The 57,671-nt window shown below is 35.7% G+C and carries 49 protein-coding genes and 1 other annotated feature; of the genes, 47 read left to right on the forward strand and 2 right to left on the reverse strand.

Going from position 1 to position 57,671, the window contains the following annotated elements; all coding sequences use genetic code 11:
• Window positions 1-299: 299 nt before the first annotated feature.
• From BAU17_RS03210 to BAU17_RS03390, 37 genes are all read left to right on the forward strand, one after another.
• A complete protein-coding gene (locus BAU17_RS03210) occupies window positions 300-1,460 on the forward strand; it encodes a GGDEF domain-containing protein (protein ID WP_161901380.1) in 1,161 nt (386 codons plus the stop codon).
• 16 nt (window positions 1,461-1,476) lie between these two features.
• Window positions 1,477-2,178, forward strand: a complete 702-nt coding sequence (locus BAU17_RS03215; RefSeq protein ID WP_161901381.1) for a polyphosphate polymerase domain-containing protein — start codon at window positions 1,477-1,479, stop codon at window positions 2,176-2,178.
• A gap of 20 nt (window positions 2,179-2,198) precedes the next feature.
• Window positions 2,199-2,879 carry a DUF4956 domain-containing protein gene (locus tag BAU17_RS03220; protein WP_161901382.1) on the forward strand — a complete coding sequence of 227 codons (681 nt, stop codon included), beginning with the start codon at window positions 2,199-2,201 and terminating at the stop codon, window positions 2,877-2,879.
• 13 nt (window positions 2,880-2,892) lie between these two features.
• Window positions 2,893-4,476, forward strand: a complete 1,584-nt coding sequence (locus tag BAU17_RS03225) for a CotH kinase family protein (RefSeq protein ID WP_161901383.1) — start codon at window positions 2,893-2,895, stop codon at window positions 4,474-4,476.
• A gap of 11 nt (window positions 4,477-4,487) precedes the next feature.
• Window positions 4,488-5,885 (forward strand): MBOAT family O-acyltransferase, encoded by a 1,398-nt coding sequence (locus tag BAU17_RS03230; RefSeq protein ID WP_161901384.1) that lies wholly within the window; start codon window positions 4,488-4,490, stop codon window positions 5,883-5,885.
• Window positions 5,886-5,898: 13 nt separating this feature from the next.
• Window positions 5,899-7,080 carry an alginate O-acetyltransferase AlgX-related protein gene (locus BAU17_RS03235; RefSeq protein ID WP_161901385.1) on the forward strand — a complete coding sequence of 394 codons (1,182 nt, stop codon included), beginning with the start codon at window positions 5,899-5,901 and terminating at the stop codon, window positions 7,078-7,080.
• A 5-nt stretch (window positions 7,081-7,085) separates the two neighbouring features.
• The gene (locus BAU17_RS03240) at window positions 7,086-7,934 is read left to right on the forward strand and encodes a ComEC/Rec2 family competence protein (protein WP_161901386.1); all 849 of its coding nucleotides are present in this window, start codon (window positions 7,086-7,088) and stop codon (window positions 7,932-7,934) included.
• 12 nt (window positions 7,935-7,946) lie between these two features.
• The gene (locus BAU17_RS03245; protein WP_161901387.1) at window positions 7,947-10,298 is read left to right on the forward strand and encodes a glycosyltransferase family 2 protein; all 2,352 of its coding nucleotides are present in this window, start codon (window positions 7,947-7,949) and stop codon (window positions 10,296-10,298) included.
• A gap of 61 nt (window positions 10,299-10,359) precedes the next feature.
• Window positions 10,360-11,370: a glycoside hydrolase family 5 protein gene (locus BAU17_RS03250; RefSeq protein ID WP_237579075.1), complete on the forward strand. Its 1,011-nt coding sequence runs from the start codon at window positions 10,360-10,362 to the stop codon at window positions 11,368-11,370.
• A gap of 101 nt (window positions 11,371-11,471) precedes the next feature.
• Window positions 11,472-11,703 (forward strand) — a binding site (T-box leader).
• A gap of 92 nt (window positions 11,704-11,795) precedes the next feature.
• Entirely contained in the window at window positions 11,796-12,638 is an 843-nt protein-coding gene (locus BAU17_RS03255) for a MetQ/NlpA family ABC transporter substrate-binding protein (protein ID WP_161901389.1), read from the forward strand.
• A 74-nt stretch (window positions 12,639-12,712) separates the two neighbouring features.
• Complete coding sequence (locus BAU17_RS03260; protein ID WP_161901390.1) at window positions 12,713-13,102, forward strand: DUF6157 family protein; 390 nt, start codon at window positions 12,713-12,715, stop codon at window positions 13,100-13,102.
• A 97-nt stretch (window positions 13,103-13,199) separates the two neighbouring features.
• A complete protein-coding gene (locus tag BAU17_RS03265; protein ID WP_161901391.1) occupies window positions 13,200-13,853 on the forward strand; it encodes a response regulator transcription factor in 654 nt (217 codons plus the stop codon).
• A 1-nt stretch (window position 13,854) separates the two neighbouring features.
• Window positions 13,855-15,432, forward strand: coding sequence for a sensor histidine kinase (locus tag BAU17_RS03270; RefSeq protein WP_161901392.1), 1,578 nt, complete (start codon window positions 13,855-13,857; stop codon window positions 15,430-15,432).
• The gene (locus tag BAU17_RS03275; protein ID WP_161901393.1) at window positions 15,419-16,273 is read left to right on the forward strand and encodes an ATP-binding cassette domain-containing protein; all 855 of its coding nucleotides are present in this window, start codon (window positions 15,419-15,421) and stop codon (window positions 16,271-16,273) included. The genes BAU17_RS03270 and BAU17_RS03275 overlap by 14 nt, the downstream gene beginning before the upstream one ends.
• Complete coding sequence (locus BAU17_RS03280; RefSeq protein ID WP_161901394.1) at window positions 16,270-17,019, forward strand: ABC transporter permease; 750 nt, start codon at window positions 16,270-16,272, stop codon at window positions 17,017-17,019. The genes BAU17_RS03275 and BAU17_RS03280 overlap by 4 nt, the downstream gene beginning before the upstream one ends.
• A gap of 270 nt (window positions 17,020-17,289) precedes the next feature.
• On the forward strand, window positions 17,290-18,225 hold the full coding sequence (locus BAU17_RS03285) for an ABC transporter permease (RefSeq protein WP_202622274.1): 936 nt from the start codon (window positions 17,290-17,292) through the stop codon (window positions 18,223-18,225).
• Between the two features lie 11 nt (window positions 18,226-18,236).
• Window positions 18,237-19,124, forward strand: a complete 888-nt coding sequence (locus tag BAU17_RS03290) for a carbohydrate ABC transporter permease (protein ID WP_161901396.1) — start codon at window positions 18,237-18,239, stop codon at window positions 19,122-19,124.
• 13 nt (window positions 19,125-19,137) lie between these two features.
• On the forward strand, window positions 19,138-20,754 hold the full coding sequence (locus tag BAU17_RS03295) for an ABC transporter substrate-binding protein (RefSeq protein WP_161901397.1): 1,617 nt from the start codon (window positions 19,138-19,140) through the stop codon (window positions 20,752-20,754).
• Entirely contained in the window at window positions 20,755-22,242 is a 1,488-nt protein-coding gene (locus BAU17_RS03300) for a glycoside hydrolase family 32 protein (RefSeq protein ID WP_418904804.1), read from the forward strand.
• Window positions 22,243-22,324: 82 nt separating this feature from the next.
• Window positions 22,325-23,305 carry a LacI family DNA-binding transcriptional regulator gene (locus tag BAU17_RS03305; RefSeq protein ID WP_161901399.1) on the forward strand — a complete coding sequence of 327 codons (981 nt, stop codon included), beginning with the start codon at window positions 22,325-22,327 and terminating at the stop codon, window positions 23,303-23,305.
• 39 nt (window positions 23,306-23,344) lie between these two features.
• Entirely contained in the window at window positions 23,345-24,703 is a 1,359-nt protein-coding gene (locus BAU17_RS03310) for a glycoside hydrolase family protein (protein WP_161901400.1), read from the forward strand.
• Between the two features lie 77 nt (window positions 24,704-24,780).
• Complete coding sequence (locus tag BAU17_RS03315) at window positions 24,781-25,761, forward strand: LacI family DNA-binding transcriptional regulator (protein ID WP_161901401.1); 981 nt, start codon at window positions 24,781-24,783, stop codon at window positions 25,759-25,761.
• A gap of 155 nt (window positions 25,762-25,916) precedes the next feature.
• The gene (locus BAU17_RS03320) at window positions 25,917-27,233 is read left to right on the forward strand and encodes an ABC transporter substrate-binding protein (RefSeq protein ID WP_161901402.1); all 1,317 of its coding nucleotides are present in this window, start codon (window positions 25,917-25,919) and stop codon (window positions 27,231-27,233) included.
• A 57-nt stretch (window positions 27,234-27,290) separates the two neighbouring features.
• Entirely contained in the window at window positions 27,291-28,169 is an 879-nt protein-coding gene (locus BAU17_RS03325; protein WP_161901403.1) for a carbohydrate ABC transporter permease, read from the forward strand.
• 1 nt (window position 28,170) lies between these two features.
• Entirely contained in the window at window positions 28,171-29,019 is an 849-nt protein-coding gene (locus tag BAU17_RS03330; protein ID WP_161901404.1) for a carbohydrate ABC transporter permease, read from the forward strand.
• Between the two features lie 13 nt (window positions 29,020-29,032).
• Window positions 29,033-30,484, forward strand: coding sequence for a glycoside hydrolase family 32 protein (locus BAU17_RS03335; protein WP_161901405.1), 1,452 nt, complete (start codon window positions 29,033-29,035; stop codon window positions 30,482-30,484).
• 140 nt (window positions 30,485-30,624) lie between these two features.
• Window positions 30,625-31,704 carry an ABC transporter substrate-binding protein gene (locus tag BAU17_RS03340; RefSeq protein ID WP_161901406.1) on the forward strand — a complete coding sequence of 360 codons (1,080 nt, stop codon included), beginning with the start codon at window positions 30,625-30,627 and terminating at the stop codon, window positions 31,702-31,704.
• Between the two features lies 1 nt (window position 31,705).
• Entirely contained in the window at window positions 31,706-33,292 is a 1,587-nt protein-coding gene (locus tag BAU17_RS03345) for an amidohydrolase (protein ID WP_161901407.1), read from the forward strand.
• 210 nt (window positions 33,293-33,502) lie between these two features.
• On the forward strand, window positions 33,503-34,087 hold the full coding sequence (locus tag BAU17_RS03350) for an MptD family putative ECF transporter S component (RefSeq protein ID WP_161901408.1): 585 nt from the start codon (window positions 33,503-33,505) through the stop codon (window positions 34,085-34,087).
• Window positions 34,088-34,090: 3 nt separating this feature from the next.
• Window positions 34,091-34,786, forward strand: a complete 696-nt coding sequence (locus BAU17_RS03355) for an energy-coupling factor transporter transmembrane component T (RefSeq protein WP_161901409.1) — start codon at window positions 34,091-34,093, stop codon at window positions 34,784-34,786.
• A complete protein-coding gene (locus BAU17_RS03360; RefSeq protein ID WP_161901410.1) occupies window positions 34,777-36,183 on the forward strand; it encodes an ABC transporter ATP-binding protein in 1,407 nt (468 codons plus the stop codon). Before BAU17_RS03355 ends, BAU17_RS03360 begins: the two co-directional genes overlap by 10 nt.
• Window positions 36,184-36,471: 288 nt before the next feature.
• On the forward strand, window positions 36,472-37,545 hold the full coding sequence (locus BAU17_RS03365) for an ABC transporter ATP-binding protein (protein ID WP_161901411.1): 1,074 nt from the start codon (window positions 36,472-36,474) through the stop codon (window positions 37,543-37,545).
• Window positions 37,545-38,426 (forward strand): carbohydrate ABC transporter permease, encoded by an 882-nt coding sequence (locus tag BAU17_RS03370; RefSeq protein WP_161901412.1) that lies wholly within the window; start codon window positions 37,545-37,547, stop codon window positions 38,424-38,426. The genes BAU17_RS03365 and BAU17_RS03370 overlap by 1 nt, the downstream gene beginning before the upstream one ends.
• A 1-nt stretch (window position 38,427) precedes the next feature.
• Window positions 38,428-39,246: a carbohydrate ABC transporter permease gene (locus tag BAU17_RS03375; protein WP_161901413.1), complete on the forward strand. Its 819-nt coding sequence runs from the start codon at window positions 38,428-38,430 to the stop codon at window positions 39,244-39,246.
• Window positions 39,230-40,519 carry an MBL fold metallo-hydrolase gene (locus tag BAU17_RS03380; RefSeq protein WP_161901414.1) on the forward strand — a complete coding sequence of 430 codons (1,290 nt, stop codon included), beginning with the start codon at window positions 39,230-39,232 and terminating at the stop codon, window positions 40,517-40,519. The genes BAU17_RS03375 and BAU17_RS03380 overlap by 17 nt, the downstream gene beginning before the upstream one ends.
• 22 nt (window positions 40,520-40,541) lie before the next feature.
• Complete coding sequence (locus tag BAU17_RS03385) at window positions 40,542-41,813, forward strand: extracellular solute-binding protein (RefSeq protein WP_161901415.1); 1,272 nt, start codon at window positions 40,542-40,544, stop codon at window positions 41,811-41,813.
• Between the two features lie 88 nt (window positions 41,814-41,901).
• Entirely contained in the window at window positions 41,902-43,470 is a 1,569-nt protein-coding gene (locus BAU17_RS03390) for a bifunctional metallophosphatase/5'-nucleotidase (protein ID WP_161901416.1), read from the forward strand.
• On the opposite strand, the gene BAU17_RS03395 is transcribed toward BAU17_RS03390, so the two are convergent.
• On the reverse strand, window positions 43,467-44,579 hold the full coding sequence (locus BAU17_RS03395; RefSeq protein WP_161901417.1) for an NAD(P)/FAD-dependent oxidoreductase: 1,113 nt from the start codon (window positions 44,577-44,579) through the stop codon (window positions 43,467-43,469). The genes BAU17_RS03390 and BAU17_RS03395 overlap by 4 nt on opposite strands.
• 83 nt (window positions 44,580-44,662) lie before the next feature.
• Here BAU17_RS03395 and BAU17_RS03400 point away from each other — a divergent pair, with 83 nt between their 5' ends.
• From BAU17_RS03400 to BAU17_RS03420, 5 genes are all read left to right on the forward strand, one after another.
• On the forward strand, window positions 44,663-45,994 hold the full coding sequence (locus BAU17_RS03400; RefSeq protein ID WP_161901418.1) for a hypothetical protein: 1,332 nt from the start codon (window positions 44,663-44,665) through the stop codon (window positions 45,992-45,994).
• A 50-nt stretch (window positions 45,995-46,044) separates the two neighbouring features.
• A complete protein-coding gene (locus tag BAU17_RS03405; protein WP_161901419.1) occupies window positions 46,045-46,689 on the forward strand; it encodes a GntR family transcriptional regulator in 645 nt (214 codons plus the stop codon).
• A 200-nt stretch (window positions 46,690-46,889) separates the two neighbouring features.
• Window positions 46,890-48,107: a quaternary amine ABC transporter ATP-binding protein gene (locus BAU17_RS03410; protein WP_161901420.1), complete on the forward strand. Its 1,218-nt coding sequence runs from the start codon at window positions 46,890-46,892 to the stop codon at window positions 48,105-48,107.
• Window positions 48,100-49,815, forward strand: coding sequence for an ABC transporter permease/substrate binding protein (locus BAU17_RS03415; RefSeq protein WP_161901421.1), 1,716 nt, complete (start codon window positions 48,100-48,102; stop codon window positions 49,813-49,815). Before BAU17_RS03410 ends, BAU17_RS03415 begins: the two co-directional genes overlap by 8 nt.
• A gap of 75 nt (window positions 49,816-49,890) precedes the next feature.
• Window positions 49,891-50,778, forward strand: coding sequence for a glycine betaine ABC transporter substrate-binding protein (locus tag BAU17_RS03420; RefSeq protein WP_161901422.1), 888 nt, complete (start codon window positions 49,891-49,893; stop codon window positions 50,776-50,778).
• Between the two features lie 57 nt (window positions 50,779-50,835).
• Here BAU17_RS03420 and rnhC read toward each other — a convergent pair whose 3' ends face one another.
• Entirely contained in the window at window positions 50,836-51,762 is a 927-nt protein-coding gene (gene rnhC, locus BAU17_RS03425) for a ribonuclease HIII (protein ID WP_161901423.1), read from the reverse strand.
• 153 nt (window positions 51,763-51,915) lie between these two features.
• Here rnhC and zapA point away from each other — a divergent pair, with 153 nt between their 5' ends.
• From zapA to uvrC, 5 genes are all read left to right on the forward strand, one after another.
• Window positions 51,916-52,356, forward strand: a complete 441-nt coding sequence (gene zapA / locus BAU17_RS03430; protein ID WP_161901424.1) for a cell division protein ZapA — start codon at window positions 51,916-51,918, stop codon at window positions 52,354-52,356.
• 16 nt (window positions 52,357-52,372) lie between these two features.
• Entirely contained in the window at window positions 52,373-52,915 is a 543-nt protein-coding gene (locus tag BAU17_RS03435; RefSeq protein WP_161901425.1) for a CvpA family protein, read from the forward strand.
• Between the two features lie 81 nt (window positions 52,916-52,996).
• Window positions 52,997-55,363, forward strand: a complete 2,367-nt coding sequence (locus BAU17_RS03440; protein ID WP_161901426.1) for an endonuclease MutS2 — start codon at window positions 52,997-52,999, stop codon at window positions 55,361-55,363.
• An 80-nt stretch (window positions 55,364-55,443) separates the two neighbouring features.
• Window positions 55,444-55,758 (forward strand): thioredoxin, encoded by a 315-nt coding sequence (trxA, locus tag BAU17_RS03445; protein WP_161901427.1) that lies wholly within the window; start codon window positions 55,444-55,446, stop codon window positions 55,756-55,758.
• 112 nt (window positions 55,759-55,870) lie between these two features.
• Window positions 55,871-57,655 carry an excinuclease ABC subunit UvrC gene (uvrC, locus tag BAU17_RS03450; RefSeq protein WP_161901428.1) on the forward strand — a complete coding sequence of 595 codons (1,785 nt, stop codon included), beginning with the start codon at window positions 55,871-55,873 and terminating at the stop codon, window positions 57,653-57,655.
• Window positions 57,656-57,671: the final 16 nt, after the last annotated feature.

Genomic DNA, 57,671 nt, shown 5'->3' on the forward strand with positions numbered 1-57,671 from the left:
CAATTAATGTTATAAAAAAGAAACAATATTCATTTAACCTTTAATAATAAGCTAAAAGTTGACTACTTACTTATTATGAGTAAAATGAGCAATTTAAAACTAATAAAATGCCATTATATCAACGTTTTTAAATAGATGTCTTGTTATTTTATAAGAAAAATGACGAAATAAAAAGCATTGATTTTATTCCAGACAATGATTAAAATTTATTTAACAAAAGATGAGTATATTGTCATTTTGTAACAAGACAAAATACATATGCTGGCTATGTTTTTATTTGAGAGAGGAGGATGAACAATATGGTGGAGCACATCAGACAATTTATCAATCCTTATAACTTTGCAACAAGTCGCGTAACTGAAATCCAGAAAGAGTATACCAAAATAGACGAAAATTGGTTAGCCATTCAATTGAAGGTTGGTGCCTACCTGTCTCTCATGACTTTTTTCATTGAATTATTGTTAAGTGTATATATTAGTCAAACAGTATTAGTTACAACTACCTTGCCTCTGTATTTTCTGAAATATCTAATTATTCCTTCCACATTAAATTTTCTTTTGTTGCTTTTAGGCTTTTGGATGAATAAGTACTCTAATATGAGTCAACAAAAACGGATGTATGGGATTTCTGTCATCATTACATGTATCTGTTTTATTTTAACAACGGCCCATAATATTTTTATCCCAATCTATGCTGTTTATTTAATTTCGATTGTTTTAACAGGTGTCTATGCCAAACCAAATTTAACGAAAATAATAGGCATATTGAGTATCAGCTTATTTTTTATCTCAGAATTCATTATCAAATGGGATCCGAATACACCAGACTTCTTCACAAATCCAATGAGGCGGATTGGTATTATTCTTTTGTTTATTCTGATACTTATTTTCACTATCTTATGTGTGATAGGCATGTATTTTTTACAAAAAAAATATATTGCGAGTATTAATTTAGAAATTGAACATCAGCGTTTGGAGTACCAGTTACAATTTGATGAACTAACAGGTATCTATAATCGATTAGGTCTGAATGTTGCTTTAAAAGCAGTGGAAGAAGAGAGTGAAAGCAATGATTATATTTTGGCGATGGTTGATGTGGATCATTTTAAACAAATTAATGATCGATTTGGCCATCCGATGGGTGATCAGTGTTTAAAAGATATTTCGAATATTTTAAAAATGAATGAAGACGAGTATCTTTCTTTTCGTTTTGGTGGGGATGAGTTTTGCTTATTATTTCAGGACGTTACCATGGAACAAGCCGTAATGGTTTGTAGAAAAATCCAGCAAGAAGTGCAATCTTTGGCATACTCTGAATATCCTGATCTTCAATTAACCGCCAGTTTTGGCTTATCTGAATATCGGTCTGAAGTAGGGATAACAGAACTCTTTATTCGTTCTGATTATGCATTATATAAAGCAAAAAAAATTCGGAATCACATTCGTGTGTTCGATACGTAGAAAGGTAGCGGAGGATATGGTCCAATTATTAGATGTTAAAAGACGAGAAATAAAATATCGTATTTCTTTGGCGACAGCATTGAGAGCGCAAAATTTTTTAAAACAGGTATTACCTGCCGATCCATATAATGGCATTCACGGTTATATGGTTCGGTCCTTGTATTTTGATAGTATCTATCATGATGATTTAGAAGACAAATTAGATGGTATTGAGGATCGTAGAAAAATTCGATTACGCATCTATTCACCCACCGATCAAACAGTCAAACTAGAATTAAAGTCTAAAAACGGTGAGTGGCAACAAAAGCAATCACTAAGGTTATCAAAATCACAAGCACTACGCTTGATAGCTTGCGATTATGAGGTGTTAAAAGAAGTGCCACATTCGTTAGCAGAACAACTTTTTGTGACAATGTCACGTGAAGCATACCAACCGCAAGTGATTGTGCAATACAATCGATATGCGTTTATGTTAGATACAAATGATATTCGCGTGACGTTTGACCAACACTTAGTGGCTACTGAAAGTTCGCTTGATTTATTTGGCGAAGGTCTTAACTTTTACCCAGTGGGTTATTCCGATGATGTCACATTAGAAATAAAATATAACCACTTTTTATTATCTTATGTCCGAGATTTATTGGATCAAATTGATAAATCTTCGTTATCGTATAGTAAATATGTGATGTCACGCTATATCAGTCATCAACCAGAATAAAGAAATAGGGAGAGATTTTTATGAAAGAAGTATTGTTTGAATTATTGAGTGGGAATCAGGGAGCATTAACGGTACAAGATATTTTATTGAATTTTTTAATTGCCGGTGTACTAGGACTAATTATTTATTTATCTTATCGTATCTCACATTCCAATGGTGCATATAGCACAAAATTTAATGTTTCACTCGTGATGTTGACGTTAATTACGACATTAGTGATGAATGTCATCGGAAATAATATTGCCTTATCTTTAGGGATGGTTGGGGCATTGTCAATTGTTCGTTTTAGAACAGCAATTAAAGATTCACGTGATACCGCATATATTTTTTGGGCAATTGCAGCAGGAATTTGTTGTGGGGTACAAGAGTATGTGATTGTTTCGATTGGGTCTGGCGTTATTTTCTTATTCTTGATTTTATTTGGTGCTGTGAAGAGTAACGAGCGCTATTTATTGATTTTGCGTGGCGAGGTAAGTGCTGAAACAACGGTAGAAAAAGAAATCGAGCAGTTGTTTGCAGGCAAAGTCCGCTACCGTGTAAAAAATACCACCAATGAGTCGATGGAATATATTTATGAGTTATCTGAAAAACAATTACAAGTAGCAGATAAAAAAGTAGAATCTTTAGCAACATATTTAAGAAATATTCCTGGTTTAAAGGCTGTGAATTTGGTTAATCAAAATGATGAAATGAATCGTTAGGTTGTGATGAAGGATGAAATACAATCGTAAAAAAACAATTTTTGCCATTTTTGTTTTACTATTTGTCGCGATTAGTGCGAGTATCTTGACGAGTCAATCAACGCAGAAAAAGCAATCAATTTATCATGAGCCATTGGCAGCTGCTCCTTTAACAGATACACCTTTGAAAGGTATGCAAGAGCAGACTTGGGAGGTCGATGAGACTTTTGAAACCCATTTACCGATTGTGATTATTGATACCGAGAATGAACGTCCTCCAATTAGTATGTCACAAGATGAGGACGGCATTTTTTGGCCTATTCCCAATGTGGAACCCTATCGATCTGGTAATTTAAAAATAATTGATACGGGGGGAATGAATCATCTGACCGATCAGCCAAGTGAAGAAAGTTTGATTCAAATTAAACGTCGAGGGAATAGCTCCATGCTCTACGAAAAAGCCCAATATTTGATTAAATTAGTCACAGAATCAGGACAAGATCGGTACTTAGATTTTTTCAATATGGGTTCAGAACGTGAATGGGTTCTAAATGGATCAATGGCAGATAAAAGTATGGTTCGTAATTATTTGGCTTTACGCATGGGCGATCAGGTACTACCTTATACGCCAGAATCCGTTTATACGGAAGTAATTTACCATGAAAATGGACGCTACTATTATGAGGGAGTCCATTTATTGATGGAAAATATTAAACAAGGTGAAAAACGAGTAGCAATTGAACCCGCAGCTCAGTCAGATGCTTTTCCTTCTTACATTGCTCGACGAGATCGTATCGGTGAGGATGAGATTATCCTTGATACATGGGCAACTCGAGAAGGGTTGAGTTTTAACCATTTGGGCTTAATCTATCCAAGTCGCAACAATGCCACACAAAAAGAAATTGATTATGTGACGGAGGACTTGAGTCAAATTGAAAAGATTCTGTATTCTGACTATATTGATATTTTTTCAACGTATTCACGCTACATTGATGTACCGTCTTTTATTGATTATTTTTTATTGAATGAATATTTTGGTAGTTATGATGCAGGAATCAATTCTACGTATATGTATAAAGATAAAGGTCAAAAGTTAAAAATGGGACCGATTTGGGACTTTGACGGGACCATGGATAATTTCAAAGAAGAACCCTTAGATTATCAAGTAACGGCTTTTCAAGTTCAACCATGGTTTGATCGTCTCATTAAGGATAAACAATTTATTGAACAAATGCAAAAACGATATGCTGAATTACGACAAGGTGTGTTTTCTGATGAAAATTTTACTCAAACAGTTGACGCGATAGAAGATCATTTAGGACCTGCAATTGATCGCGAATGGGCGCGCTGGGGGCATATCTATACGCAACCGACGCGTTACGATTTGGAAAACTTTGGAAAAGACAAGGAATTGGTACGAGACGCGTCAGAATATCGTGTTGAAATGTATCGCTTGAAAACAGCAGTATTGAAGCATAGCTCAGCCATCGGTTCTTATTTAGAAACATTGAAAAAATCGACAGTTGTTGATTCAGGTGTGAATTATTATATGCCATTAATTTTACTGATTGCCGTTTTAGGTTTTGCTTTACCAGCATATTATGCATCCAGAAAGTAGAGGTGAAAGTGATGACAGTTGAAACAATTTCTTTTATAGCACTATTTTTGCCAATATCCTTGGTGCTATACTATCTAGCAATACGCTCAGTGAAGATTCAAAATGGGTTATTAATTCTTGCTAGTTTATTCTTTTATGGTTTTGGTTCCGAAAGTCTTTGGGCAGTCATACTTTTACTTCTAGTGATTGGCTGGAATTGGTTGGGTGGTTTTTATTTAGAAAAACAACAGACCAAATTCAGATTAGCTATGATTGTGGTGGTCAACGTCGGTATTTTTAGTGGCGTGCGATTATTGGCGCTACCTGCGTTAACCACGGAACTATCGTTGCCAACCATTATTGTCCCCCTTGGAATGGCTTGGTTTATTCTACAAGGAATCGGGTATTGCATGGAAATTTATTTAGGAGAAGTAAAAGCTGAGCGGAATATCATGCAATTTAGTTTGTATATGCTGTTTTTCCCTAAGCTCATTCATGGTCCGCTCATCGATTTTCCAAAAATGAAAGAGCAAATGATACAAAGAACGTTTACAATAGATGGATTCACACAAGGATTACAACGTTTTATTGTCGGGCTAGCTAAAAAAATGCTGATAGCTGACCAGTTTGCGTATGTCATTAACTATGCATTTGTCCAAACATCGATTGATAGTACTGTGACTCAACCACCGGTACTTCTTATCTGGTTTGCCTTATTGGCCAATGGGATTTACTTATACTTTTCTTTATCTGGTTACGCAGATATGGCGATTGGTATGGCGAAGATGTTCGGTTTTCAATTACCAGAAAACTTCCGAGAACCTTTTGTGGCGACATCGCTAACTGATTTTTGGAAAAGATGGAATATTACTGTAATTCGCTGGTTCCGAAAATATTTTTTAGGTTTTATGAATAGAAATAGCAATCGAGATCAGATTACCATTAATCTTTTTATTACGTGGTTGCTAATTGGCATCTGGATGGGATTTGATTGGAATTTTGTCTTCTGGGGAGCATTTAATTTTGTCATTTTGATTAGTGAGCATTTTTTCTCATTTTCAGAACGAGTACAATCGATTCTCTTTCGTCGTATCTATACGACATTGCTCGTACTTGTTGGCTTCATCTTTTTACGAAGTCAATCATTGTATCATACAGGCCAATTTTTAGGAGATTTATTTTGGCTTAATAATAATCCTTTCTATAGTGCACAAGTGGGCGTTTTTATTAAAGAATTGTGGTTACCTCTAATTGTAGCTGTGTTTGTCATGTTTATTCACCCAATCATCAAAGAAAAAGATAGCTATTTTGACTTTGAAAAATATGCATCTGTGTTACGAATAGGGAAAATCCTCGGAATGATTTGTTTGTATCTATTGTGTTTATTACTGATTTTATTAAATTTTAATATTGGCCAAGTATTGAATTAAAGGACGAGATGTCATGAAAAAAAAGCAGGAAGCAGTAATCTTAATTGTCGTTATTTCATTGATTACGATAGTTACCGGTGGCGTATTATTACAAAGCACGTTTGAGGAATTGACGCAATTAGGAAAAGAAGCCCCGTTCGTTCAATCAGAAGTGGAAACAATATTAGTCGATCAGCCACCTTCTGAAGAAAAGTTACGCAGCATTTATGCAACGCTCTTGAATGTACAGGGAAAAAAAGAAGCAAGAAATTTTTATATTACGAAAACAAAAGACGATTATTTAGTCTCTGCGAATTATTTTTCTCAAAGTGAGTTAGATTTTCGCACATATGCTAAACGAATGAAAAAAATGGAACAGGCATTACCTGAAAAAGCAGAGCTATTGTATGTAGGCACTTCAGGAAAGTTTATTCCAGATGTGACTAAGGTTAGAGATGGTTATCCAAATGATTTATTTAATGATCGAGAGATGGATGAATTATTTTTAGAGCTCTCTTACTATCAAATACCGACATTAGATTTAAGAAAAAGTAAACAACGAGAAAGGTTGAAGTATCAACAAAATTATTACCGCTCACATAGCATTTGGACAGAGTCCGCAGCGTTTGAGGCAGCAGTTTCAATCATGAGCACGTTACAAACAAAGCAGCCGACCACATTTATGTATGAAGAGATAGTGACTCAACGACAAGCGTACACTGAGACTGTCTATCCAGAAAAAATGCGGGGGGATTTGTTGCAAGCAACTGGCAACAGTTTTATCAAAGCCGATGATTTAATCACTTTGACTCCTAAGTTTAAAGTAGATTTAAGTTATAAGAACTTAAGTGACGAGGAGGATTTTGCTCGTACAGGCGATTTTAAGACAGTTGTTTGGAATCCATTGCAAGTTTCTGAATTAAAGAAAGAAACCTTTGATCCTACTGAAATGTACTATAGCAAAGATGTTGAACATCTTCAGTTAACAAACAACAATTCAGAAGTAAAAGGCAAACTCTTACTACTAATTGATGATTATTTTGTGCCGGTTGTTGGTTATTTAGCACTAATGGCTCAAGAAGTGGAAGTGATGGTGATTGAAGAGAATCATGCATCAGATATTGAATCAGTGATAGCAAGTGGTAATTTTGATGCAATCGTTGTCGCATCACAAGCCCCTTCGCTTCAAGAAACATTCTTCAACTTTTACAAATAAGTGAGGTGAGAACAATCAAAAAAGTAGCAAAATTTAATTTGGTGAGTCTACGATTTATTCTTTTTATCGTCATTTTAGGTGGTGCATATCTCATCATTCGTTATAAAGATACCTTTAATAATCAACTGCCGGTCGATGTTTATTATCTGCAAACAAAAAATGAGGCCAATATCACGCTAATCCAACAAGGAGAAAAAGCTATTTTAATTGATACTGGTGAGCAAAAAGATCAGAAAGAATTGCTGGCTTTTCTAAATGAAAAAAAGGTGACGAAAATAGATGATTTGATTATCACGCACCCTGATAAAGATCACATTGGAAATGCAGCGACTATTTTAGAGACCCTAGACGTTGCACATGTCATTATGCCCTATTACGGCAAAGAAAATAAAGACTTAGAGCAAGTAACCTCAGAAGTCGAACGGCAGGGAATATCCTTAACGTATCCTTCACGCCCACGAAATTTTACGGTGGGAGGACTCCATGTCACGATTTATCCGCCATTAGAAAAACATTATAAAAAAGACAACAATTATTCATTGGGTATTTTATTAAAGCATCAAAAAGTGAATTTTTTATTTGTGGGAGATAGTGAATCAAAAAGATTGCAAGAATTAATGGCAGTGAATTGGCCTGCGATTGATGCTTATCTAGTTGCCCATCATGGTCGTGCAAATTTATCTTCGGAAGGATTTATTAACCAGATTCAACCTAAGATTGCTGTAACGACAGCTGATGCAAATGACCAAGAAGTGCAGCAAGCGTTAGATGCAATTGGTACGAAGATGTATTTTACCATGAATGGAACCGTTCATTTATCTAGTGACGGTAAGACGCTTGTTGTGAAAGAATAGGAGTGAATGTAAATGATTGAAAAAAAAGCAGAGGGGATTGTGGCAAAACCACCAGATACTGAGAAAAAATCAACCATTAAAAAATACCGTAATCAAATTTGGATCTTGGTTACTATTTTCTTGAATTTTATTTATCTTTATTGGCGGATCCGTTACACGCTACCTTTTGGATATGGAGTTATTTCATTAACTATTGGGATTGCCTTGATTATTGTTGAAGTGATGGGAGCAATCGAATCATTGGTTCATTACTATAATATGAACAAAATAGAAAACCCGCCGCTTCCTGAAGTGCCGCTGGAGATGTTTCCAGATGTTGATGTTTATATTGCTACTTATACCGAACCGCTGGATTTGTTATATAAAACAATTAATGCATGCAATCATTTAGAGTATCCGGACAAGTCAAAAATACACATTTATTTGTGTGATGATGGACGAAGACCTGAAGCACGTGAATTAGCAGAGAAAATGGGGATTACGTATTTAGATCGTCCAGATAATAAAGGAGCCAAAGCAGGCAATTTGAATCATGCGATGAGTAAAAGTTCATCACCTTTGATTTTAACTTTAGATGCAGATATGATTCCTAGACGTATTTTATTGATGCGGATGGTCCCTTATTTTGTGGATGCATGGATCAAAAATCAAACTAGAGACGAAAAAGATCAAATTAAAATGGGCTTTATTCAATCTCCACAAACGTTTTATAATCCTGATTTATTCCAATACTTTTTGTATTCTGAAAATCGTATTCCTAATGAACAAGATTACTTTTATAAAGACATTCAAGTTGCCCGAAATCGTTCGAATAGTGTGATTTATGGTGGTTCTAATACACTGATTAGCCGTGAAGCCTTGGAAAGTATTGGTGGTTTTTATGAAGATGCGATTACAGAAGATTTTGCAACTGGCATGTTGTTACAAAAAGCAGATTATCGTTGCTATGCCATTAATGAGGAACTAGCTAGTGGACTTTCACCAACCGATTTTCCTAATCTAATTCAACAACGAATTCGTTGGGCAAGGGGTTGTATTCAAACTGGTCGAAAAATGCATATTTTATTGACTAAAGGATTGTCCATTGCGCAAAAAGCCATCTATTGGGCATCGGTTTGGTATTGGTACGCACCAATTAAACGTTTGATTTATATTATGTCGCCGATTATGTTTGCCACATTTGGTTTTATGGTTATTAAAACAGATTTAAAACAGATTTTGATTTTTTGGTTACCCATGTATATTTCCAGTACAATTTCCTTACGAATGATGAGCCAAGAAATTCGGACTACTAAATGGACCAATATTTATGAAACTGCGATGTTTCCATTTATGTTGTTTCCAGTTTTGAAAGAATTTTTTGGTATTTCATTGAAGAAATTTAAAGTGACCAACAAAAGCGGTGTGGATACTGATCGGACAGGTAATTTGTTGTATGGTTTACCATTTATGCTATTTATCCTCTTATCAGTCATCGGGGTATTTAATATTATTTATATGATTTTAGCTAGTGGTTCGATGGGGCCGATTGTTATTTTATTTTGGTTAATCGTGAACTTGTTTAATTTAGTGATGGCGATGTTTTTTGTGATGGGACGTCGTTACCATCGAACTAGTGAACGTGTGGTATTATCTGAACCAGCAGTTATTTACACGAAGTATCAAGGACAATTTAGCTGCCAAACGATGGATATGTCAGAAGGTGGCTTGGCTTTATTTTTAGAAGAAGCGATATTTATTGATGATGAGCACGAGGTAAAAATTGCGGTCACAACTGATACTTATCATGCGGAAGTACAAGCCAAAGTCGCTCATATTGATGAACTCACAGATGGCTGGAAATATGCATTTAGAATTACCGATTTTAATGAAAGTAAAGATGAGTACATGCAAATATTGTATGATCGTGTGCATACTTTACCAAAAAGTTTACATGCTTCTCATAGTACATTCGATGATTTGCGCTTAAATATTGTTCGGCGCACACAACCAGTGGTGTATTTTAATCGGAAATCACCTCGTATTATGATGGATGAATACCTGCAGTTATCTACCGGAGGAACTATTCATGTGATTAATTTCAATTTTCAGTATTTTGTGACCGATTCTGAACAATTAGATGAATATTTCACTTGTGAGTTGCCAAATGGTGTGACGCTGACATGTGAGTTTATCAAGCAATTAAGAAATGGTTCATCCTTGTGTCGTGTGACGAACATAGAAGAAATTTATCAAGATGCGACACAAATGAAATTGCTGACAGAGTGGGCAAACCAGTCGAAAGTGCAATTGCAAAAAGAAGAAGTAGTTGATGACACAAATAATTTAGTAAATGATGTTTTAGGTGGTTATGATGAAAAATAGCTATAAATACGGGCTGTTACTGTTACTTTGCATCATCATAGGAATGGGAGGATTTTGGTGGTTGAGAAAAAGTAATGAAGATCTTCATTTTGCCAAGCAGTTAAAAGTAGGATGGAATTTAGGAAATACATTTGAAGCACATGATTTGCATATGGCGACCCAAGAGCCTGCAGTGTACGAAATGTATTGGAATAATCCCCTGACAACCCCTACATTATTACAAAATATTAAAGCAGCGGGTTTTCAAACAATCCGCATTCCTGTGACATGGGAAGAACATGTAAATGAAGAGTTTCAGATTAATGAAGAATGGTTGGAACGAATTGTTGAAGTGGTTGATGAAAGTTTGGATGCTGGGTTATTTGTTATCTTAAATGCGCATCATGATAAATGGTACACGCCTGATAGAAATAATTTCGAAGAGGCAAAGGAAAAGATGACCCGTTTATGGACGCAATTAAGCAAACGATTTGAAGAATACGACGAACGTTTACTTTTTGAGAGTATGAATGAACCTCGCTTGATTGACACGCATGATGAGTGGACGACTGGACCTTATGAAGCCCAGAAAATGGTCAATCAGTTAAACGATGTTTTTGTTCAAACCGTCCGTCAAACAGGGAAGATGAACCGCATGCGTTATCTCCTGTTACCAACCTATGCTGCTCGTTATGAAACAGCTGCACTGGAAGCTTTCAAATTGCCAAACGATTCGCATCTAATGGTCTCTATTCATTTGTATGCACCAGCTGCATTTGCCCAAAGTGATAATAGTGAGAGTCATTTTGATTTAGAAAAAGATACCCAACAAATCGATGATTTTTTTGCAGACGTTAAGCAACTTTTTATTAAGAAGAAAATTCCAGTTGTTATTACTGAATTTGCCGCAAGTGATAAGGAGAATTTGGATGATCGGGTTCGTTGGACCAACTATATTGTTGAAAAAGCTACTAAGTTAGGGATTCCTTACATTTGGTGGGATTCAGGTGGAAAGAATCAAACATATGGTTTGTATGACCGTTATCAAGAAAAGTGGTTGTTTCCAGAAATCCTAGACGTACTTATCCCTTAAAACGAAGAATCTACGAACAATAAGCGTAGAAAAATAAAATAATATATTGATTTCTGATTGACAAATAATTGATTCTATTGTAAATTATGAATCAATAGCATATTCGTCCATTGAAGAGAAGAGTAATTTTTGAAAGCTTACAAGAGAGGTTCTGGTTGGTGTAAAGAACTAAGTAGTAGGAAATGAAGATGGTCTCGGAGGATAAATCATCGATAGGTAGATGATTTCGACAGGTTCAATCGTTATCTTGAACGCCATTTCAATTACTTGAGATGGATAGAGGGAAGTTTTGACTTCCGAAAAAAGGTGGTACCGCGTTTATTCGTCCTTTTATCAGTTTAGACTGGTAAAAGGACTTTTTTTTATCTAAATATTTTTTCTTAAATAAGAAAATTTAATAAAATACAAATAAGGAGCGAGATAAAATGAAAAAATTCAAAAAAGTATTAAGTTTAGGATTCTTAGGGGCAGCCTTTTTAGGGCTGGCAGCTTGTTCATCAGGAAACAGTAGTTCAGATTCTTCAAGCGAAGCAGAAAAAGAAGTGATTACAGTAGGTGCTTCAGCAACCCCCCATGCAGAAATTTTAGAGCAAGTGAAAGACCAAATGGCGGATAAGGGATATGACTTGAAGATTAAAGTATTCGATGATTATGTTATACCAAATACTGCTTTAAATGATGGTGATTTGGATGCAAACTTTTTCCAACATTTACCATATTTGGAAAATTTCAATGAAGAACATGGGATGGATTTAGTATCAGTTGGTGGGATTCACTTTGAACCATTAGGCATTTATCCCGGAAAAGTTGATTCACTAGATGACATTAGCAAAGGTGGCGAAGTATCGATTCCAAACGACGCTACAAACGGGGCACGTGCATTGTTGTTACTTGAAGAAGCCGGATTAATCAAATTGAAAGATGATGCAGACATCACTGCAACAACAAAAGATATTGTTGAAAATCCAAAAGACTTAAAGATCGTTGAATTAGACGCTTCTCAAATTGCTCGTGCTATTCAAGATGTAGATGTGGCAGTCATTAATGCGAACTATGCATTGGAAGCTGATTTTAATGTTGAAACAGATGCGTTGTTAAATGAAGATAAAGAGTCGAAAGCAGCTCAAACATATGCGAATATTATTGCAGTCAAACCAGAAGATAAAGACAGTGAAGCGATTAAAGCGTTACTTGAAGCGTTGCAATCAGATGAAGTACGTGACTTTATCAATGATAACTACAAAGGTGCGGTTGTTCCATTATTTTAATCATCAAGAGTCGTAAGGCAACTTACGGCTCTTTTTTTGTTATACTAGTGAAAACAAGTTAGGAGGAAAAGTAGATGAACCTTCATACAACAAACTATTTTGATACCTTTATTTCTGTACCAGCGGATTGTCCAGTAACGATAGCTGAAATCCCTCCACAAAGAAAACAACCGACCGTTGCTAGAAAGCAATATGATTTATTGCGCATACCTTATAAATATACGTCAGATGAATTGATTTACTTAACAACAGGTGAACCCAAAGGATTGACGTGGGAGGAATTTTTTTCAAAAGGACAAGCCTGCATGCGTGCCTCATCGCTTGTAAAGCGCTATGGTTGGGGGATTCATTGCAATCATGAAGGGAAGATTGCACGCTATGCAGTAGAATCTCCCCAGTACCAACAATTCGCAAATGATACGACGTTAACGCAAATTCAATCAATGAAACGCAAGAAACTGTGATAGAAAAATCTTCTATCGCAGTTTTTTTGCTACAATAAGAAGAAATTCATATGGCATTCATATGAAAATGGTTTAATTAAGCCAAGGAGGAAAGAAAATGACACGTATCCTGTATTTGGAAGATGAAGCAATTATGAGGGAAGTCGTTTGTGAATACTTAGGACTAAATGAAACCTATCAAGTAGATGTCGCCGTAAATGGCAAAGAAGCCCTGCAATTACTTGAAGAGAACCGTTATGATGTAGCGATACTAGATATTATGGTACCGTTTATTTCAGGTTTAGATATTTTAGAACAATTAGCAAGCTTACAAGAAAATTGCGGCTCAATTATGTTAACGGCCTTAGGAGATGAAAATAGCCAATTAGAAGCTTTCAATCGTTTGGCGGATGATTATATTATCAAGCCATTTTCTCCAATGTTGTTATTAAAACGAATTGAAGCAGTATTAAGAAGAACTCAAGCAATTGCTGTACAGCAAGGTTTAGAAGTGAAACAAGAAAATTTCCAAGTCTATTATAATCAAGAATCCTTGCAACTGACGGTAACGGAATTTTTATTGTTTGATACCATGTATCAACATCCAAAGCGCGTGTACACAAGAGAACATTTGTTAACTGTTATTGCACCAGATGACTTTATGGTGAGCGATCGGGTGATTGATGCTCATATCAAAAATTTACGAAAAAAATTGCCTATTGCCGTCATCAAAACCGTCATCGGTGCCGGATACTGTTACGAGGAGGTGTAAGATGTCTATTACGAGAAAAACAGCCATCTATACTTCGCTGACAACGCTATTGATTGGACTTTTAATTATCAGCTATTTTTTATGGATGTTACCTGGATTATATACGAAATATAAAATGGACAAGTATTTACAGACGGTAGAAGATGTGCAACGACGCTTTATAAAAGGTAAAACTTTTGCAGATGGCTACCAATTGTCAGATAACTTTGTTTTAACAAGTGTGAAATTACCTGCTACAGGAGAAAAACTCCAAGTTTCGACGCCCAATGCTTCATTTGATATCACATTAAAAGCACCCGAACTGCAATCATTTTACAAGGAGCTTCAAACGGTTTTTCAATCGATAGATGAGGAAAACAACGAGAAATTATTTAATTCCGTTGATTTTGAACCTGTGAAAGATTTTTTCGAAGAAATGTACCAAACCCTCAATCAAGAAACCGTGGAGATTCAAAATATCGAAACGTATCCGTTTAAGATAATTGATGGTTCGGAAAATGAAGACATTTATATGACAGCAGATGATATTTTAATTATCGGCGGCACGATTGAGCAAAATACAACAAGTTATGCTAGTTATTATGCGGTGAAAGAAGAGAAAGGCGATATCTATGTGACATTTGCTTCAGCAATGACACCAAAATTAAATGAATTAGTGCCAATTGTTTTACAAAGTATTCCAATGATTGTTGCCGTATTAGTTGTTCTTTCATTGTTGATTGCCCGTTGGTTTAGCCGAAAATTAGCCAAACCAGTTGAACTATTAGCAAGTCAGGCAAGAAATCGCAAAGATGAGAAGCAAGTCTTTCAACAACCTAATAAAGGCGATGAATTTGAAGTGTTAGAAAATGCCTTGAACCAAATGCACCATGAATTACAAGAAAACTTGTTGCAACTGCACCAACAAAATCATCAATTAGAAGAAATGAATCAAAAGCAACGTCTCTTATTAACCAATGCTTCACATCAATTAAAAACACCAATTGCAACTGCCTCATTACTGATTGAAAGTATGATTCACAAAGTTGGTAAATACCGAGACAGAGATACGTATTTACCGGATATTTTAAAACAAATCCAACAAATGCAACTGATTGTCCAACAGTTAATGTATTTATTTGAAGAACCGACACAAGAAGTAAATGAATCTTTGGCTATAGATGCCTTAATTCACCAAGTTTGGCAAAATTATGAAGCAAAAAGCCACCAACGCCAATTAAGCGTGGAAATAGAAGTTGTTCCAGTGACTATCGAGACTAGTGAATTATTTGTTTCAATCGTTGATAATTTAGTTCAAAATGCGGTGAAATATACACCACGAGGTCACCGTATTCTGATTCAATTAACATCCAATAATTTACGTGTCGTTAGTCAAGGAGCTAAGATTCAGCCACAATTAATTGCACATATTCAAGAACCGTTTATTCGTGACAACAGTGAAGAAGAAGCTGGTACCGGTTTAGGATTATATTTAGTTGACCGATTTGTTAGGATGCTAGGAATGCGTTGGGAAATTAAAAATACCGAACAAGGAGTAGAGACATTAGTAGAATGGAGGAACGAACATGATTACAATTGAACAGTTAAGAGTCCGATATAAAGCAACAACGGCCTTGGATATTGATACACCTATTATTATCCAACCATCTGATCGAATCGGGATTATTGGATCAAATGGTGCCGGTAAGACCACATTTATTAAAGCTTGTTTAGGTCTAATCAAGTATGAAGGTAAAATTATATCTGATGTAAAGCCAGAACAAATGGCGGTGCATATGCAATTTAACCACTACATTGATACGGTTAACTGCAAGGTTATTTTAGAAGCTGTTTTACAGACAACCTACAAAACGAATTCAAAATTGCAAGAATTGGTTCAATTTTTTACCTTTGAAGAAAATTTAAAGAAAAAATTCAAAGATTTATCTGGGGGTCAAAAACAACGCTTTACATTAATTCTAGTACTCATGCAGGATGCACCGGTGACATTCTTTGACGAAGTAACAACTGGCTTGGATTTTGAAACCCGCAGTGCATTAATTCAAAAGATTTTGCAGTGGTATGAGCATAAAGAATCAGCGATTTTATTTGTGACTCATTATTATCAAGAATTGGAGCAGTTAACGAATAAATTGATGATTTTACATGAAGGAAAAGTGGTTGCGTTTGATTCACATCGGAAACTTTTTGAAACTTACTGTGGTCATTCTGTGATTACTTTTGATCAAAATAGCCGTTTGAATTTAGAAAATTATCGTCAAATCATTGCTCCACAAGATACAATTGCAGTGGCATGTGATAGCAAAGAAGAAGAGCTTGCATTGACTCGTTATTTAATCGAACAAGAAATGAATTTTAAGCGGAGCAATCAAGATATTGAGTTGCTGACATTGAATGCGATTGGAGGTCATCCAAAATGAAGTATATCAAATATGAACTGTTGAATACGTTGGGAAATTTCTTCTCCATTTTATTTGGTGTGATTATGCCAACGATGATGACGTTATTGTTTTACTTTATCTTTTCGAAAGAATTACCAGCAGAAGCCATGGGAAAATTTAGTATTCAAATTTATGTGACGAATTTGCTAATGGCGCCATTGGCAGTTATTTTCATCGGCTTTGCTGCCTTATTTTCCCAAGAGATTGAAAAAGAAGTCACTGTTCGGATGTCACTTTTTGGCTATACAGAGAAAAAACAAATGCAAATGAAATTTTTGGCGCAAGCAATTGTCGTAACGCTATCGATACTCATCTACACAATGATTGTGGCTCCCATTTTGAAATTACCATTACCAAGTATTTTTGGTTTTTTAGTAGTAGCAGTAAGTGTGTGCTTATTAAGCTTCGGCCTTTTCATAGCAGCTTACGGTATTTCATTGTTAATGAAAAAATTTGGTCCGACATTTGGAATTGTTATGACGATTTATTTTGCCATTATGATGTTGTCGGGTATGATGGGTGTTCAATATAATCAATTACCAGCACCAGTTCAGACTATTGCAAAATTGCTACCAACTACACATATGATACAAGATATCCCTAAATTATGGACGAAAAACCAGTATAATTTAATGCCGCTAATGCAATCAATGTTATTTTTATTAGCAGTTTGTGTGTTATTGTATCTATGGGGGATTCATTCGAAGAAGAGAAGGTTAGGCTAGTATTTTTTTAGTAAAAGTGAATTATTTATTAGGGAAGGGACTGTAAGAGGTTCCCTCCTTTGTGTTATTAAAAAATAATTTTAAATTTAAGTGTTGACACTTTTTGTAAGCGCATGCTATTATTTACTCACAAAATAGAAACGTTTCCATAGGGGCGAACTTTTATCAATATAGGATAAAAGTATTCTTTATTCTCAAAAAGTGGAAACGTTTCTAAAACGAAGGCGAGGAATAGAAATGGCGAAGAGTCACTTGTTAGAAAGTTCAGCAATGTTGGATAAAAGTCACTTGAAGCAACAAAAAAGGCGGAGTAGGATACGAAGATTAAAAAGGGACAAGTGGTTGTATGTTTTATTGATTCCAGGTGTAGTGATGACTCTTGTGTTCAAATATTTTCCAATGTATGGAGCAATTATTGCATTCAAATTTTATAATCCAATGTTAGGTATTTTAAAGAGTCCATGGGCAGGGTTAGAACATTTTAGGGAATTTATTTTTTCACCTAACTTTACAGTTTTGTTAACAAATACACTGAAAATAAGTATTTATGGATTATTTTTAGGATTTTTACCACCTATTTTATTGGCGTTATCATTAAATCAAATTCTTAATAAAAAAATCAAACAAAAAATCCAATTAATACTATACGCACCAAATTTTATTTCAATTGTTGTTATCGTCGGGATGCTGTTTTTATTTCTTTCTGCAAACGGCCCTATTAATAGTTTAGTTGAGAAATTTACTGGGTCACCAATTATGTTTATGTCAAATCCAGCTTATTTCAGAACAATTTATATTCTTTCTGGGATTTGGCAGGGAATGGGATGGGCATCAATTCTTTATACTGCAACTTTAGCTGGAGTGAGTACCGACTTATATGAAGCAGCAAATATTGATGGGGCAAATATATTACAAAAAATTTACCATATTGATTTGCCTGCTTTGAAACCAGTGATGGTAATTAACTTTATTTTAGCAGCTGGAAATATTATGAATGTGGGGCATGAAAAAGCCTTCCTAATGCAGACATCAATGAATATTCCCACATCGGAAATTATTTCTACGTATGTCTACAAAATTGGTCTGCAATCTGGTAATTATGCGTACTCTGCAGCAGTTGGACTATTCAATATGGTCATCAATGTTGTCTTATTATTAATGGTAAATTCAATCGTGAAACGAATGAATGATGGCCAAGGAATATAGGAGGAAAAACAATGAATATGGAAATGTACTCCCAATTTGATAAAAGAATGTTATGGGTCAATCGAATAATTGTTTGTTTTCTAGTGTTGATTACCATTGTTCCGCTAGCGTATGTTGTGATTGCTTCTTTTATGGATCCAACAACATTATTAAATAAAGGAATTAGTTTTAATCCTGCTGATTGGACAGTCCAAGGTTATAAGCGTGTTTTTGCCGATAGCGCAATTATCCGCGGTTTTATTAACTCACTCTTATATTCTTTTAGTTTTAGTCTGTTAACAGTTTTCATTACGATGATTACAGCGTATCCATTGTCGCGTCCAGATTTGTATGGACGAGGAGCAATTATGTCATTTTTTGTAATTACGATGTTTGTTGGCGGAGGTTTAATTCCTACGTACTTATTGATTCGTGATTTGGGGATGCTAGATACAATTTGGGCAATTATATTACCTGGAGCATTAAATGTTTGGAATATTATTATCGCTCGGACTTATTTTAGTGGTTTACCAAGAGAACTTTCTGAAGCCGCAACGATTGATGGTGCGAATGAAATTCAGATATTATTCAAAGTCATGTTACCACTTGCTAAACCAATCATGTTTGTTTTGTTCTTATATGCATTTGTTGGACAATGGAATTCATATTTTGATGCGATGATTTATTTGAAATCGCCTGATTTACAGCCGTTACAATTAGTATTGAGAAATATTTTGATTCAAAATCAACCCTCCCAAGATATGGTAGGAGCGAATACAGCCATGGCCGAGATGAAACAACTCGCCGAACTAATTAAATATTCAACAATTGTCATTTCAAGTTTGCCACTAATCGTCATGTACCCATTTTTCCAGAAATATTTTGACAAAGGGGTACTTGTGGGATCTATTAAAGGATAAGGGAGAGAAAAAAATGAAATCAAGAAAATGGCTTTTAGGAATTGCTTTAACAAGTGTAATGGTACTTGGAGCATGCGGGAGTAAAGAAGATGGGAAATCAAATACTTCTAGTCCGGATTATGAATTAACAGATGTTAAATTCCCGCTAGAAGAGAAAGTTACTTTGAAAATGCTTTCGCAAAGTGCACCATTAGCACCTAATGATCCAAATGAAAAATTAATTTTCCAACGTTTAGAAGAAGATACCAATGTGCATATTGATTGGACAAATTATAATTCAGACTTTGTAGAACGTCGGAATTTAGATATTGCAAGTGGTGAATTACCTGATGCTATTTTTAATGCTGGTGCAGGCGATTATGACTTACTTAGTTGGGCTGAAAGTGGTGTAGTTGTACCGCTAGAAGAATTGATTGATGAACATATGCCTAATTTAAAGAAAATTTTTGATGAATATCCGGAATATCGTCAATTATCGACAGCACCAGATGGTCATATTTATTCATTGCCTTGGATTGAGGAATTAGGAGAAGGTAAAGAATCGATTCATACTGTCAACGATATGGCTTGGATTAATGTTGATTGGTTAAATAAATTAGGGTTAGAAATGCCTGAAACAACTGAAGAGTTGATGGCTGTTTTAGAAGCATTTAAAACACAAGACCCTAATGGAAATGGTGAAGCAGATGAAATCCCTTTTTCTTTTATCAATGACGGAGGAAATGAAGATTTAAAATTCTTATTTGCACCATTTGGTGAAGGAGACAATGATGACCATACAATTGTAGATAATGAAGGAAAAGTTGTTTTTACAGCAGATAAAGAAGGATATAAAGAAGCAATCAAATATTTTCATGAGATGTGGAAAAAAGGCTTGATAGACCAAGAAGCTTTTGAACAAGATTGGAATACATTTGTGGCTAAAGGAAAAGATCATCGTTATGGTGTATATTTCTCTTGGGATAAAGCGAACGTATCAGGCATGAATGAAAGTTATGATGTTTTGCCAGTATTAGCAGGTCCTGATGGAAGAAAACATGTAACGAGAACTAATGGGATGGGCTTTTCTCGTGATCGTTTTGTAATAACGAGTGCAAATAAAAACCTTGAATTAACAGCTAAATGGATTGATAAAATGTATGAACCTTTACAATCAGTTCAAAATAACTGGGGAACTTACGGAGATGAAAACCAAGCCAATATTTTTGAATTAGATGGTGATATGTTGAAACATTTACCATTAAATGGGGAGGCACCCGGGGAATTACGCCAAAAAACAGAAGCAGCAGGGCCGTTAGCAGTATTAGATAGTTACTATGGTACAGTAACCACTATGCCGGATGATGCAAAATGGCGTTTAGACTTAATGCATGAGCACTATCTTCCATACATTTCAAATGATAATAATTTTCCACGTGTATTTTTTGAAAAAGAAGAAACAGATCGTATTGCACGAATTGAAACAGATATGTGGGATTATATTTATAGAAAACGCGCAGAGTGGATTACAAATGGAAATATCGATGCTGAATGGGAAGAATATTTAGCTGAATTGAAGCGAGTAGGTATCGATGAATGGTTACAAATTAAACAAGATGGGTATGACCGTTTTGTCAAAGGGACTGAATAAATATATATGAGAGAAGCATTTACAGTAGATAAAGCCAATTTTTTTATTGAGAATAACAAGAATAAAGTAGATGAAAAATATCGCCATCACTATCATGTGATGGCGCCAATTGGGTGGGTCAATGATCCTAATGGCTTTGTCTATTTTCAAGGTGAGTATCATTTATTTTATCAATATTATCCTTATGATAGCTGTTGGGGGCCTATGCATTGGGGGCATACAAAATCAAGAGATTTGATTCATTGGGAAGAATTACCCGTAGCATTAGCACCTGATAAACCTTATGATAAAGATGGTTGTTTTTCAGGAAGTGCTATTGAAAAAGATGGAAAGTTATATTTGATGTATACAGGTCATGTTGAAAAAAATGATCGAACGTATCAAACGCAGTGTATAGCATTTTCTGAAGATGGTATACATTTTGAAAAATTATGTCAAAACCCTGTGATTGATGAAAAAATTTTAAATACGAATGGAACAATTCATGATTTTCGTGATCCAAAAGTATTTTTGCGTAATGAAAAATATTACAGTGTGGTTGCATCTAAAAATGAGGAAGATAAGGGGCGGATTCTTTTATTTGAATCAAAGGACATGCTTAATTGGTCTTTTACCTCGATTTTACTTGAAGGAGATGCTACGCAAGGAATTATGTGGGAATGTCCAGACTTATTTCATTTAAATGGGAAAGACGTACTAATTATGTCACCGATTCAAATACCCAAAAAAGGGGATGAGTACCATAATATTAGCTCAACAGTGGCTTTTATTGGATTAGTAAACTGGGAAACAGGGAAATTTTCTGTCGAAAATTACCATGAAATTGATTTTGGTTTTGATTTTTATGCACCCCAAACATTAGAAGATAATCAAAGCAGACGAATTATGATTGCATGGATGCAAATGTGGGATCGCACATTACCAACTCATGACTTAGCTCATGGTTGGGCAGGAGCGATGAGCTTACCTAGAGAATTATCAGTAAAAGACAATCAGCTAATACAAAAACCGATTACTTTTGTATATGATTCGTTGAACATCACTCAAGCAATACATGCGTTGACTGTTTCTTCAAACACTATTACCTTCGATAATAGTGTGGGAGATAATATGTATATGCGCCTACTTATTGATATGACAGAGGCAGATGAACTCACTATTCAATTAGCCAAAGTAGGAGAGTCGTCGTTACAAATGCATTATGATTGTCAGACACAGAAATTTATATTAAATCGTGAAAAAATCGGTTATAAACTAGAAGGACGGGAGCAAGAATTATTAGTCCAACGACAAACGCAAGTTTCTTTAATTGATGGTCAGTTAGAAGTGGAACTATTTAGAGATACTAGCTCTGTGGAAATTTTCTTAAATAAACAAAAAACAATGAGTACTACTTTTTATGAAATTATTAAAGGAAAGAATCTTGAAATTTCCAGTTCTGGAATCGCGAAAATTATTACCCTGGAATTTGGTCAAATAAAGACCTAATTAGATGGAAATGTTTTGAAAGAATAGCATTTTATCAAATTCTCCATTATACTGATGCTAATTAGAATATTGGAGGAACAATATGAAAGCTACCATGAAAGAAGTTGCAAAATTAGCAGGCGTTGGTGTAGGAACTGTTTCTCGGGCATTGAATAATGGATCGATTAAAGAGAGCACACGAAAAAAAATTGATGCGGCAATTAAGGAATTAAACTATCAACCAGATTTTTATGCGAGAGGGTTGAAGACCAATAAAACGTATACTGTGGCTCTAATTTTACCAAGTATTTGGCATCCATTTTTTTCTGAGTTTGCTTTTCATGTGGAGAACTATTTAGAAGAAAATAATTATAAAATGTTCTTGTGTAATTCAAAAGAAGATATTACTAAGGAACGTGAGTATATTCAAATGGTTACGCAAAATAAGGTAGATGGTATTATTGGTATTACCTATGCCGACATTGATGAATACATTTCCAGCAATCTACCTTTTGTTAGTATTGATCGTTATTTTACGGAGGAAGTTATTTATGTTACCGCAGATAATGCAGCAGGTGGACGACTGGCGGTCCAAGAATTAATCAAACGGGGAGCTAAACATTTAGCATATATTGGCGGTTACCAAGAGACACCAAATGAAACTAAAAATCGTTGTGAGTATTTTGAAATTGAATGTAAAGAGCAAAATATTGATTATGAGATTTTAAATGTTTTAGAGCCTATAACGAAAGACACATGGATTCAGATAGAGGATTTTTTGAAACGCCATTCAGAAATTGACGGTATTTTTACAATCAATGATTCCTTAGCAGTCGAAGTTTGTCAATTATTGGATAAGTTAGGGCGGAATGTTCCGAATGAAGTACAAGTAATTGGATTTGATGGACAACAGTCGCGTGAAGGCGAACCGTATCTTGTTTCTACGATTGTTCAGCCTATCGAACAAATGGCTAAAAGTGCAGTCGAACTGTTATTAAATGTTATCCAAGGAAAAGAGGTAGAGAAGCGAACCGTGTTACCTGTCCATTTTGGTGAAGGGTGGACAACAAAATCAAACATCTGAAATCATATGGTTTCAGATGTTTTTTTATAGGAGGCTGAAATGAAAAAGAAAGTACAATATATTTGTATGATTGCAATGTTTATTATTTTAGGAGCGTGTAAAATGAAAACGGAAGTCAAATCTTTGTATCCTAGATCTGCAGATAGCTTTGTGGGGGATCCGATGCCTTATTTTGATGGTAATGAATATAAAATATACTATTTAGAAGATTTACGGAATGGGGAGGTTGGATTTCATCCATTCAGTCTGTTCACGACAACTGACTTTTATCATTATCAAGATGAAGGAGAAGTAATTCCTTTTGTAAATGAGGAAGATAGTCCAGAACGTGCGTTGGGAACTGGTTCTGTTATAAAAGACAAGGCAGGTAAATATCATGCATTTTATACAGCCCATAATAGTGAACGGTTACCTAAAGAATTAATTATGCATGCTACAAGTAAAGATGGAAAAAAATGGATGAAACAACCTGAAGATACATTTGAAGGAGATACAGAATATGAGAATAATGATTTTCGGGATCCGTATGTGTTTTTTGAAGAAGAAAGTCAAAGCTATTGGATGCTTATTACTACTCGTCAAAACAATACAGGAATCATTGCAAAGTATACTTCAACAGATTTAACTTCATGGGAAAATCAAGGAGTTTTTTTTGTGAATGATATTGGAAACGACTCCAATTTAGAGTGTCCTTCCTTAGTTCAATTTAAGGGGACCTGGTATTTAGCTTTTTCTGATCAATGGGACAAACGAGTTGTTCATTATCGAACAGCAGATAATCCGAATGGACCATTTGAAAAGCCAGAACATGATTATGTGGATGGTGCTGGTTTTTATGCTGGACGACTAGAAACAGACGGTCAAAATTTGTATCAAGTGGGCTGGATTCCTACAAAAGATAATCATGATGACCGTTTTAATTACAATTGGGCAGGAAATTTAGCTGTTCACCAATTGATAAAAAAAGACGGGAAATTACAACCTAAGTTACCCGAAAAAGCTTATCAAAATCTGTCAAAAGAACATTTTCCACAATGGGAATTATCCGTAGGTGAGACAGTGATTATTGACAGCCAAGCAACGTTACTAGAAGGAGAGTTTCAAGTAAATAATCGAACCAAATTTATCTTATCATTTGGTGAGGAAAACAATATTCTTTTTGACTTTAACAATCGAAAAATGAGTTATTATAATACGCATTTGGAAGATATTCCAAATCGAAAACCTCAGACGGAAATGTCTTTAACAACTGAACAAACAGTTCCTTTTCAATTAATTCAAGAAGAAGATTTAGTGGTTATTTATGATGGTGAATATGCTTTGTCCAATCGTATTTACCAAAGCAAAGAAAAACCTACCAAGTTAACGCTTATTGAAGGAAGTTTAGAGGTAAAGTAAATCCTACCTTGGCAAATAAACGTGGAAACGGTTTAATTTTTTTGCTATGATATTAAAAAAGAGAGGAGCTGAAACTAATGAAAGCCACAATGAAAGATGTAGCTGCTCTAGCGGGTGTAGGACTAGGTTCCGTTTCCAGGGTGATTAATGGTGTCCGTGTCAAAGAATCGACGCGCAAAAAAGTCTATGACGCGATTCGAGAACTAAATTATGAACCAGATGAATATGCAAGAGGGTTAAAAACCAATCGCAGTAATACCATCGCGCTCATTATTCCTACGATTTGGCATCCGTTTTTTTCTGAATTTGCGTATTTTGTTGAAGAAGCGCTAAGTCAAAGAAATTATAAATTGTTGCTATGTAATTCGGATGGTAATGTTGAGAAAGAAAAAGAATACATTCAAATGGTTAAGCAAAGTAAAGTGGACGGTATCATAGGGATTACATATTCGGATGTTGATAAATATGTTTCTGCAAATTTACCCTTTGTCAGTATTGACCGGCACTTTTCCGAAGAAGTTGCTTATGTAACGGCAGACAATTATCGGGGCGGACAAATTGCAGCACAAGAGTTAATTAAGCGAGAGTGTCAGCAAGTCGCTTATGTAGGGGGAACTTCTCCTTATCCAAATGAAACGAATAATCGGAAACTAGGATTTTATGACGAGTGTCTGAAACACCGGTTAACACCTACAATTCTTGATATGCCGGAGCCACTACAGAACTTGGATGAACAGTTATTGGCATTTTTTACATCGAATCCTACAATTGATGGTATCTTTACCGTAAATGATTTTATGGGATTAAATGTTATTAAAGCTTTGGCTAAATTAAATAAACACCCTGTTACTGATTATCAACTCATTGGTTTTGATGGAGTAAAAATGGCAATCGATCAACCTCTGGTCCTATCAACAATTGTACAACCAGTCATTGAAATGGCTTATAATTCTGTTGAAACGATTCTTGCGATGATTTTAAACGAACCATTTGAACAACGGAAGTTATTGGATGTCACCTTTTATGAAGGTGGAACAACGAAAAAAATCGACAATTAAAATGCAGAACATTTATTTGTTCTAGCATTTTTTTTTGAAAAAGTTGTTGACAGAAAACGCTTTCGATGATATCCTCATTTTAGAAATCGGAAACGTTTCCGATTTTTTTAAAACGGAAATCGGAAACGTTTCATATTTGAAGGGAGAAAAAAGAAATGAAGAAGAAAGTATTAGGATTTGCAGCAATGTCAGTTTTAACATTAGGTTTGTTAGCAGCATGTGGTGGAAAAGAAGATAAAAAAGCAAGTAGCAATCCTGGAGATATTACGGTATGGGTTCAATTTTCAGACGAAACGCCAGAAGGGGTTGCTTGGCAAGAAATTGTGGATGGATTTAATAAAGAAAACGAAGGAAAGTATAAAGTTGAGACAGAGTATATCCCACGTAGCGGTAGTGGTGGCGGATACGAAGATAAAGTAAATGCGGCAATTACGACAAATAGTTTACCTGATGTGATTACTTTAGATGGACCGAATACAGCAGCTTATGCAAATTCAGGTGTGATTGCTCCGTTAGATGAATATTTAGAAGATGCAGATATGGATGATGTGTTAGACAGTATTATTCAACAAGGAACGTATGATGGCAAAATGTATGCGTTTGGATTTTCTGAATCAAATGTAGGTGTTTATTATAACAAAGCGATGTTTGAAGAAGCGGGTATTAGTGAAGATCAGTTACCAACTTTAGATGATCCTTGGACATGGAGCGAATTTAATGACATCAGTAAAAAATTAGTTGATAAATTTGATGTACCAGCAATTGATATGCAAATGGCATCAAATGATGAAATGTTAACGTATGCATATACACCTTTTATTTGGTCAAATGGTGGCGATGTTGTCAATGAAGACGGGACAAAAGCAACTGGCTATTTTGACAATGAACAGACGATTGAAGGATTAGAATTTATTCAAGGATTAGTTAAAGAAGGCTATACAACAATTAGCCCAATCGAAAAAGGATTTGAAACAGGTAAATATCCAATGCTATTAAGTGGTTCTTGGACGATTTTTGATTTGGAAGAAAATTATCAAGATATTGACTATGGTATTTTGCCTTATCCAGTTTCTGACACTACGAAAGAATTAGTATCTCCAACAGGAAGCTGGCAGTTAGCGATGACTACGAACACGGAAAAAACGGAAGCTTCCTCAGAATTTATTAAATACGCAACAAGTACAGAATCTAGTCGCATCATGAGTTTAGGTAATAGCGTATTACCAATTCGTCACTCAACAATTGAGTTAATTAAAGATGAAGTATCCGATGGTATGCGTGTCTTAATGGAACAAAACCAACGTTCAGGCCATGCTCGTCCAGTTGTTGTTGCTTACCCACAAGTGTCTCGTGCGTTCCAACAAGCGATTCAAGATATTAGTTATTTTGATGAAAATCCAGATGTGAAAAAAGTAGCGGAAGAACGAGCAAAAGAAATGCAGCAAGCGATCGATAATTCACTTAATAAATAAAAACTGAGGGTGCTCCAATGAGACAAGGAGCACCCATTATAAAAAAGGGGGAGCAACATGAACAAGAAACCAACTTTAAAAGACAATATCATCGGCTACGGTTTTTTGAGTCCAGCACTTATTCTCTTAACTATTTTTCTATTGATTCCAGTCATTATGGTTTTCTATTATGCATTTACAGATTATTACTTATTAACGCCCGATGCGCGACAATTTATCGGCTTAGATAACTTTAAGCGATTGATTAGTGATCCAATTTTTATTAAAAGTATTTGGAATACAGGGAAATTTGTTATTTGGATTATTCCCGTCCAATTAGGTGCAGCATTAGGGATGGCATTGATTATCAATAAGCAACGTAAAGGCAATATGTTCTTTAAAGTCGCTTTCTTCGCTCCAGTGGTAATGTCATTAGTTGTTATCTCTATTCTTTGGTTGTATTTATTGAATCCTAACGAAGGGCTAATTAATACGTTGCTTGCGAAAATTGGTATTTCTGCCCAACCATTTTTAACAAGTCCAAAACAAGCGATGTATACGATTGTTTTCGTTTCTGCTTGGCAAGGTGCAGGATATCAAATGCTATTGTTCTTAGGTGGTATGCAAAATATTTCGAGTGATGTTTATGAAGCAGCAGAGATTGATGGGTTTTCGAAGTTTCAACAATTCCGTTATATTACTTTACCATTATTAAAACCAACGACCATTTTTGTCGTTTTAACCACTTTAATTTCAGCATTCAAATTAATTATTCAACCAATGGTTATGGCACAAGGTGGACCAATGAATTCAACGATGACCATGGTTTACTACATTTACCAAACAGGTTTCACCGATCGTATGGTTGGTTATTCTAGTTCGATTGCATTGATTTTTACAACGATGATTGGTTTGATTACATTGGCACAACGTAAATTGATTAAGGAGGATAACTAAGATGACGAAAAAATTTGGCCCATTAAGTATTCTGGAGTACATCTTGTTACTTCTTTTAGCTGCGTTGTTTATTTTTCCAATGTTATGGATGATTGTTTCTTCTATGAAACCAGAAGCAGATGTCTATACGAACTTGACGTCATTTAAAGCTTTCTTACCGAGTTTAAATCCAGCAAATTGGTTTAAAACCTATCAGGAAGTTATTGAGCGCTTTAGTATTGGTACGTATCTAGCAAACAGTTTATTTTATGGTTTAACCTTTTCTGTAGGTTCGATTTTGGTCAATGCATTGGCGGGTTTCGCTTTTGCAAAGATTAACTTTTCTGGTAAGAAAATTATCTTTGGGATTTTATTAGCATTATTAATTATTCCAATGGAGACAGTCTTAATTCCGCAGTTCACGATTGCGAATGCATTAGGAATTGTGAATACTCGGTTGGCAGTAGTTTTACCTGCAATGGCTAGTATTTTTAATATCTATTTATTCAGAAATTTCTTTATTGCGATACCAGAAGAAATTATTGAATCTGCTAAATTAGATGGTGCGAATATTGTGACTATCTTTTTCAGAATCATGTTACCAATGTCAAAACCTGCTGTGGCGACTGTTGGTGTGTTGTCATTTATCAATAGTTGGAATGACTACATCTGGCCATTGATGGTCTTGACAGATCGAAGTAAATTTTCCATGCAAGTGGCAATTACGACGATTAATACTACTCAACCCGTGTATATCAATCAGGTAATGGCTGTATTGACGATTTCAACTATTCCATTGATTATTATTTATATTGTTGCTCAAAAATATATTTTACAAGGTTTAGGTGGTTCAGGAACAGGAATTAAATAAAAGGAAGTGACGGATGTTGCATAAAATTGAGATTGAAAAGGCAAATGAGTTTATTGAACAAAAAGCAAAAGACGTGAATAAACGTTATCGAAATAAGTATCATTTAATGGCACCTATTGGTTGGATGAATGATCCGAATGGCTTTGTCTATTTCCAAGGAGAATACCATTTATTTTACCAATATTACCCTTATGATAGTATCTGGGGACCAATGCACTGGGGGCATGCAAAATCAAAAGACTTAGTCAACTGGGAGCATTTACCAGTGGCTTTGGCACCAAGCGAAGAGTATGACAAAGATGGTTGCTTCTCAGGTAGTGCGATTGTCAAAGACGATCAGTTGTATTTGATTTATACCGGTCATGTAGAAGAAGGTGATTATCGTCGGGAAGTTCAGTGTTTGGCGATGTCTGAGGATGGGATTCATTTTGAAAAATATCACCAAAATCCAGTGATTGCTGAAGCACATATTCACAATATAGCTGATATTGCTGAGTTTCGTGATCCGAAAGTTTTTCAACGTGGTGAAACATATTATACCATCGTTGCCGCACAAACAGCGGATCAGCGGGGACAAATGTTGTTGTTTGAATCTGCTAACTTAGTTGATTGGAAATTTAAGTCCGTTGTTGCTGAAGGAGAAAAGCACCAAGGTATCATGTGGGAATGTCCTGATTTGTTCCATTTAGATGGCAAAGATGTCTTGATTTTTTCACCCATTCAAATGGCAAAACAAGACAATTCGTATTGGAATACGAGCTCGACAGTTGCCTTTATTGGCGAAATGGATTGGGAAACTGGGAAGTTAGCGATAGAAAATTACCATGAAATTGATTATGGCTTGGATTTCTATGCGCCGCAAACATGTGAGGGACCAAATGGCGAACGTATGATGGTAGCGTGGATGCAAATGTGGAACCGAAATATGCCGACTAATGATTTAGGTCATTTATGGGCAGGGAGCATGACGTTGCCTCGTGAATTGCATGTGGAAGATAATCGATTAATTCAAACACCAGTCAAAGGAATTTATCGTCAATTTAACGAGCAACCACAAGATTCGTCAAAAAATTATTTTGCTAATGTTGTGAAGGAACAGCAGTATGTGCATGCTGTCGTTGAGATTAATGAGGAGCAAGAATTTACGTTCGCCTATGCGAAAAACGGAGACGAAGCATTAAAAATTAGCTATCAGGCAGCGACAGAAATGTTAACTGTGAGCCGAGAAACGATTGGTTATCCAATCAAAGGTATCGAAGAAACGCATTTAGTTGAACGAAAAATGAGGGTATCACCAGTCGATGGACAATTGGATTTAGAACTGTTCCGCGATACATCTTCATTGGAAGTTTTTGCAAATGGGCAAACAATGAGTTTTACCTTTTTTGAAAAAGTCAAAGGAACGGATATAGCAGTTGAATCAACGACACCGTTAACTATTAAATTATTAACATTTAGTCAATGATAAGAAAAAAGGAATGATACACACGATTTAGGTGGAAATCATTCCTTTTTTTGTTATTGAAAAGTTTTGATTGTATTTTAGTGTTAAATCAATTATTCTACTCAAGAAAAACTATTTTTTAGAAAGAAGGAATTAATGAGTTGAAAAGGTTATTGGTCTTTTGGTGTGGAGTTATTGTTATTTTAAGTGTTCTATTCTTTAGTAAGATGCTTGTTGAATCGCAGACAAAAACAGTGGAAGCAACAAGCAAAAACACAGTAAATATTTTTAACTGGGGAGAGTATATCGATCCAGAATTGTTGACAGCATTTGAAAAAGAATCAGGGTATCAGGTGATTTATAATACGTTTGATTCCAATGAAGCAATGGAAACGAAAATCAAACAAGGTGGTTCAACCTATGATATCGTCTTTCCAAGTGAATCAATTATTCCAAAAATGATTGATTCAGGTCTATTGTTGCCAATTGACCAGAATAAAATTCAAGGAACAGAAGATATTTCGACATTTTTGATGAATCAATCATTTGATAAAAAAAATAAGTATTCCATTCCGTATTTTTGGGGCACGATAGGCATTATGGTCAATACAAAGCAAGTAGATGCAATGAAAATAAAAAAATGGTCGGATCTTTGGAATTCCGAGTATAAAAATGATATTTTGATGATTGATGGTGCTCGTGAATCGATTGGAATTGCTTTACAGGCGGAAGGATTGTCTTTAAATGAACTTGACGAAGCGAATGTGCAACGTGGACTTGAAAAATTAGCAAAACTTCGCTCGAATGTTAAAGCGGTACTGACGGATGAAATCAAAACGCTTATGATTCATAATGATGCACCCATTGGTATTGGGTATTCCGGTGATGCAGCTTATGTGATGTATGAAAATCCAGATATTCAATACATTGTGCCAGAGGATGGAGGAGCAATTTGGACAGATAATTTTGCGATTCCTAAAACAGCACGTAATTTGGATGGCGCATATGCGTTTATCAATTTTATGTTGCGACCAGAAAATGCCAAACAAAATGCTGAGTATGTGGGTTATGCGACACCTAGCGAGCAGGCAAAAGCTTTGTTACCAAAAGAATTGACAAATGATGAAGCTTTTTATCCTGAACCCGCGGCGATGGAACAAATGGAACATTATGAATATCTAGGAAGAGATGCGGTCGAAATGTACAATGATCTTTTCTTAGAATGGAAGTTGGGGTTATAGCATGTCGATGATTTTACGTTCAAATTATATATTTGATACCCAAACAAAAAAGACCTTTGCAGGGTATTTAAAAATAGATGCAGGCAAAATTATTGATGTTGGTCCACTTGATGCTTTACCACAAAATGAAGTAGTGATGGATTATTCTGATCAAATGATTATTCCGGGATTTATCGATAGTCATGTTCACTTTTATTTATCTGCTTTAATTCATGCCGGTGTTTTGACACCGTTGACTGGGAATACAGAGCAGGATTTTGCGAACGCTGTGCCACAGTTGCCAATCAGACATGGATGGAAATTAGGGATTGGTTGGTTTGGTAGTGATTTTGGACAACAAGTGTATCCTACCAAAGAAATATTGGATGCTGTTTGTGTTGATGTACCAGTTATGTTAATTTCAGGGGATGCGCATAGTATTTGGTTGAACTCAAAAGCAATGGCTGAGCTAAAAATTACTATCAATAGTATTCCACAAGGGATTAGTGGTGAAGCAATTGTAACGAATGGTGAATTAACTGGTTGTTTTTTAGAAGCAGTTGCAATTAATTATTTAGCAGATGTTCTAGCAATGCTCCCAAATAGTGCTGAAAGTTACTTAGCTTATATGAAGCATTTAAATCAAATGGGAGTTACTACAATTGGTGATGTAGCATTGACTGGCGAAAGCTGGGACGATTTAGTTTATCCAGAATACTTCCAGCAAGTTGAAGAACAAGCGACAATTCGAGCTGTTTTCTATCCTGCTATGCGCGAAGAGCTTACGAAGTTAACCGAAACTTATAGCAACTATCAATCGCCAAAAGTTCAAATGGGTGGCGTGAAGCAATTTTTTGATGGAGTTACTAGTACACACACCGCTTTTTTGAAAGAAGTTTATGAAACTCCTTATTTTGAAGGCGATATAGGCAGTCCGTTAATTCCAATTGAAAAAATGCGTCAACTTATTTTACTGGCAAATCAGCAAGATTGGCCGATACGTATTCATACGATTGGTGATCAAGCCATCCATCAAGCGTTAATATATTATCAAGAAAGCTTAACTCGTTATCCTTTGTCAGCAGGGAAGTACAATACTTTGGAACATTTGGAAGTTATGGATGCTAGTGATTTATCCCTAGTCAAGCAAGAGCAATTAGTTATTTCTGTTCAACCTAGTCATTTATTGGTTGGTTACGATACATTGGACGAAGAAGTTGGATCAAAGCGAGCTAGTGAGATGTTTCCATTTCAATCTTTTTTACAAAATGATGCCACTTTAGCATTTGGTACAGATTCTCCAGTCGTTATTGATGTGACCCCACTAGATTCGATTTATTATGCGGTGGCTCGTCGTGAAAAGTCAGGGATCCCCTATGAACGATTAATGCCGAAGGAAAGAATATCTATTGAAGAAGCGTTAATTGCCCATACAGCAGGTGCAGCAAAAGCTTTAAGTCGTCAGGATATTGGTTCTCTGCAAGTAGGTAATTGGGCAGATATTTGTATCTTATCGCAAAATATTCTTGATTGTACGGAAGAAGAGTTATTAGCAACAAAAATTGTCGGTACGATTTTTGATGGAGAATGGGTTTATCGGGAAGAATAAAATGAAATAACTAAGCAATCAAGGCAGAATGTTAGTCAAGCCTTTGGTTGTTTAGTTATTTTTAGAAGCTAAGCTAATTTTAACCAATCATTTTACGTTCTTTGGATTTCACAAGCAGAAAATCAGAACGAATCTTTTATTATGTGATATAATTTTCAATCGTGGAAAGTATTTTCAGAAAAATTTTCAAGAAAGCATAGAGGGATATAGATGAAAAAATTAAAAATGCAAGAACTAATTTTTACAGGAGTATATACAGCAATCTATTTTTTACTGGTTTCAATTGTCATGGTTGTTTTAAAAGTTGCTGTACCAGTTTTTGATTCCTTATTATTACCTGCGGCATCGGCACTGTTTTCTGGTATTATTTATTTATTAATGTTACAGAAGGTACCACGTTTTGGAGGTATTTCTGTCATGGGTGGCGTTTTTGGTTTGCTATTTTTAGTGACTGGTCATTTCCCAATGTCGTTTGTACCAAGTTTTGTGTGTGCTATTTTAGCTGATTTTTTACAATATAATTGGAAAATAAACGAAAAAATTCGGACGACAGTTACGTATATTATTTTTAGTTTTGGTTTAACAGGTCCATTGTTACCTATGTGGTTTATGAAAAATGCCTATGTGGATTCATTGATTCGTCGTGGAAAAGACGCAGATTATATTAATTATGTCTTTGAACCAATTACTCAAATTGGTTTTATTATTTGTGTGGTTTCCGTGATTGTTTGCTCGATTGCTGGGATTTATATTGGTCGTAAATTATTAGCCAAACATTTTCAAACAAAGAGGTAAGTAATGAAAAAAAGACTGACATTCGACCCACGAACGAAACTTTGTGTCATTTTATTTGCTAGTTTTAGTTTAATGGTACGGTTAACTTTTTTTTATGAAATAATATTTATCTCGCTATTATTTGTGTTGTTTTTGTTGATTGGTGAATGGAAAAAAGGGATAAGTTTTTATGTTCTTTTTTGGCTGCTAGCCTTATTGGATTATGGGTTATTTCCACAAGGAGATCATGTGATTTTTGGTTTACTTTCCTTTGTTTTAATTGGAAGTCGACGCTTGCTACCGACAGTCATGGCGGCTAGTTTTGCAATGAGTGGGACAAAAATTAGTGAATGGATTGCAGCTCTGCAAAAACTGCGTGTACCGTTTGCTCTGATTGTTCCACTGACCGTCTTGTTCCGTTTTTTTCCAACGTTGGTTCAAGATTTTAAAAATATTCGTAAAGCCTTACGCTTTCGAGGAATTGCGACAAACGTGTGGGAAATGGTAATTCATCCTTTTCAAACGATGGAATACATTATTATTCCAATTCTGATGTCAGCCGATAATACCGCGCTTGATTTATCGGCAACTGCGATGGTTCGTGGCTTGGGCAATATGAAGCAGCATACAAGTATCTATCCTTTGCGTTTTCATTGGCAGGATTATCTTTTAATTGTAGTTCTTATCGGTTGTATCGGAGGAAGATTATTATGGCCTTAATTGAATTAACAAATCTTTCATTAGAGTATCAAGATACGACGATTTTACATCAGTTGAATTGGCAAGTGAAGGAAGGCGAAATGGTCGTATTATGTGGAAAAAGCGGGAGTGGGAAATCCTCTTTAATTAAATTATTGAGTGGCTTGATTCCTGAACTATATGAAGCAAATATTCAAGGAACAGGTACCATACTAAATCAATCGTTAGAAGAACGCGATTTTTCGGAACATGCCGAACAAATTGGTATGGTGTTTCAAAATCCAAAAACGCAATTTTTTACTCAAGATGTTTATTCTGAACTCGCTTTTCCGATGGAAAACGTTGGCATGGCTCAGCCAGAAATGGTGCAACGTGTGCTAGAAGTAGCCACTGAATTTAATTTGACACGATTTTTGGAAAAGAGTATGTTTCAACTATCTGGCGGTGAGAAACAGCTGGTTGCTTTTGGTTCAGCATGTACGCTTACGCCCAAACTTTTTTTACTTGATGAACCGTCTAGCAACTTAGATCAAGTCACGGTTGAAAAGCTTAAAAAATATTTGAGTTGGTTAAAAAGTGAAGGCTTCACGATTATTATTGCAGAACATCGTCTGTCTTATCTTATGGAGAGTGCAGATCATTTTCTTTTTTTACCAAAAGGGCTTCATTGGACCAAAGAAGAGTTACTCGCAAAGAGTCCTATTGAATTAGAAGAGCTAGGCTTGCGTCAACTTATTGTTCCTAAGCTAACATTAGGTCAGACAGATACAGTAGAGGAATCAGAAGTTGCTTTAACGATGAAGAACCTCACATATACCTATTCAAAGCAACAAAACGGTGTGACTATTCCTGAATTACAGTTATCCAATCAGTACATTACTGGTTTAGTTGGGAACAATGGTGCCGGAAAATCAACTTTTGCGCAACTCGTTACTGGTTTATTTAAGCCAAAAAGCGGGACAATCTTCTTAAATGGTAAAAAGATGACACCAAAACAACTGTTAAAAGAAAGTTATATTGTGATGCAAGATGTCAATTTACAACTTTTTTTCGAAACGGTAACCAAAGAAATCACTGCAATGGCGAAGGATTTAACCGATTATGAAGAAGTTATTGAATGGTTAGCATTAGAACCATTATTAAATCGTCATCCACAAAGCTTATCCGGTGGGGAAAAGCAACGTGTCGCTTTAGCAGCAGCTATTTTATCAGGAAAGAAAATTTTGGTCTTTGATGAACCAACGAGTGGATTGGACTTAGTTAGTATGCAAAAAGTCAGTGAGCTAATTAAAAAATTAAAGGATAAACATTTGTTGGTCTTAGTTATCACGCATGACCAGGAATTTCTACAACAAACATGCGACAGAGTATTAAAAATGAATGAGGGAAAAATAGTGTCAGATGGCATTATTTTGTGAAAAAGACAGATAATTTTATCTGTCTTTTTTGTATTTTTAAGTCTTTTTATCAAATTGAGTATAGAAATGTGAAAATGTTTGTTAAACTTTCGTTGTTTCAAGTGGTTCATTTTTTATTGATAAGATAATGTTCGTATTTTTTATAAATTAAATGTTAATATCTGGTAAATAAATTCATTTAAATGAGTGAATGTTAACAAAATTTCTAATGGAATTTTAAAAGTACGTTTTTAATTATAATGGTAAAATAAAAGTTGCATGTTAATAAATTTTTTTGGAGGGTTTTTCATGATTGAGGTTATCGACTTGAAAAAAGTTTTCGATAATGGGTTTGAAGCGTTAAAATCTGTCAATTTCACAATTGAGAAGGGGGATTTGGTTTGTTTATTAGGGCCAAGTGGTTGTGGAAAATCGACAATTTTGAACTTAATTGCTGGTTTATTAAATCCTTCCGATGGAGATATTCAATTTAGTGGTTCTTCGGTGATTAAAACAGAACCGAAAAATCGAAACATTGGATTTGTTTTTCAGAATTATGCGTTATATCCACATATGACTGTTTTAGAAAACATTATGTTTCCTTTAACCGTGGGCAAGCAGAAAATTTCTAAATCTGAAGCAAAATCAATTGCCGAAGAGTATATGAAATTAACGAATATCGAAGAATTGAGTAATAAAAAACCAGGGACGTTATCTGGTGGGCAACAACAGCGTGTCGCAATTACCCGTGCATTAGTACAAAAACCAGATGTTTTATTATTAGATGAGCCGTTAAGTAATTTAGATGCACGGCTGCGTTTGAAAATTCGTGAAGAAATTCGTCGTTTAGTAAAAGAAGTGGGGATTACGACAATTTTTGTTACCCACGATCAAGAAGAGGCATTATCAATTAGCGATAAAATTATTCTTTTAAATGAAGGCGTCATCCAACAGAATGATGCACCACAGAATCTTTATTTAGAACCAAATAACTTATTTGTTGCCACTTTCATCGGAAACCCCATCATGAATATTTTACCTGTTACTGTAAAAGATGGTGTAATGTCTCATGAATCCTTCCAGTTCCCAGTGACTAATTTTGAGCCAACTCGTTTTAAAACAGACTTGTCTGATGGTTCTTATGCATTAGGGATTCGCCCAGAAGACGTGTTAGTTAAAGAGGAAAAAGCGCTTTTTTCTGTCTTAGTTAGAGGCGTGGAATTGATTGGTCGCGAACGTATTTTAAATGTTGATTTAAATAGTCAACACGTGAAATCAATTGTTAGTATTGAAGAAGTCATCGAAGAAGGCGATCACGTGCATTTTGATTTTGCCTATAACAAAGCCTTTATTTTCAAAGAAACAGGAGAACGAGTGTACTGATGATGAAGAAAAATTATAATCCGGAAAACCAACCTAAAGCATGGTTCTTCCTGCTGCCATCTTTAGGCGTCATTCTTTTATTTAATATCTATCCTTTATTTCGTTCATTTATTATGAGTTTCCAAAAAGGTTCACTGATTAATCAAAAGTATGCAGGACTAGAAAACTATCAACGCGTGCTAAGTGATCCCGTATTTTATCGTGCCTTGAAGAACACTGCTCTATACGCTTTTGTTGTAGTACCTGTTGCTTTAGTGATTAGTTTGGCAATTGCTTGGATTATTTTTGAAAAAGTGAAACACAAAAGTTTTTTTGAAACAATCTTTTTCATGCCTTATGTCACAAGTACGATTGCGATTGGGATTGTCTTTCGTTATTTTTTCAACGGGTCCTACGGGATTGTCAATTTTATTTTAGGGTTGTTTGGGATTCCAGCTGTCAATTGGTTGGATTCGATTCAAATGAGTATGCCAACGCTTATTATCTTTGGTATTTGGACCAGTCTGGCATTTAATATCATTATTTTGTTAGCAGGCTTACGTAATATTGATCAAGAGCATTATAAAATTGCCAATATGTTTGGTGCAACTAACTGGGAAATTTTCCGACGAATTACCTTTCCTCAACTGCTACCAACAATTGCGTTCTTGTTAACTGTGAATTTAATTGGTGCGTTTAAAGTATATACACAAGTGTATGCCTTATTTGGAGGTACGGCAGGAATTGCAAATAGTGCAACGACAGCAGTGTACTATATTTATGATAAGTTCCATGTTGCAGGACGTCCGGGTATTGCGATGGCAGCAACAGTTATCTTATTTGTAGTTATTTTAATTGTTACATTTTTACAAAATAAATTATTAAAGAAAGTGGGGGAATAAAATGAATCGCATGGTTACTATTCTTTCTTTCATTTTCTTAGGTATTTTAGGTGTTATTACTTTGTTCCCGTTTATTTATATGATTTTAGCTGGACTGATGACCTATAGCGAGGTAACGAGTATTCCACCAACAATTTTTCCAGAAAAATTCCAATGGCATAATTACGTGGAAGTATTTGCTAAAGCACCATTCTTACGTTACTTCTTTAATACTGTGTTTGTTTCAGCAATTACCACAATTGCAACAGTCGTAACAGCTGTACTAGCGTCCTTTGCTTTAACTAGTTTGCAATTCCGGTTTAAAAACTGGGTCGTGATGATTATGATTTCTTTGTTAATGGTACCGTATGAATCGATTATTTTTACCAACTATCAAACAATTGCACAAATGGGCTTATTAAATACCTATAGTGCATTGATTATTCCGTTTTTAACAAGTATTTTTTATATTTATTATTTGAATGGTTATCTAAAAAGCATTCCTAGTACCTTTTATAAAGCAGCTAAAATTGATGGTGCCTCTGATTTGGAATATATCTGGCGAATTCTCGTGCCAATGTCGAAACCGGCTTTGGTAACGGTGGGAATTTTAACCTTTATTTCAAGTTGGAATTCATTCTTATGGCCATTGTTAGTAACGAATGAAAAGAAATATCGTTTGTTGAATAATGGTTTAGCAGCTTTCACAACTGAAAGTGGCAGTGATGTTCATTTGCAAATGGCGGCTGCAACTTTAACCGTTATTCCAATTTTGATTATTTATTTAATCTTTAGAAAAGAAATTATTCGAGGAGTGGCTAAAAATGGAATCAAAGGATAAACCAATTATTACGTTTCATAGTGGGATATTAACCATTGGTGGGACAGTCATCGAAGTTGCTTATAAAGATGCGCATATCTTTTTTGACTTTGGTACAGAATTTCGTCCAGAATTAAATTTACCAGATGATAATTTATCCACATTATTAGAGAATCGACTTGTTCCTGAGTTAAAGGACTTATACGATCCACGCTTAGGCTATCAGTATCAAGGAGCAGATGAGCAAGCCTATCAACATACAGCTGTCTTCTTATCTCATGCGCATTTAGATCATTCACGCATGATTAATTATTTAGACCCTGCCGTTCCTCTTTATACGTTAAAAGAAACGAAAGCAATTTTAAATACATTAAATCGAACAGGTGATTTCCTAATTCCATCTCCGTTTGAAGAAGTAGGTTTCACGAGAGAAATGATTGGCTTAGAACCGCATGATGTGATTGAAGTTGGTGATCTTTCAGTGGAAATTGTTCCCGTTGATCATGATGCTTATGGTGCTTCTGCCTTATTAATTCGTACACCGGACCAATTAATTACGTATACAGGTGATTTGCGGTTACATGGTCATAATGCCGAAGACACACTAGCTTTTTGTGAGCAAGCGAAAGCAAGTGACCTTTTGATGATGGAAGGCGTAAGTATTAGTTTTCCTGAACGTGAAGGGACAGAGGAAGACAAAGTATTGAGCGAAGAAGATTTAATTCAGCGTTTTGTGCAACTAGTCTTAGCTAATCCGCATCGTCAAATCACATTTAACGGTTATCCAGCAAATGTGAAGCGTTTTGCGAAAATCATCGAACAGTCCCCTCGAACAGTAGTATTAGAGGCCAACATGGCTGCCTTATTATTAGAAATTTTTGATATAGCTGTTCCTTATTATTATCTTGAAAATGCGCTAGTCATCGATCAGTTAGATGCAACCTTAGAAGTCGCCTACGACACTTTATTGGTTGATCAAGAGCGGTATGTTTGGCAAGTTGTTGATCGCTTCGAAAATTTACAAGAAGGCAGTTTATATATTCATAGTGATGCTCAACCATTAGGGGATTTTGATCCACAATATGCCGTCTTTTTAGAATTATTAGCGCAAAAAAATATTACATTTGTTCGCTTAGCTTGTACTGGTCATGCTTTCCCAGATGATTTAGCTAAAATTATCTCATTGATTCAACCGAAATTATTGGTTCCAATCCATACGTTGCACCCAGAAAAACTGGAGAATCCGTACGGTGAAAGAATATTGCCAGATCGTGGCAGCAGTATCACGTTATAAAAAATAGTGGGGAGAGAAAAAAATGAAATTCAAACGTTTAGCAACATGGTCAGTAGCCGCAGCGGCTGTTTTAGCATTAGCTGCTTGTGGAAACAAACAAAGTGAGGAAGCCAAAGATATCGTCACTGATTTAAAAGAGGATACAACGATTACTTTTTGGCATGCAATGCAAGGGGCACAAGAAGAAGCATTAACCAAATTGACAGATGATTTTATGGCAGAAAATCCAACAATTAAAGTTGAATTACAAAATCAATCTTCTTATCCTGATTTACAAGCGAAAGTAAATTCAACATTGCCATCACCAAAGGATTTGCCAACAATTACGCAAGCTTATCCGGGTTGGTTATGGAACGCAGCACAAGATGAAATGTTAGTTGATTTACAACCTTACATGGATAATGAAACAATTGGCTGGGGTGACCAAGAAGCGATTCGTCAACCACTATTAGAGGGGGCTCGTATTGAAGATACACAATATGGAATTCCTTTCAATAAATCTACAGAAATGCTCTTTTATAATGCAGATATGTTAAAAGAATATGGTGTAGAAGTGCCAACAACAATGGAAGAATTAGCAACTGCTTCAAAAACGATTTTTGAAAAATCAAATGGTAAAGTAGTCGGCGCAGGTTTTGATTCATTGAATAACTACTACGCAATCGGAATGGAAAACAAAGGTGTTGACTTTGACAAAGACTTGAAATTTGATAGCAAAGAATCAAAAGAAGTCATTCGTTATTATGCAGATGGTATCAAAGACGGCTACTTCCGTGTAGCAGGTTCGGATAAATATTTATCAGGTCCATTTGCAAATGAACAAGTAGCGATGTTTATTGGCTCAATTGCTGGTGAAGGCTATACTGCGAAAGACACTGCTGGTAAATTTGAATATGGTACAGCACCACGTCCAGATAAAATCAATTTGCAACAAGGAACAGATATTTATATGTTTGATAGTGCCTCTCCTGAAGAACGTACAGCAGCATTCTTATTTATGAAATACTTGGCAACACCAGAAGCACAATTACACTGGTCACTTTCAACTGGCTATATGCCGATTGTTGATTCTGTCTTGCAAAGTGAGGAATACAAAAATTCAGACATGAAAGTGCCTGCTTCATTAGAAGATGCAACAAAAGAACTATTCTCAATCCCTGTCGTTGAAAATGCAGATCCTGCTTACAATGAAGTACGCAACATTATGGAAAATATTTTTGCAAATACTAACAAAGATTTAGACAAATTAATTGAAGAATCTGTTCCAGTATTAGAAAATGCTTGGAATCAATAATTAATGAAGGGTCCGGTGTGACAAACCGGGCTCTTTGTTTTACTATAAGGAAGTAGAAATGTTTAAAACGAGGATGGATGAAAAAAGAATGGAATTAAAAATTTTAGCAACAAGCGATATGCATGGCTATATCATGCCAACTAATTTTACGCAGCGTGAGTTAGATTTACCTTTTGGTACCGCAAAAGTTGCCACAAAACTAAAAGAACTGCGTCAACAAGCGACCGGTCCAGTTATTCAAATTGAAAATGGTGACTTTATTCAAGGCTCACCATTGAGTTATTACGTGCGCAAAAATGCAGAGCATGGTGTCCAAGCCATCACACAATTAATCAACCAGTTGCAATTTGATGTCAGTGTGTTAGGAAACCATGAATTTAATTATGGCTTAGAGTATCTTAAAGAAGCTATTCAAAGTTATAATCATCCAGTACTTGCGGCAAATATTTTAAATCAAAAGGGGCAACCAGCTTTTGGTCAACCATATGCCATTATTGAAAAATCTGGCGTTAAAGTTGCTATTTTAGGTGTTGTAACCCAGTATATTCCACACTGGGAACAACCTGCAACGATTGCTGATTTGACATTTGAAAGCATTATTGATACAGCGAAGAAATATATTCCTCAGTTAAGAGAACAAGCGGATGTGGTGATTGTGGCTTATCATGGCGGTTTCGAAAAAGATTTAGTAACCGGTGAACCGACAGAAGCTTTAACAGGCGAAAATGAAGGATATGAATTATTAAGTCAAGTATCTGGAATTGATGCATTAATCACTGGTCACCAACATCGCCAAATTGCCACTAAAATTAATGGTGTACCGGTCATTCAACCGGGCTTTCAAGGAGCATTTGTAGGAGAAATTTGTTTGGAACTTGATGAAGAAAATAATTACGCAATTGTTGAGAGTCATGCTAATCTCCATGCCACTGCTAATGAAAAAGTAGATGAGGAAGTTGTATCCCAATTAGCAGAGCTCAATGAAGAAGTGGAGGATTGGCTAGACCAAGCAGTTGGTCAAGTGATTGGTGATATGCGTATCAAAGATCCAAATGAAGCTCGTTTAGTGGAACATCCGTACATTGAATTTATCAATCGTGTTCAAATGGAAGCTAGCGGAGCTGATATTTCTGGCACCGCCTTATTTAATAATGATGGTAAAGGCTTTAATGCAACCATCACGATGCGCGATGTCATCACAAACTATGTCTATCCAAATACATTAGCAGTCTTAAAAGTATCTGGTGCTGATTTAAGAGCTGCTTTAGAACAAACTGCAGAATACTTTGTGATTGAAAATGGCGAGACAATTTTCAATCCTAAATATGTTGAACCAAAACCACAATATTATAATTATGATATGTATGAAGGGATCGATTATGTCATTGATTTAACCAAGCCAATCGGCGAACGGATTACCACCCTTAATTACCAAGGCAAAGCTGTACAGCCAACCGATAGTCTAGAAATTGTCACCAATCAATACCGTGCAGTAGGTGGTGGAAATTATACAATGTTTACAGCAGATAAAATTGTTCGTGAAATTCCCGTCGATATGACAGAATTAATCGCTGAATATTTACGCAAACATCCAGTAATTGAAGCAACAGTCAATCATAATTTCAAAATAATCGATGAAAAAAACGCTGAGAATTAATTTTCAGCGTTTTTTTGTACATATGTCTCTATCGGTTTTTGGTAACAGTCCGCTTGCCAAGTTCCTTCATTAAAATAAGTAGCAAGCAAATAACCAATATAAGGACCAGTAGTCAAACCAGATGAACCTAGTCCACTAGCGACCACGAGATTTGTTTGCTCTAAAGGTCCGAAGAATGGCGCGAAATCAGATGTGTATGCACGAGTCCCTACAAAGAAAGAGGCTGGTTGTGATATAAGTGCTTCAGGATTGGCTAGAAAATCACGTGTACCTTCAACCAATTGATCAAAAGCTGCTTGCGTAGGTGTTAAATCCCAACCACCATCATTTTCATGGGTAGCACCAATTAAAATCTGTCCATTCATGAAAGGAATTAAATCTGCTTCGCCATCTAACATGGCAACTGGCCATTCTTGGCTTGTTTGATACGTGGTATCAAAGGCTAATAGTTGACCTTTTTGTGGACGAATATCAACAGTGTAATTTAAATGTTCTAATAAAGGTTTGACAAACGGTCCCGAGGTTAATGCGACAGCATCAACTGTGATTTGATGAGAAGCACTTTGGATTTGCCATTGCTCGTTGTCCGCATCAACTTGTGCTTTTTCATGAATAATCTTGACGCCTTTGGCCAATGCTTGTTTGGTTGCGTGGGCTAAATAGGAACGACCGTTTAAACGTCCGCCACCAGAGACGTAAAGTGAAGGTGCGGGTTTAAGCAAAGGTAAATAGCTAGCTGTTTCATCAGCAGTTAATAAGCGAATGTCGCCAATCTCAGGCGCTTCTTTTTTGCGTTCTTCTGCTAATTCGGCCAACGCTAAGAGACTATTTTGTTCTCGTAATAAAATGGTTCCACACTTGGAATAAACCGATGCATCCAGTGATAAATCTTGGACAAGTTTTGGGAAGAAAGCTGCACCATCTTTTGCGAGTTGGTACCATTTTTTATTTCTGCGTTTGGAAAGCCAAGGGGAAATAATCCCAGCGCTTGCACCTGTTGCTTGACCGATGCCTTCATCAAATAAGGTCACATCGAATTTTGTTGTATCTAGGTAATTGGCGAGGGTCAGTCCAATAATTCCGCCACCAATAATTGCAATTTTTTTCATAATTCATTCCTTTCTTCACTTGTCACATCACAAAAAATAGTATAATAGAAAGAGCTTAGAATTTAAAGTAAAGGAAGTTACCAATGAACGATTATTTAGAGCTATTTGCCGATTGGTATCCAGAATTTTTAGGAACATATTTTTATCCGGTACGAGTAGCAAAAACATTTACATTAAAAGAAAGGGAATCGTTGCTTCAACAATTAAATGAGTCACAAAAAGAATTACTTGCGCATCACCGCAAGTATCGTATTCGTTCACTTTTCTTAAAAAATAGCTATATGCAATCGACTCAATGGCGATTTTCTGAGTTAAAAATTAATCCTTTTTATCCAGAGCCATTACCTGATGGGACGAAATTAATCTGCAAATGTGGTCGTCCGTTAAAATATCAATTTATTTTACATTCAACTAAACGCAAGAAACCCATTGCGCTTGGGATTAATCATTTTGCCGATCACTTAAATATCCCAATTGAAGTAGCCAGAGAAATTCAAAAAGGAGTTAATGAAATTGATATTGCTCTCGATGAATTATTATGGTTAAAGAAAAATCAAGTCGCCTTTCCGGAACAAGTCTGGCAACGCTATTGTTACGCAGTCTTTCGTAACAATCAATTAGCGAAACCGATTCAATTAAACCAAAAATTACCTAAACGTATCAAAGATTTTAGAGATGCTCAGATGCCAATCTATATCTCAGATTATGAAGCATTAGAAACTGAGATTCGCCGAGTGAATCAGCAAGCACAAGGAGACACCGCTCATTTTTTAGCTGAAAAAACATTATTTGAAGCTTTTTATGAAGACTTTATGGTTGATTTAGCAACAACTAACTTGTATACACATAAGAAATTTTTGACGAAAAAAAGCAAATTATTATTAACAACAAAGCTTGAGAAACTTCCGTTTGTCTTTTTTGGAGAATTATTGCATCAACTGCAATCATTGCCACGTGAGAAACCAGGATTAGCAAAAATGATTTTCCAAGAATTTAGTCGAACCAAAGGTAAAATTGTTGATGAAGAAGTTTTAGATGTTGTGTTAAGGATGTATTTGACACATGGATTTAATCAATCATTCTTTTTGGGGATTCCTAAAGTGATGCGCAATGGACTTTTAAAAGCAATTCGAATCGAAAAAGAAGAACAAAAACAAGCTTTTGATGCCAAAATAGCAACTTTACCTGATGTTTTCTTTCAATCGTTTGCTGTATTATTGAAAAGTCCCGAGACCTTAAATCAGCCAGACATCTTGCAACATTATTTGACTAGCATTTTAGGAGAAGGGAGTGGGTACATCAATTTAGATTCATTATTAGTAGCAATGCGTCACTATTTAGCAGGAAAACCTTTTGAAATTGCCTATGCAGAAATTGAAAAGCAACTTTACCAGCGATTAGCAGTTGTTTTTTAGTGATTTGGTATGATACTATGCAAGTATTATGAGATAAGAAGGTTTGAAAAATGACTAAACACATACAACCTAATAAGCGTGTGACCCTTCCACGTTATCAGCAAATAGCTGTTGAAATAGCAGAACGAATTGTTGATAATCGCTATCATGAAGGCGAAAAAATTCACGCACGGTCGACTTTAGCAAGTAACTTTAATGTTTCACCGGAAACAGCTCGAAAAGCAATCAATGTACTTGTGGATTTAGAAATTATGGAAGTACGCCATGGTAGTGGTGCCTATGTTGCCTCAAAGCAAAAAGCCAAAAGTTATGTCGAAAAATATAAAAATGTTCAAAGTATAGAAGAAATTCGTCGAGAAATTTTAGATGGTGTGAAAAGACAACAAGAAGAATTAGATAATTTTTCAGAATTGCTGGATGTTCTTGTGAATCAATCCAAACAAGTGAGAGATATGTCACCATTTATTCCGTATGAATTAAAATTAACGGAAGAAGCCTTACATTTAGAAAAAAGTGTTGTAGAATTAAATATTTGGCAAAAAACAGGCGCGACAATTGTTGCCATTCAAACGGAAACAGAAGTGTTACTCTCGCCAGGACCGTATGCAAAATTAAGTATTGGAAATATCGTGTATTTTGTAGGAAATGAATTGAGTTTTCAACGAATGATGAATTTTTTCTACCCAACTGAATAACTTTTTATGTAAACCAGAGGAGATGTTGATGATAACATCCTCTGGTTTTCTATTTATAAAATGAGAAATGAAATGAAAATTATGAGAATCTTATTTTATTTTTTTGACAAAGTGACCACACGATGTTAAAGTAATATGGTCACTTAGGTGAGAGTTTTCAGAAAAAAGTCAGAAAATAAGCTAGAAGGAGTGTTTTTTGTTTGAGTAAAGTTCGAGTTGAACACTTAACCAAAGTTTTCGGTAAGAAGAGCCAACAAGCATTGGCTATGGTTAGAGAAAACAAAAGTAAAAACGAAATCGTCGAAAAAACTGGTGCTACAGTTGGTGTGTACGATGCAAGTTTTGAAGTGAACGAAGGTGAAATTTTCGTTATCATGGGATTATCTGGTAGTGGGAAATCTACATTAATTCGTCTATTGAATCGTTTAATTGAACCATCGTCTGGTGATATCTATATTGATGATGAAGATATTGCAAAAATGAACAAAGAAGAATTACGCGAAGTACGTCGCCATAAAATTAATATGGTGTTCCAAAATTTCGGTCTTTTCCCACAACGTACAATTTTAGAAAATACGGAATATGGTTTGGAAGTTCGTGGAGTACCTAAAGAAGAACGTCGTCAACGGGCAGAGCAAGCCTTGGATAATTCAGGCTTACTATCTTTTAAAGATCAGTATCCGAATCAATTATCCGGTGGGATGCAACAACGTGTCGGTTTGGCACGAGCATTAGCCAATGATCCAGAAATTTTACTAATGGATGAGGCTTTCTCAGCACTTGATCCATTGATTCGTCGTGAAATGCAAGATGAGTTGTTAGAATTGCAACAAAGAGTACAAAAAACAATTATTTTCATTACCCATGATTTAAATGAAGCTTTACGTATTGGGGATCGTATCGCACTAATGAAAGATGGACAAATTATGCAAATCGGTACCGGGGAAGATATTTTAACAAACCCAGCTAATGAATTCGTTCGGGAATTTGTGGAAGATGTGGACCGTTCAAAAGTCTTAACCGCTCAAAATATCATGGTTCCAGCATTTACAACGAATATTGAAATTGATGGTCCAAATGTTGCGTTGCAACGTATGCGTAAAGAAGAAGTTAGTATGTTGCTAGCAGTTGACCGTAAACGTCAACTAAAAGGTAGTTTAACGGCTGAATCTGCTCGTGAAGCACGTAAGAATGAATTACCTTTAAAAGAAGTTATTGATAAAAACGTTCAGAAAGTTCACAAAGATACATTAGTTTCAGACATTTTCAATTTAATTTACGATTCACCAACACCGTTAGCTGTTGTTGATGATCAAGATCGATTAATCGGTGTAGTTATCCGAGGAAGCGTCATTGCAGCATTGTCAGATGCGACAGTAAATGATGATTCAGAGGAAGGAGTGACTGCAAATGTTTAATTTTTTACAACAACCAATTCCATTGGCTGACTGGGTTACAGATGCCACAAACTGGTTAACAAATACATTTTCTGGTCTATTTTCACTACTACAAACGGTTGGTTCGTTTATTATGGAGAATATGACGACAGGACTATTATTTGTGCCACCATTATTAATGGTGTTACTATTAACGATTGGTGCTTACTTTATTTCTGATAGAAGATGGGGCTTAACAGTCTTTACATTAATTGGCTTATTATACATTTATAATCAAGGCTTATGGACAGATTTAATGAACACTGTGACGTTAGTTTTAATTTCTAGTTTGGTTTCAATTATCATTGGGGTACCATTAGGAATCTTAATGTCGAAAAGTGAAAAAGCACAAAGTATTATTACACCGATTCTTGATTTCATGCAAACAATGCCAGGATTCGTTTACTTGATTCCAGCGGTAGCATTCTTCGGAATTGGTATGGTTCCAGGGGTATTTGCCTCAGTAATCTTTGCGTTACCACCAACTGTTCGTATGACGAACTTAGGTATTCGACAAGTACCAACTGAATTAGTAGAAGCATCAGATTCATTTGGTGGTACTGGTAAACAAAAATTATTTAAATTAGAATTACCACTAGCAAAAAGTACAATTTTTGCCGGGATTAACCAAACAATCATGTTAGCATTATCAATGGTAGTTATTGCTTCAATGATTGGGGCTCCTGGTTTAGGTCAAGGTGTCTTATCAGCAGTCCAACGTTCACAAGTTGGTAATGGATTTGTAAATGGTTTAGCTTTAGTTGTATTAGCGATTATTATGGACCGTTTCACTCAAAATATTAACAAACCGAAGAAGCATAAATTAACGAAAAAACAAAAGCAAATCACATTAGGTGCGATTGTTGTTATTATTGTTGGTTTAGTTGGTGCAAACTTTATTAATTCAGCAAGCAATGAGAAAAAAGAATCTGTGAACTTAGCTTATGTTGAGTGGGATACAGAGATTGCGTCAACGACTGTCGTCTCTGAAGTATTGAAAGATATGGGCTACGATGTGAAAATGACGCCACTTGATAATGCAATTATGTGGGAAGCTGTCGCAAATGGTGAAGCAGATGGTATGGTTGCTGCTTGGTTGCCAGCTACACATGGGTCTCAATATGAGAAATTTAAAGATCAAGTGGATGACTTAGGTCCAAACTTAGATGGTGGTGCTAAATTAGGTTTAGTTGTACCAGATTATATGGATGTTGACTCGATTGAAGATTTAACTGACCAAGCTGGTCAAACTATCGTCGGCATCGAACCCGGTGCCGGAGTGGTTGCTGCTGCTGAAGAAACATTAGAGGCTTATCCAAACTTAGCTGATTGGAAGCTTGCTGCTTCTTCTGGTGGTGCAATGACAACCGAATTGGCAAATGCGATTAAAAATAAACGCGATATTGTTATTACTGGTTGGTCACCACACTGGATGTTTTCACGCTATGATTTGAAATATTTAGAAGATCCTAAAGGTTCAATGGGTGGCGAAGAAAGCATTAATACAATGGCTCGTCAAGGGCTAAAAGAAGATATGCCAGAAGTTTATAAAGTGTTGGATAATTTCGCTTGGGAATTAGAAGATATTGAAAGTGTCATGTTAGAAATTGAAAATGGTAAAGCACCAGTTGAAGCAGCACGTGACTGGATGGATGCCAATGAAGACACAGTAAACAGCTGGAAAGAATAACAATAAAAAACTTGTAGAATCACTGGAAACAGGAATCTACAAGTTTTTTTAATAATGGAAGGAAGATTAGCATTTATGAAGTTAAAAGCAATGGGACTGTTGATGGTATCAAGTATATTATTATTATTCACTGGATGTAGTGAACAAAAGCAGGTATCGACTGATAACATTGAAGAATTTGTCGATTATACAATTACAGGTGTCGAGCCGGGAGCAGGTATTACAGATGTAACGAAAGAAACACTGGCATCTTATGATAATTTGTCTGGCTGGACGTTACAGGAAAGTTCTACAGCAGGGATGCTATCTGAAGTTGAACAAGCGATAAAAAAAGAAGAACCGATTATTTTTACAGGGTGGACACCACATTGGATGTTTGAAAAATATGATTTGAAAATGCTGGAAGATCCTAAAAAAGCAATGGGAGAGGTTGAAGAAATTCATACGATTGCTCGAAGAGGGTTGAAAGAAGATCACCCAGGTGTTTATCAAATTATTGACCAATTCAATTGGGAGTTAGCAGATATGCAAGTAATGGTCAGCGAAGGCTTAAATCGACCATATGATGAAATTGTCTCTGAATGGATAGAAGAAAATGGAGACCAAGTATCAGAATGGACGAAAGGTGTTTCTAAAGGTAACGGTGAGTCAGTAGAGATGGTCTCAGTTCAATGGGATACAGAACTAGCATCTTCAGAGTTAGTCAAACAAGTGTTAGAAAATCACGGCTATTCTGTCAAAGTTACAGATGTTGAACCAGCAATTATGTTCCAATCTGTTGCTTCTGGACAAGCTGATTTTAGTGTTGCACCGTGGTTGCCATCGACTCATAAAGCTTTTTATGATAAATATAGTGATGATTTAGATGATTTGGGTGCCAATTTAGTGGGGGCTCAAAATGGGTTAACTGTGCCAGCATATATGGATATTGATTCCATCGAGGAGTTACAACCAAAACCATAAAAAAATAACCTATCCGAATGATAAGAAAACGTGTCTCATCATTCGGATAGTTTTTGTTTATTGACCCGCAATTTTTCTAGCTTTCTCTGTGTTGGCAAAATGAAGTTTGGCATATTTTGCTAATAAATCCATGCCGCCTTGACGTAAAATTTTGGCAGCGACTTGATCAGATTTACTCCCAGCTCCAGATGGCACAGAGTAACCAAGTTCTTTTGAAGCCGTCTCTAATGATTCTAAAAATTGAGCGCGACATAAAATAGATGCTGCCGCTACAGCTAAATGATACTGCTCTCCTTTAGTCACGAAATATAGATTTTCTGTGATTTGAGCGGACTCCATTTTCAAATATTTTCGGTAATTGGCTTCTGGTGTAAATTGATCAATTAAAATGCCTTCTGGTTTAGTAGGAGCAATTTTATTTAGTAACAAACCAATTGCTTGATTATGCAAGGCAACTTTCATTCGTACCGCATTATATTGAGGTTGAATTTGATTGTATTTCTCAGGAGAGACTGTTAACAGTTGGAAAGGTACGCATTCTTTAATTTTAGGTGCTAATTGGCGAATTTGCAGATCTGTTAATATTTTCGAATCTTTTACACCTAATTGTTGAAGCTGTGAAAGAACCGCACTCTCTGCATAAACGGCACAAACAATCAGCGGACCGAAATAACTGCCATTGCCAACCTCATCACTGCCGATGATACTTTTTTTGGCAAAATTTGCAGGCAATTTACCAGTTGCTTGAGCAGCTTTTGTGGATGCTTTCGTTTGGCCGGTTGTTTGTTGCCATTTGCCAGCTTCTTGTTCGGCTGTCGCCCCTTGGAACATCACTTTACCAGAAGTGTAGGCAGTGATAGTGACACCGGATTTTTTGGCGACAAAGGATGTATACGGAACCTTTTTGTTTAACAAATAATCTTGGTAATAGTCCGTTACTTTTTTGATTTCTGTGGGTGTTAATTTTATAACGATTGTACTCATGAACACACTCCTTCTGTCCGATTTTACCATAGAAAATCTTTTATGGTAAAAAATTCTTGTTTCTTTTATAATAGTAAGAAGTGTGTAAAGAAAAAATAGTCGGAAAATGATATAATAAAAAAGGATTTGTTAAAACAGGGGAGCTGAAACCAAATGACAAAGCAAAAGAAACGCTTTAAGGCTGTCATTGATAATCAAACATATACTATTATAGGGCAAGAAAGCACAGAGCACATGACTATGGTGACGAAATTAGTCAATGATCAATTGAATGAATTAAAACAGTTATCACCACAAATGGACTCTGAACAAGCGGCGATTTTATTAGCAGTAAATGCTATTTCAGATCAATTAAAGAAACAAGAACAATTACTGGCAGCATTAAAGAAGAATGAAGAACTACGAAAAAAAGCGATTAAAGTCACTGAGCTTGAAAATCGTATTCAACGAATTGAAGCGATTGAAGTGGAGGCCAAAGAAGTGCTTGAACGCACAGGTCGTAGCGAAGTAGAAATTCATAACCACTTAGAAGCGCAACAGATTTTAAATGAGGAACGCAAACGAAACATTCAACAAAAAACCTCTCAAGGATAACAGAAAGGACCCTAAAATGATCGGATTAGCAATCTTTTTACTCGTACTTTTTGCCTTTTACGAAGGAGCAAGAAGAGGAACGGCATTACAACTTATCTATTTAGTTGGTTTTATTCTTAGTTTTTTTATTGCCAAAGAATTCTATCAACCTTTAGGTGAAAAAATTGAACTGTATGTTCCTTATCTATCGGTTTCACCAGATACACAAATGGCATTGTATAGCCAAGAAGTTTCATTTGATTTAGATAAAGCTTATTATGCAGGCGTGGCTTTTATTGGTTTAGTTTTTGCCGGTTGGTTAGTGACCAAGTTTATTGGCATTTTGTTTGGTAATTTACGTTTTTATAAGTTATTTCCTTATGACTGGATTTTATCAGGTGTGATGAATACGTTGATTATCTATACAATCATTTTTATGGTGCTATTTGCGCTAACCACTTTACCAATTGGAGTTATTCAAAATCAATTTACGGAAGGTCTGCCGAAAAATATTGTCGAACATACACCGATATTGTCGAATTTTTTCCAAAAAATTTGGATTACCGATATTATTCAATAGAAAGAGCAGCTGGATTCACACATCTGCTCTATTTTCTTGAAAAGAATGAATTGAAATTATTAGAAATGTAGGTGAATAAAATTGAACAAACGAATTTTAGAAACACTTGAATTTTCACAAGTGAAACAACAAATTGCCCAATATCTGGTGACAGCTCAAGGGAAAGATGAATTGCGTGACCTAAACCCAGTGACGGACCAACAAATGATTCATTTATGGTTAGAAGAAACAGAAGATGGTATAAAAGTCCAACGTTTACGTGGCGGTATTCCGGTTCCTAAAATTGAAAATATTCGTCCGCATATGAAACGAATTGAAATTGGTGCAGACTTAAATGGCGTTGAACTTGCCCAAGTTTCGCGTGTGTTGTCAACAACCAATGAAGTGAAACGTTTTTTAGCAGACTTAAAAGACAGTGAAATCGAGTTTTTACGTTTATATCATTGGGAAGCCCAATTAACAACCTTACCAGAATTAAGTCGTCGTTTACGAGAATCAGTGGATGAAGATGGTCGCATTACAGATGATGCTTCATCGGAATTAAAAATTATCCGAAATAATATTCGTCGCAGCGAGCAAACGATTCGTGAAAGCTTAGATAATATTGTCCGTGGAAAAAACGCCCGCTATTTAAGTGATGCGATTGTTACAATGCGAAATGAACGCTATGTTATTCCGGTCAAACAAGAATATCGCGGAGTTTTCGGTGGAGTTGTCCATGATCAAAGTTCATCTGGCCAAACGCTATTTATTGAGCCACGACAAATTGTGGAGTTAAACAATAAATTACGCCAGCATCAAATAGCCGAACGCAATGAAATTGCCCGTATTTTATCTGAATTATCAGCAGCATTAGTCCCTAATCGGAAAGATATTCTTCATAATGCTTATGTTATTGGGAAATTTGATTTCATTAACGGAAAGGCGCGATTTGCCAAAGAAGTTAAAGCAATTGTTCCAGCGATTAGTGAAGAAAATTATGTCTTCTTCAAACAAGCCAGACATCCATTAATTGATCAAGAAAAAGTCGTAGCCAACGATATTATGATTGGTCAAGACTATCAAGCGATTGTGATTACAGGACCAAATACAGGTGGGAAAACCATTACTTTAAAAACATTAGGATTATTACAATTAATGGGACAAGCAGGTCTACCAATTCCTGTCGATGAAGAGAGTCAAATGGGAATTTTCCATGAAATTTTTGCGGATATTGGGGATGAACAATCGATTGAGCAAAGTTTATCAACCTTCTCTTCTCATATGACAAATATCGTGGACATTTTGCAAAAAGTGGATAATCATAGCTTAGTCTTATTTGATGAATTAGGTGCAGGAACTGATCCGCAAGAGGGAGCCGCTTTGGCGATTTCTATTTTAGATGAAATTGGAGCCAAATCTGCTTACGTCATGGCAACCACCCATTACCCTGAATTAAAAGTCTATGGCTACAATCGTGCAAAAACGATTAATGCTTCAATGGAATTTGATGTAGATACATTGAGTCCAACCTATCGTTTATTAATTGGTGTACCAGGGCGTAGTAATGCCTTTGAAATATCCAAACGTCTCGGATTAGATAGCCATATTATTGATGCAGCGAAACAAATTATGGATGGCGAAAGTCAAGATTTAAACGATATGATTGCTGATTTAGAAAATCGTCGCAAAATGGCAGAGACAGAATATTTAGAAGTCCGTCAATATGTGGATGAAGCCCAACGTTTGCATAAAGAATTGCAAGATGCGTATAGTTATTTCTTTGAAGAACGTGAAAAAGAATTAGCGAAGGCTCGCAAAAAAGCAAATGAAATTGTCGATGAAGCCAAAGAAGACTCTGAAAAAATTATTGCAGATATTCGTAAAATGCAACTGTCAGGTAGCCAAAATCGGGTGAAAGAACATGAATTAATTGATGCCAAATCGCGTTTAACTGATTTGCATCATGAGGAACCTCATCTACAGAAAAACAAAGTCTTGAAAAAAGCCAAAGAAGCGAAAAAATTAAAAGTCGGCGATGAAGTCATGGTGACTTCGTATGGTCAACGAGGCGAATTAATCAAGCAACTTCGTAATGGACAATGGGAAGTGCAACTGGGCATTCTAAAAATGAAAATTGACGAAGAAGATATTCAACCATTAGCACCAACTAAAGAACCGGTTCAACGTATTGTGAATACTGTTCGTTCGGCAGATAGTGCCCATGTTTCTAATCAATTAGATTTACGTGGTAAACGCTATGAAGAAGCGTTGAATGAAGTTGATCAATATTTAGATTCCGCTATTCTCGCGGGTTATCCGCAAGTGACAATTGTCCATGGAAAAGGTACCGGTGCATTACGTCAAGGAATTATCGAGTATTTGAAAAACCATCGGAGCGTTAAAAGTTATGAATTTGCGCCTGCAAACCAAGGTGGAAATGGCGCAACGATTGTTAAATTCAAGTAATTATTAAAAGTAAGCAAGTTAGTTTGCAAGTGTAAACGAAGATGCTATACTTTTACTATTGAAAATTGGAGGTTACAAAAATGGCAAACAATATTACAGATGCAACATTTTCTGAAGAAACAGATACAGGTTTAGTATTAATCGACTTTTGGGCAACTTGGTGTGGTCCTTGTCGCATGCAAGCGCCAATTTTAGAACAATTATCAGAACAATACGATGAAGATACGTTTAAAATCGTTAAAATGGATGTTGATGAAAACCCTGAAACACCAGCAAGTTTTGGTGTTATGAGCATTCCAACTCTAATCTTGAAAAAAGATGGGGAAGTAGTTGGGAAAGCAATCGGCGTTCAAACCAAAGAACAAATTGAAGCAATGATTGCACCACATATGTAAAAAACAAGAACTGAGATGTGACTTGCATCTCAGTTTTTTTGACCTTCAAATAACGAACAAACGTTCCAATATGTTATAATAGAAAAAGAGCAAACTGAATGGAGGTTGCTGCATGAACGAACAAATTAAAAACAAACTTGCCTTGCTACCTGATCAACCAGGGTGTTATTTAATGAAAGATAAAAATGGCACCATTATTTATGTTGGGAAAGCGAAAGTACTTAAGAATCGCGTGCGTTCCTATTTTACAGGTAGTCACGACACGAAAACAGAACGGTTAGTCAGTGAAATTGAAGACTTCGAATATATTGTGACAGAATCAAATATTGAAGCATTGTTATTGGAGATTAATTTAATCAAAAAAAATGATCCCAAATATAATATTATGCTAAAAGATGATAAAACATATCCTTTCATCAAAATTACCAATGAAGATTATCCACGTTTATTGATTACACGCAAGGTGTTAAAAGATAAAGCTTTGTACTTTGGACCCTATCCAGATGTACGAGCAGCCAATGACACAAAAAAACTATTGGACCGCTTATTCCCTTTACGAAAATGTAAAGTGATGCCCAAGGAAGTCTGTCTTTATTATCATATGGGCCAATGTTTAGCACCATGTGTCTTTGACGTGCCTAAAGAGCGATATACAGAGATGGTCAAGGAAATCAAACAATTTTTAAGTGGAGGACATAGTGACATTCAAGCTGATTTAGAAGCGAAAATGAATGAAGCGGCCATGAATATGGAGTTTGAAAAAGCTGCTGAATACCGAGATCAGATTCGTTCAATCGAAACGGTGATGACTCGCCAAAAAATGACGCAAGCCGACTTGATGGATCGCGATGTTTTTGGTTATGCAGTTGATAAAGGTTGGATGTGCGTCCAAGTCTTTTTCGTTCGCCAAGGAAAATTAATCGAACGTGATGTTTCTATTTTTCCTTTTTATAATGAAGCAACCGAGGATTTTTTAACTTATATTGGTCGTTTTTATCAAGAAAATGAACATTTTATTCCGAAAGAAGTATTGATTCCAGATAGTATTGACCAAGAAAGTGTCCAAGCAATGTTGGAAACCAAAATTTTGCAACCCAAACGTGGTGAAAAGAAAAAATTAGTTGAATTGGCAAATAAAAATGCCCATGTAGCCTTAGCTGAAAAATTTGATTTAATTCAACGCAAGCAAGAACGAACCATTGGGGCAGTTGAGAAGTTAGGGAATGCAATGGGAATTCCGTCACCTACACGAATTGAAGCTTTCGATAACTCGAATATTATGGGAACTGATCCCGTATCAGCAATGGTTGTGTTTATTGATGGCCGTCCAGCCAAAAATGAATACCGCAAATATAAAATTAAAACCGTCAAAGGCCCTGACGATTATGCTTCAATGCGGGAAGTGATTTATCGACGCTATGCACGGGTATTAAGAGAAAATCTTCCGTTCCCAGATTTAATTTTAATTGATGGTGGGAAAGGACAAGTGGATGTTGCTCGAGATGTTTTGGAAAATCAATTAGGTTTAGATATTCCGATTGCTGGTTTAGCTAAAAATGACAAACACAAAACAAGTGAAATGTTATTTGGCCCAGAATTAGAGGTTGTCCCCTTAGAACGAAATTCACCTGAATTTTTCTTGCTACAGCGTATTCAAGATGAAGTGCATCGTTTCGCAATTACCTTCCATCGCCAATTACGTAGTAAAAATAGTTTTGCTTCGCGTTTAGATGGTATTGAGGGGTTAGGACCGAAGCGCAAAAAGAATTTACTGAAAGAATTTAAATCATTGAAAAAAATTCAAGAAGCCACAATTGAAGAACTACAAGCACATGGTCTTCCAAAAAAAGTAGCAGAAAATGTGTATCACAGCTTACATGAAACAGAGAAAAAATAAATTCATCAGTTGAGGA

Source organism: Candidatus Enterococcus willemsii, assembly GCF_009933335.1.
GTDB classification, from domain to species: domain Bacteria; phylum Bacillota; class Bacilli; order Lactobacillales; family Enterococcaceae; genus Enterococcus_F; species Enterococcus_F willemsii.

Bases quoted from the DNA above. Each gene is read 5' to 3' on its own strand.
- BAU17_RS03215 (WP_161901381.1), top strand. From the start codon at position 1,477: ATGGTCCAATTATTAGATGTTAAAAGACGAGAAATAAAATATCGTATT.
- BAU17_RS03350 (WP_161901408.1), top strand. From the start codon at position 33,503: ATGAAAAAATTAAAAATGCAAGAACTAATTTTTACAGGAGTATATACA.
- rnhC (WP_161901423.1), bottom strand. From the start codon at position 51,762: ATGAGTACAATCGTTATAAAATTAACACCCACAGAAATCAAAAAAGTA.
- BAU17_RS03320 (WP_161901402.1), top strand. From the start codon at position 25,917: ATGAAGAAGAAAGTATTAGGATTTGCAGCAATGTCAGTTTTAACATTA.
- BAU17_RS03290 (WP_161901396.1), top strand. From the start codon at position 18,237: ATGAATATGGAAATGTACTCCCAATTTGATAAAAGAATGTTATGGGTC.
- BAU17_RS03380 (WP_161901414.1), top strand. From the start codon at position 39,230: ATGGAATCAAAGGATAAACCAATTATTACGTTTCATAGTGGGATATTA.
- BAU17_RS03280 (WP_161901394.1), top strand. From the start codon at position 16,270: ATGAAGTATATCAAATATGAACTGTTGAATACGTTGGGAAATTTCTTC.
- BAU17_RS03355 (WP_161901409.1), top strand. From the start codon at position 34,091: ATGAAAAAAAGACTGACATTCGACCCACGAACGAAACTTTGTGTCATT.
- BAU17_RS03365 (WP_161901411.1), top strand. From the start codon at position 36,472: ATGATTGAGGTTATCGACTTGAAAAAAGTTTTCGATAATGGGTTTGAA.
- BAU17_RS03255 (WP_161901389.1), top strand. From the start codon at position 11,796: ATGAAAAAATTCAAAAAAGTATTAAGTTTAGGATTCTTAGGGGCAGCC.
- BAU17_RS03400 (WP_161901418.1), top strand. From the start codon at position 44,663: ATGAACGATTATTTAGAGCTATTTGCCGATTGGTATCCAGAATTTTTA.
- BAU17_RS03275 (WP_161901393.1), top strand. From the start codon at position 15,419: ATGATTACAATTGAACAGTTAAGAGTCCGATATAAAGCAACAACGGCC.
- BAU17_RS03270 (WP_161901392.1), top strand. From the start codon at position 13,855: ATGTCTATTACGAGAAAAACAGCCATCTATACTTCGCTGACAACGCTA.
- BAU17_RS03235 (WP_161901385.1), top strand. From the start codon at position 5,899: ATGAAAAAAAAGCAGGAAGCAGTAATCTTAATTGTCGTTATTTCATTG.
- BAU17_RS03385 (WP_161901415.1), top strand. From the start codon at position 40,542: ATGAAATTCAAACGTTTAGCAACATGGTCAGTAGCCGCAGCGGCTGTT.
- BAU17_RS03395 (WP_161901417.1), bottom strand. From the start codon at position 44,579: ATGAAAAAAATTGCAATTATTGGTGGCGGAATTATTGGACTGACCCTC.
- BAU17_RS03310 (WP_161901400.1), top strand. From the start codon at position 23,345: ATGAAAAAGAAAGTACAATATATTTGTATGATTGCAATGTTTATTATT.
- BAU17_RS03405 (WP_161901419.1), top strand. From the start codon at position 46,045: ATGACTAAACACATACAACCTAATAAGCGTGTGACCCTTCCACGTTAT.
- BAU17_RS03415 (WP_161901421.1), top strand. From the start codon at position 48,100: ATGTTTAATTTTTTACAACAACCAATTCCATTGGCTGACTGGGTTACA.
- BAU17_RS03330 (WP_161901404.1), top strand. From the start codon at position 28,171: ATGACGAAAAAATTTGGCCCATTAAGTATTCTGGAGTACATCTTGTTA.
- zapA (WP_161901424.1), top strand. From the start codon at position 51,916: ATGACAAAGCAAAAGAAACGCTTTAAGGCTGTCATTGATAATCAAACA.
- BAU17_RS03295 (WP_161901397.1), top strand. From the start codon at position 19,138: ATGAAATCAAGAAAATGGCTTTTAGGAATTGCTTTAACAAGTGTAATG.
- BAU17_RS03225 (WP_161901383.1), top strand. From the start codon at position 2,893: ATGAAATACAATCGTAAAAAAACAATTTTTGCCATTTTTGTTTTACTA.
- BAU17_RS03260 (WP_161901390.1), top strand. From the start codon at position 12,713: ATGAACCTTCATACAACAAACTATTTTGATACCTTTATTTCTGTACCA.
- BAU17_RS03220 (WP_161901382.1), top strand. From the start codon at position 2,199: ATGAAAGAAGTATTGTTTGAATTATTGAGTGGGAATCAGGGAGCATTA.
- BAU17_RS03285 (WP_202622274.1), top strand. From the start codon at position 17,290: ATGTTGGATAAAAGTCACTTGAAGCAACAAAAAAGGCGGAGTAGGATA.
- BAU17_RS03210 (WP_161901380.1), top strand. From the start codon at position 300: ATGGTGGAGCACATCAGACAATTTATCAATCCTTATAACTTTGCAACA.
- BAU17_RS03420 (WP_161901422.1), top strand. From the start codon at position 49,891: ATGAAGTTAAAAGCAATGGGACTGTTGATGGTATCAAGTATATTATTA.
- BAU17_RS03435 (WP_161901425.1), top strand. From the start codon at position 52,373: ATGATCGGATTAGCAATCTTTTTACTCGTACTTTTTGCCTTTTACGAA.
- BAU17_RS03315 (WP_161901401.1), top strand. From the start codon at position 24,781: ATGAAAGCCACAATGAAAGATGTAGCTGCTCTAGCGGGTGTAGGACTA.
- BAU17_RS03345 (WP_161901407.1), top strand. From the start codon at position 31,706: ATGTCGATGATTTTACGTTCAAATTATATATTTGATACCCAAACAAAA.
- BAU17_RS03325 (WP_161901403.1), top strand. From the start codon at position 27,291: ATGAACAAGAAACCAACTTTAAAAGACAATATCATCGGCTACGGTTTT.
- BAU17_RS03265 (WP_161901391.1), top strand. From the start codon at position 13,200: ATGACACGTATCCTGTATTTGGAAGATGAAGCAATTATGAGGGAAGTC.
- BAU17_RS03305 (WP_161901399.1), top strand. From the start codon at position 22,325: ATGAAAGCTACCATGAAAGAAGTTGCAAAATTAGCAGGCGTTGGTGTA.
- BAU17_RS03390 (WP_161901416.1), top strand. From the start codon at position 41,902: ATGGAATTAAAAATTTTAGCAACAAGCGATATGCATGGCTATATCATG.
- BAU17_RS03335 (WP_161901405.1), top strand. From the start codon at position 29,033: ATGTTGCATAAAATTGAGATTGAAAAGGCAAATGAGTTTATTGAACAA.
- trxA (WP_161901427.1), top strand. From the start codon at position 55,444: ATGGCAAACAATATTACAGATGCAACATTTTCTGAAGAAACAGATACA.
- uvrC (WP_161901428.1), top strand. From the start codon at position 55,871: ATGAACGAACAAATTAAAAACAAACTTGCCTTGCTACCTGATCAACCA.
- BAU17_RS03245 (WP_161901387.1), top strand. From the start codon at position 7,947: ATGATTGAAAAAAAAGCAGAGGGGATTGTGGCAAAACCACCAGATACT.
- BAU17_RS03375 (WP_161901413.1), top strand. From the start codon at position 38,428: ATGAATCGCATGGTTACTATTCTTTCTTTCATTTTCTTAGGTATTTTA.
- BAU17_RS03230 (WP_161901384.1), top strand. From the start codon at position 4,488: ATGACAGTTGAAACAATTTCTTTTATAGCACTATTTTTGCCAATATCC.
- BAU17_RS03370 (WP_161901412.1), top strand. From the start codon at position 37,545: ATGATGAAGAAAAATTATAATCCGGAAAACCAACCTAAAGCATGGTTC.
- BAU17_RS03360 (WP_161901410.1), top strand. From the start codon at position 34,777: ATGGCCTTAATTGAATTAACAAATCTTTCATTAGAGTATCAAGATACG.